This window comes from Methylobacterium sp. SD274 (assembly GCF_017355285.1).
In the GTDB taxonomy this organism is placed as follows: Bacteria; Pseudomonadota; Alphaproteobacteria; order Rhizobiales; family Beijerinckiaceae; genus Methylobacterium.
On record NZ_JADIJP010000007.1, the window covers coordinates 1 to 56,979 of the forward strand.

56 protein-coding genes (1 of these 56 only partly in view) are annotated in these 56,979 nt (G+C 65.9%); 34 read left to right on the forward strand and 22 right to left on the reverse strand.

What is annotated here, in order from left to right; translation table 11 throughout:
- On the forward strand, positions 1 to 818 hold an 818-nt coding region (locus tag IPV08_RS08315; RefSeq protein WP_207411497.1), incomplete at its 5' end, for a PQQ-binding-like beta-propeller repeat protein.
- Between the two features lie 4 nt (positions 819 to 822).
- Here the strand turns inward: IPV08_RS08315 and IPV08_RS08320 are convergent.
- The 3 genes from IPV08_RS08320 to IPV08_RS08330 all read right to left on the reverse strand — a co-directional run bounded on the left by IPV08_RS08320 (position 823) and on the right by IPV08_RS08330 (position 2,339).
- Positions 823 to 1,488, reverse strand: coding sequence for an MgtC/SapB family protein (locus IPV08_RS08320; protein ID WP_207411498.1), 666 nt, complete (start codon positions 1,486 to 1,488; stop codon positions 823 to 825).
- Positions 1,489 to 1,583: 95 nt separating this feature from the next.
- Positions 1,584 to 1,847, reverse strand: a complete 264-nt coding sequence (locus IPV08_RS08325) for a PepSY domain-containing protein (RefSeq protein WP_156467875.1) — start codon at positions 1,845 to 1,847, stop codon at positions 1,584 to 1,586.
- 117 nt (positions 1,848 to 1,964) lie between these two features.
- A complete protein-coding gene (locus IPV08_RS08330) occupies positions 1,965 to 2,339 on the reverse strand; it encodes a PH domain-containing protein (protein ID WP_056431548.1) in 375 nt (124 codons plus the stop codon).
- Between the two features lie 115 nt (positions 2,340 to 2,454).
- Here IPV08_RS08330 and IPV08_RS08335 point away from each other — a divergent pair, with 115 nt between their 5' ends.
- The 16 genes from IPV08_RS08335 (at position 2,455) to dxr (ending at position 16,306) form a co-directional block, all read left to right on the forward strand.
- On the forward strand, positions 2,455 to 3,222 hold the full coding sequence (locus IPV08_RS08335) for a pyridoxine 5'-phosphate synthase (protein ID WP_207411499.1): 768 nt from the start codon (positions 2,455 to 2,457) through the stop codon (positions 3,220 to 3,222).
- Positions 3,219 to 3,686, forward strand: coding sequence for a holo-ACP synthase (acpS, locus tag IPV08_RS08340; protein WP_207411500.1), 468 nt, complete (start codon positions 3,219 to 3,221; stop codon positions 3,684 to 3,686). Before IPV08_RS08335 ends, acpS begins: the two co-directional genes overlap by 4 nt.
- A 60-nt stretch (positions 3,687 to 3,746) precedes the next feature.
- Positions 3,747 to 4,547 (forward strand): signal peptidase I, encoded by an 801-nt coding sequence (gene lepB, locus IPV08_RS08345; protein WP_056431539.1) that lies wholly within the window; start codon positions 3,747 to 3,749, stop codon positions 4,545 to 4,547.
- Between the two features lie 11 nt (positions 4,548 to 4,558).
- Positions 4,559 to 5,371: a ribonuclease III gene (rnc, locus tag IPV08_RS08350; protein ID WP_207411501.1), complete on the forward strand. Its 813-nt coding sequence runs from the start codon at positions 4,559 to 4,561 to the stop codon at positions 5,369 to 5,371.
- Positions 5,372 to 5,420: 49 nt separating this feature from the next.
- Entirely contained in the window at positions 5,421 to 6,350 is a 930-nt protein-coding gene (gene era / locus IPV08_RS08355) for a GTPase Era (protein ID WP_156467881.1), read from the forward strand.
- Positions 6,351 to 6,709: 359 nt separating this feature from the next.
- Entirely contained in the window at positions 6,710 to 7,633 is a 924-nt protein-coding gene (locus IPV08_RS08360) for a class I SAM-dependent methyltransferase (RefSeq protein WP_207411502.1), read from the forward strand.
- 31 nt (positions 7,634 to 7,664) lie between these two features.
- The gene (locus tag IPV08_RS08365; protein ID WP_207411503.1) at positions 7,665 to 8,414 is read left to right on the forward strand and encodes a pseudouridine synthase; all 750 of its coding nucleotides are present in this window, start codon (positions 7,665 to 7,667) and stop codon (positions 8,412 to 8,414) included.
- 88 nt (positions 8,415 to 8,502) lie between these two features.
- A complete protein-coding gene (locus IPV08_RS08370) occupies positions 8,503 to 8,766 on the forward strand; it encodes a hypothetical protein (protein WP_207411504.1) in 264 nt (87 codons plus the stop codon).
- Positions 8,767 to 8,925: 159 nt separating this feature from the next.
- Positions 8,926 to 9,990 carry a 30S ribosomal protein S2 gene (locus IPV08_RS08375; protein WP_056431618.1) on the forward strand — a complete coding sequence of 355 codons (1,065 nt, stop codon included), beginning with the start codon at positions 8,926 to 8,928 and terminating at the stop codon, positions 9,988 to 9,990.
- Between the two features lie 119 nt (positions 9,991 to 10,109).
- Positions 10,110 to 11,033: a translation elongation factor Ts gene (gene tsf / locus IPV08_RS08380; protein WP_056431526.1), complete on the forward strand. Its 924-nt coding sequence runs from the start codon at positions 10,110 to 10,112 to the stop codon at positions 11,031 to 11,033.
- A 245-nt stretch (positions 11,034 to 11,278) separates the two neighbouring features.
- Positions 11,279 to 12,001 carry a UMP kinase gene (pyrH, locus tag IPV08_RS08385; RefSeq protein ID WP_056431523.1) on the forward strand — a complete coding sequence of 241 codons (723 nt, stop codon included), beginning with the start codon at positions 11,279 to 11,281 and terminating at the stop codon, positions 11,999 to 12,001.
- A gap of 161 nt (positions 12,002 to 12,162) precedes the next feature.
- Positions 12,163 to 12,648: a BLUF domain-containing protein gene (locus IPV08_RS08390; RefSeq protein ID WP_207411505.1), complete on the forward strand. Its 486-nt coding sequence runs from the start codon at positions 12,163 to 12,165 to the stop codon at positions 12,646 to 12,648.
- Positions 12,649 to 12,798: 150 nt separating this feature from the next.
- Entirely contained in the window at positions 12,799 to 13,362 is a 564-nt protein-coding gene (gene frr / locus IPV08_RS08395; protein WP_056431517.1) for a ribosome recycling factor, read from the forward strand.
- A 49-nt stretch (positions 13,363 to 13,411) separates the two neighbouring features.
- The gene (locus tag IPV08_RS08400; protein WP_056431515.1) at positions 13,412 to 14,257 is read left to right on the forward strand and encodes an isoprenyl transferase; all 846 of its coding nucleotides are present in this window, start codon (positions 13,412 to 13,414) and stop codon (positions 14,255 to 14,257) included.
- Positions 14,257 to 15,123: a phosphatidate cytidylyltransferase gene (locus IPV08_RS08405; RefSeq protein WP_207411506.1), complete on the forward strand. Its 867-nt coding sequence runs from the start codon at positions 14,257 to 14,259 to the stop codon at positions 15,121 to 15,123. Before IPV08_RS08400 ends, IPV08_RS08405 begins: the two co-directional genes overlap by 1 nt.
- Before the next feature lie 13 nt (positions 15,124 to 15,136).
- A complete protein-coding gene (gene dxr / locus IPV08_RS08410) occupies positions 15,137 to 16,306 on the forward strand; it encodes a 1-deoxy-D-xylulose-5-phosphate reductoisomerase (RefSeq protein ID WP_207411507.1) in 1,170 nt (389 codons plus the stop codon).
- Positions 16,307 to 16,313: 7 nt separating this feature from the next.
- Here the strand turns inward: dxr and IPV08_RS08415 are convergent, their stop codons facing one another.
- From IPV08_RS08415 to IPV08_RS08425, 3 genes are all read right to left on the reverse strand, one after another.
- A complete protein-coding gene (locus IPV08_RS08415) occupies positions 16,314 to 16,793 on the reverse strand; it encodes a DUF2269 domain-containing protein (protein WP_207411508.1) in 480 nt (159 codons plus the stop codon).
- Between the two features lie 5 nt (positions 16,794 to 16,798).
- Entirely contained in the window at positions 16,799 to 18,097 is a 1,299-nt protein-coding gene (locus tag IPV08_RS08420; RefSeq protein WP_207411509.1) for an SDR family oxidoreductase, read from the reverse strand.
- Between the two features lie 90 nt (positions 18,098 to 18,187).
- Positions 18,188 to 18,844, reverse strand: a complete 657-nt coding sequence (locus tag IPV08_RS08425) for a TetR/AcrR family transcriptional regulator C-terminal domain-containing protein (RefSeq protein ID WP_207411510.1) — start codon at positions 18,842 to 18,844, stop codon at positions 18,188 to 18,190.
- Positions 18,845 to 18,966: 122 nt separating this feature from the next.
- On the opposite strand from IPV08_RS08425, the gene IPV08_RS08430 reads away from it, so the two are divergent.
- The 9 genes from IPV08_RS08430 to lpxB all read left to right on the forward strand — a co-directional run bounded on the left by IPV08_RS08430 (position 18,967) and on the right by lpxB (position 30,668).
- Positions 18,967 to 20,169, forward strand: a complete 1,203-nt coding sequence (locus IPV08_RS08430; protein ID WP_207411511.1) for an HlyD family secretion protein — start codon at positions 18,967 to 18,969, stop codon at positions 20,167 to 20,169.
- Between the two features lie 9 nt (positions 20,170 to 20,178).
- On the forward strand, positions 20,179 to 21,756 hold the full coding sequence (locus IPV08_RS08435) for a DHA2 family efflux MFS transporter permease subunit (RefSeq protein WP_207411512.1): 1,578 nt from the start codon (positions 20,179 to 20,181) through the stop codon (positions 21,754 to 21,756).
- A 164-nt stretch (positions 21,757 to 21,920) separates the two neighbouring features.
- Complete coding sequence (gene rseP, locus IPV08_RS08440; RefSeq protein WP_207411513.1) at positions 21,921 to 23,081, forward strand: RIP metalloprotease RseP; 1,161 nt, start codon at positions 21,921 to 21,923, stop codon at positions 23,079 to 23,081.
- Positions 23,082 to 23,434: 353 nt separating this feature from the next.
- On the forward strand, positions 23,435 to 26,017 hold the full coding sequence (gene bamA / locus IPV08_RS08445) for an outer membrane protein assembly factor BamA (protein WP_207411514.1): 2,583 nt from the start codon (positions 23,435 to 23,437) through the stop codon (positions 26,015 to 26,017).
- Positions 26,018 to 26,064: 47 nt separating this feature from the next.
- Entirely contained in the window at positions 26,065 to 27,129 is a 1,065-nt protein-coding gene (gene lpxD / locus IPV08_RS08450) for a UDP-3-O-(3-hydroxymyristoyl)glucosamine N-acyltransferase (protein ID WP_207411515.1), read from the forward strand.
- 185 nt (positions 27,130 to 27,314) lie between these two features.
- Positions 27,315 to 27,779 (forward strand): 3-hydroxyacyl-ACP dehydratase FabZ, encoded by a 465-nt coding sequence (fabZ, locus tag IPV08_RS08455; protein ID WP_056431484.1) that lies wholly within the window; start codon positions 27,315 to 27,317, stop codon positions 27,777 to 27,779.
- A gap of 5 nt (positions 27,780 to 27,784) precedes the next feature.
- The gene (gene lpxA, locus IPV08_RS08460; protein WP_056431615.1) at positions 27,785 to 28,588 is read left to right on the forward strand and encodes an acyl-ACP--UDP-N-acetylglucosamine O-acyltransferase; all 804 of its coding nucleotides are present in this window, start codon (positions 27,785 to 27,787) and stop codon (positions 28,586 to 28,588) included.
- Entirely contained in the window at positions 28,585 to 29,469 is an 885-nt protein-coding gene (gene lpxI / locus IPV08_RS08465) for a UDP-2,3-diacylglucosamine diphosphatase LpxI (protein WP_210348303.1), read from the forward strand. The genes lpxA and lpxI overlap by 4 nt, the downstream gene beginning before the upstream one ends.
- Before the next feature lie 8 nt (positions 29,470 to 29,477).
- A complete protein-coding gene (gene lpxB, locus IPV08_RS08470) occupies positions 29,478 to 30,668 on the forward strand; it encodes a lipid-A-disaccharide synthase (RefSeq protein ID WP_207411516.1) in 1,191 nt (396 codons plus the stop codon).
- Here lpxB and IPV08_RS08475 read toward each other — a convergent pair.
- Both IPV08_RS08475 and IPV08_RS08480 read right to left on the reverse strand, forming a co-directional pair.
- Positions 30,646 to 30,912 (reverse strand): hypothetical protein, encoded by a 267-nt coding sequence (locus IPV08_RS08475; RefSeq protein ID WP_207411517.1) that lies wholly within the window; start codon positions 30,910 to 30,912, stop codon positions 30,646 to 30,648. The genes lpxB and IPV08_RS08475 overlap by 23 nt on opposite strands.
- 172 nt (positions 30,913 to 31,084) lie before the next feature.
- Positions 31,085 to 31,849, reverse strand: a complete 765-nt coding sequence (locus IPV08_RS08480) for a cold-shock protein (protein ID WP_056431479.1) — start codon at positions 31,847 to 31,849, stop codon at positions 31,085 to 31,087.
- A gap of 392 nt (positions 31,850 to 32,241) precedes the next feature.
- Here IPV08_RS08480 and IPV08_RS08485 point away from each other — a divergent pair, with 392 nt between their 5' ends.
- The 3 genes from IPV08_RS08485 (at position 32,242) to IPV08_RS08495 (ending at position 34,641) form a co-directional block, all read left to right on the forward strand.
- Positions 32,242 to 32,712 (forward strand): response regulator, encoded by a 471-nt coding sequence (locus tag IPV08_RS08485; protein WP_207411518.1) that lies wholly within the window; start codon positions 32,242 to 32,244, stop codon positions 32,710 to 32,712.
- Between the two features lie 109 nt (positions 32,713 to 32,821).
- A complete protein-coding gene (locus IPV08_RS08490; protein WP_207411519.1) occupies positions 32,822 to 33,931 on the forward strand; it encodes a Ppx/GppA phosphatase family protein in 1,110 nt (369 codons plus the stop codon).
- Entirely contained in the window at positions 33,928 to 34,641 is a 714-nt protein-coding gene (locus IPV08_RS08495) for an RlmE family RNA methyltransferase (protein ID WP_207411520.1), read from the forward strand. The genes IPV08_RS08490 and IPV08_RS08495 overlap by 4 nt, the downstream gene beginning before the upstream one ends.
- A gap of 126 nt (positions 34,642 to 34,767) precedes the next feature.
- On the opposite strand, the gene IPV08_RS08500 is transcribed toward IPV08_RS08495, so the two are convergent.
- The 14 genes from IPV08_RS08500 to coxB form a co-directional block, all read right to left on the reverse strand.
- Positions 34,768 to 35,724, reverse strand: a complete 957-nt coding sequence (locus tag IPV08_RS08500) for a ferredoxin--NAD(+) reductase (protein ID WP_207411521.1) — start codon at positions 35,722 to 35,724, stop codon at positions 34,768 to 34,770.
- A 76-nt stretch (positions 35,725 to 35,800) separates the two neighbouring features.
- The gene (locus IPV08_RS08505) at positions 35,801 to 36,178 is read right to left on the reverse strand and encodes a hypothetical protein (protein WP_207411522.1); all 378 of its coding nucleotides are present in this window, start codon (positions 36,176 to 36,178) and stop codon (positions 35,801 to 35,803) included.
- A gap of 114 nt (positions 36,179 to 36,292) precedes the next feature.
- Positions 36,293 to 39,178, reverse strand: coding sequence for an EAL domain-containing protein (locus IPV08_RS08510; protein ID WP_056431459.1), 2,886 nt, complete (start codon positions 39,176 to 39,178; stop codon positions 36,293 to 36,295).
- A gap of 321 nt (positions 39,179 to 39,499) precedes the next feature.
- A complete protein-coding gene (locus tag IPV08_RS08515) occupies positions 39,500 to 40,795 on the reverse strand; it encodes a pitrilysin family protein (protein WP_207411523.1) in 1,296 nt (431 codons plus the stop codon).
- Between the two features lie 6 nt (positions 40,796 to 40,801).
- Positions 40,802 to 42,214 carry a threonine synthase gene (gene thrC / locus IPV08_RS08520; protein ID WP_207411524.1) on the reverse strand — a complete coding sequence of 471 codons (1,413 nt, stop codon included), beginning with the start codon at positions 42,212 to 42,214 and terminating at the stop codon, positions 40,802 to 40,804.
- A gap of 203 nt (positions 42,215 to 42,417) precedes the next feature.
- Positions 42,418 to 42,852 (reverse strand): DUF4864 domain-containing protein, encoded by a 435-nt coding sequence (locus IPV08_RS08525; protein WP_207411525.1) that lies wholly within the window; start codon positions 42,850 to 42,852, stop codon positions 42,418 to 42,420.
- 94 nt (positions 42,853 to 42,946) lie between these two features.
- Positions 42,947 to 43,723: an SURF1 family protein gene (locus IPV08_RS08530; protein WP_207411526.1), complete on the reverse strand. Its 777-nt coding sequence runs from the start codon at positions 43,721 to 43,723 to the stop codon at positions 42,947 to 42,949.
- The gene (locus IPV08_RS08535; protein ID WP_207411527.1) at positions 43,723 to 44,091 is read right to left on the reverse strand and encodes a DUF983 domain-containing protein; all 369 of its coding nucleotides are present in this window, start codon (positions 44,089 to 44,091) and stop codon (positions 43,723 to 43,725) included. Before IPV08_RS08535 ends, IPV08_RS08530 begins: the two co-directional genes overlap by 1 nt.
- 151 nt (positions 44,092 to 44,242) lie before the next feature.
- A complete protein-coding gene (locus IPV08_RS08540; RefSeq protein ID WP_056431442.1) occupies positions 44,243 to 45,094 on the reverse strand; it encodes a cytochrome c oxidase subunit 3 in 852 nt (283 codons plus the stop codon).
- 164 nt (positions 45,095 to 45,258) lie between these two features.
- The gene (locus IPV08_RS08545) at positions 45,259 to 45,873 is read right to left on the reverse strand and encodes a cytochrome c oxidase assembly protein (protein ID WP_056431440.1); all 615 of its coding nucleotides are present in this window, start codon (positions 45,871 to 45,873) and stop codon (positions 45,259 to 45,261) included.
- A gap of 43 nt (positions 45,874 to 45,916) precedes the next feature.
- Positions 45,917 to 46,090 (reverse strand): hypothetical protein, encoded by a 174-nt coding sequence (locus tag IPV08_RS08550; RefSeq protein WP_056431437.1) that lies wholly within the window; start codon positions 46,088 to 46,090, stop codon positions 45,917 to 45,919.
- Positions 46,087 to 47,049, reverse strand: a complete 963-nt coding sequence (locus tag IPV08_RS08555; protein ID WP_207411528.1) for a heme o synthase — start codon at positions 47,047 to 47,049, stop codon at positions 46,087 to 46,089. Before IPV08_RS08555 ends, IPV08_RS08550 begins: the two co-directional genes overlap by 4 nt.
- 154 nt (positions 47,050 to 47,203) lie before the next feature.
- On the reverse strand, positions 47,204 to 48,832 hold the full coding sequence (gene ctaD, locus IPV08_RS08560) for a cytochrome c oxidase subunit I (RefSeq protein ID WP_056452074.1): 1,629 nt from the start codon (positions 48,830 to 48,832) through the stop codon (positions 47,204 to 47,206).
- 107 nt (positions 48,833 to 48,939) lie between these two features.
- The gene (coxB, locus tag IPV08_RS08565) at positions 48,940 to 49,791 is read right to left on the reverse strand and encodes a cytochrome c oxidase subunit II (RefSeq protein ID WP_207411529.1); all 852 of its coding nucleotides are present in this window, start codon (positions 49,789 to 49,791) and stop codon (positions 48,940 to 48,942) included.
- 411 nt (positions 49,792 to 50,202) lie between these two features.
- On the opposite strand from coxB, the gene IPV08_RS08570 reads away from it, so the two are divergent.
- From IPV08_RS08570 to fdhD, 5 genes are all read left to right on the forward strand, one after another.
- Positions 50,203 to 51,111, forward strand: coding sequence for a LysR substrate-binding domain-containing protein (locus tag IPV08_RS08570; RefSeq protein WP_207411621.1), 909 nt, complete (start codon positions 50,203 to 50,205; stop codon positions 51,109 to 51,111).
- Between the two features lie 123 nt (positions 51,112 to 51,234).
- On the forward strand, positions 51,235 to 51,708 hold the full coding sequence (locus IPV08_RS08575; protein WP_018044994.1) for a formate dehydrogenase subunit gamma: 474 nt from the start codon (positions 51,235 to 51,237) through the stop codon (positions 51,706 to 51,708).
- Positions 51,705 to 53,264, forward strand: coding sequence for an NADH-ubiquinone oxidoreductase-F iron-sulfur binding region domain-containing protein (locus IPV08_RS08580; RefSeq protein WP_207411530.1), 1,560 nt, complete (start codon positions 51,705 to 51,707; stop codon positions 53,262 to 53,264). Before IPV08_RS08575 ends, IPV08_RS08580 begins: the two co-directional genes overlap by 4 nt.
- Positions 53,265 to 53,277: 13 nt before the next feature.
- Positions 53,278 to 56,139: a formate dehydrogenase subunit alpha gene (fdhF, locus tag IPV08_RS08585; protein WP_207411531.1), complete on the forward strand. Its 2,862-nt coding sequence runs from the start codon at positions 53,278 to 53,280 to the stop codon at positions 56,137 to 56,139.
- A protein-coding gene (gene fdhD, locus IPV08_RS08590) for a formate dehydrogenase accessory sulfurtransferase FdhD (protein ID WP_207411532.1) crosses the window boundary here: on the forward strand, positions 56,126 to 56,979 show its 5' portion. The gene runs 4 nt beyond the window's last position; only the first 854 of its 858 coding nucleotides appear in the window; its start codon is at positions 56,126 to 56,128; its stop codon lies off the right edge, out of view. The genes fdhF and fdhD overlap by 14 nt, the downstream gene beginning before the upstream one ends.

The following is a 56,979-nucleotide window of genomic DNA, read 5'->3' on the forward strand; positions in this document are numbered from 1 at the left end:
CAATCGACGGTCGGACACGTCCGCTCCTCACCCACTTCGATCGTAACGGCTTCGGCTACACGTTGGACCGGAACACCGGCGAATTGCTGGTGGCGGAAAAATTCGATCCGGTGGTGAACTGGGCTTCCAAGGTCGACATGGACAAGGGCTCCAAGACCTACGGTCGTCCCCTGGTCGATCCGCGCTACTCACCGGAAGCCAAGGGTGAGGACGAGACCACCGTGGGGATCTGCCCCGGTGCCATCGGCGCCAAGAACGAGCAGCCCGCCGCCTATTCGCCCGACACGCACCTGTTCTACGTGCCCACAAACCACATCTGCATGAGCTACGAGCCGTTCCAGGTGAGCTACACCCCCGGCATTCCCTATGTCGGCGCCACCGTCACGCTCCAGCCGCATGAGAGCGGTCCGGAGACCGGGCGTTTCATCGCCTGGGACGGCACCGGGGGAAAGATCGTCTGGTCGAACACCGAGCCGTTCTCGGTCTGGTCAGGCGCCCTCGCCACGGCCGGCGACGTGGTGTTCTACGGAACGCTGGAAGGATACCTGAAGGCCGTCGATGCGCGCACGGGCCGCGAACTCTACCGGTTCAAGACGCCGTCGGGCATCATCGGCAACGTGACGACCTACCTCCATCGCGGTAGGCAATACGTCGCCGTGCTCTCGGGCGTCGGCGGCTGGGCCGGTATCGGGCTCGCCGCCGGCCTCACCGACCCGGCGGACGGCGCCGGCGCAGTGGGCGGCTATGCCGGCCTGTCGCGCTACACCGCACTGGGCGGCCAGCTCATGGTCTTCGCCTTGCCCGAATCGCGGGACTGACGTCTCACGAGACGCTCGTCACGCCCTCGCGTGCCCGGAGCGCGGTCACGATCTCGTCGAAGCTCTTATCCGGGATATGCACGTAGGACACCTCGATCGTATCGATGCCGCCCTCCTCCGTCGGCTGCGCCACGAATTGTACGAGGCGGGAGGCGAAGGGACCGGACATCGTTCGCAGGGACTCGATGGTGATCACCCCGCGCTTGGCCGTGATGGTGAGGGTCCGCGTCTGCGCCCGCTCGCGGTAGCGCTTCTCCAGGGGCTTCATCCCAGCGAGGATCAGCAGCACGATGACGGTCGTGGCGGTCGCCGCCACATAGAGGCCGGTTCCCGCAGCGAGGCCGATGGCGGCCACGGCCCAGAGCCCGGCCGCCGTGGTGAGACCCTTCACCATCTCCCCGCGCAGCATGATCGTGCCGGCGCCGAGGAAGCCGATGCCGGATACGACCTGCGCCGCCATGCGAGAGGGATCGAGGTTGACGTTCGGGGTGCCGAGGATGTCGGAGAAGCCGAAGGCCGAGACGATGACGATCAGGCAGGAGCCGACGCAGACGAGCATATGCGTCCGCATACCCGCCGCCCAGACGTGGCGCTCACGCTCGAAACCCACGGCGCTGCCGAGCAGTGCCGCGAGGAGGAGACGGCCCAGGATCTCGAAATTGCCGATCACGCGCTGTCCATCCGCTCAGAGCCAGTCGGTCGCTCCTAAGCAGAGACGGGGACGGCGACAATCCTGCCGCCGTCCCTATTCACCTGTCGAAAGACCTATTTATCGGGCTTCTCGGAAATGATGGCGCCGGTCTTCGGATCGGCGTGGAATTCCATCTTCACACCGTTCTTCATGCCCTCGCCCTCCCAATGGCCGTCATCCGCCTCGAACTCGGTGATGTCGGTATAGCCGGCCGCCATCAGCTTCTGCTTGACCTGCTCGGCCGGCATCCAGTCCGCGCCGGGCTTGTCCGCGAGGGCAATGCCGGTGGATCCGGCGGTCAGGAGAAGTGCGAGGAGTGCGGGTTTCAGGGCTCTCATGGGTTCCTCCGGGGTTTCTTCTGTGCGGTTTTGTTTGCCGTCTAAGGGCAAACACCCACACGGGTTTTCCGGTTCCGGAGAAGAATCGCCAGAGAGATGGATCACCCGAGGAAGGAATCACCTGAGGGAGGCGGCGATGGCCTGCTGGATGCCGAGGATGTCGGCGCCGCGCTTGAGCGTCTTCCGGATTGGCTCGGGACGTCCCGAGACCCAGATCGCCAGTTCCGAATCGAAGTCGAAACTGCCCGCCGTCTCCACCGAGAAACAGGTGATCGCCCGGTAGGGCACAGTCATGTAGGTGACCTTGCGCCCGGTCATGCCCTGCTTGTCCACCAGGATCAGCCGCCGGTCGGTGAAGACGATGAGGTCGCGGATCACCCGGAACGCCACCTGCACCGTCTCGCCCTGGGTGAGAACGCCGCCGAGCGCCTCGTGCACCTCCTGCGGGGAGAGGTCGCTGCCATGGCCGAAGAGCCCGTCGAGAATTCCCATTGCGCCGCCTATCCCGAAAATGCCGCCTTACCCCTATCTAGGGACGAAACGGCCGTGCGCATCGCCTGCCGGTCGTCCTTCGTCGCGGGACGCGTCTGCCGTCCGGAGTTACCTGATGTCCGCCAAAGCACCTGTTCCCCTTCGCCTCGGCGTGAACATCGACCACGTCGCCACCGTGCGTAACGCTCGCGGCGGCATCCATCCCGATCCTGTCGCTGCCGCCCTACTGGCCGTCGAAGCCGGGGCGGACGGCATCACCGCGCATCTGCGCGAGGACCGCCGGCATATCCGCGACGCCGATATCGAGGCGCTGATGGCGCGGCTCTCGGTGTCGCTCAATTTCGAGATGGCGGCCACCGACGAGATGGTGGGGATCGCCACCCGCCTGCGGCCGCACGCCTCCTGCCTCGTTCCAGAGAAGCGCGAAGAGCGCACCACCGAGGGCGGCCTCGACATCGTCGGGCAGGCGGCCCATCTCGCGCCTCGAATCGCCGCCCTGTCGAGCGCCGGGATCCGCGTTTCGCTCTTCGTCGAGCCCGACAAGGCGGTGATGGACGCGGCACTCCGTCTGGAGGCGCCGGTGGTCGAGCTTCATACGGGAAGCTATTGCGAAGCGGTCGCCGAGGGTGACGGCGCACGGGTGGCGCATGAACTCGCCCGCATCGCGCGGGCCGCCGATTACGGTGCGCGGATCGGCCTCGAAGTCCATGCGGGTCATGGGCTCGCCCTCGACAGCGTCGGTCCGGTGGCGGCCCTGCCGCAGCTCGCCGAGCTCAATATCGGCCATGCCCTCATCGGCGAGGCGATCTTTCACGGGCTGGGTCAGGCGATCCGCGACATGCGCGCCGCCATGGATCGGGCCCGGACGGGGATCGCGGCATGATCGTCGGCATCGGCTCGGACCTCTGCGACATCCGCCGGATCGAACGGTCCCTCGAGCGCTACGGCGAGCGCTTCACCCATCGGGTCTATACCGATGGCGAGCGCGCCAAGTCGGACCGTCGCGCCGCCCGCGCACCGTCCTATGCGAGGCGCTTCGCCGCCAAGGAGGCCTGTGCCAAGGCGCTCGGCACCGGCATGAGCCACGGCGTTTTCTGGCGCGACATGGAGGTGGTGAGCCTGCCGGGAGGGGCACCGACCCTGCGCCTCACCGGGGGCGCGGCGGAGCGTCTGCGGGCGCTGATTCCCGCCGGGCACACGGCCAAGATCCACGTGACGCTCACCGACGATCCGCCCATGGCGCAAGCATTCGTGATCATCGAGGCCTTGCCCTCCTCGCTGCCGTCCCCGATGCCGGATGCTGAGCCGGCCACTGCTCGCGTTGCGGCTCCCGACGGCATGGTCTAGACCGCCGGTCATCACCGACAGTCGATCGGGTTCGCGCGTCGAGCCGGAGATTGCAGACAGATGGAACGAGCGCGCGTGGATCACCAGACGAAGCGAGACCTGAGGGCGGCCGATACGGGCGCCTGGGCGAGCATCAAGGAAACGGTCAAGGTCGGCGTCCAGGCGCTGCTGATCGCCCTCGTTGTGCGCACGCTGCTCTTCCAGCCATTCAACATTCCTTCGGGATCGCTGGTTCCGACGCTTCTCGTGGGCGACTACCTGTTCGTGTCCAAGTACTCCTACGGATATTCCAAATACTCGCTGCCCTTGAGCGAGTACCTGCCGTTCAAGGCCGATGGCCGGATCTGGGCGGCCGAGCCCAAGCGCGGCGACATCGCCGTATTCAAACTGCCGAAGGACAATGCCACCGACTACATCAAGCGCGTCATCGGCCTGCCCGGCGACAAGATCCAGATGAAGGCCGGCATCCTCTACATCAACGATGTGGCGGTGAAGCGTGAGCGCATCGCCCCCTACGAGACCACAGGTCCGTACGGCGAGGAGACGAAGGTCGAGCAATATACCGAGACCCTGCCGAATGGCGTGGTGCATCAGGTGATCGAGCGCGAGGGCGATAACGGCTACTGGGACAACACCGAGCCCTATCTCGTGCCGCCCGGCCGTTACTTCATGATGGGCGACAACCGCGACAATTCCACGGATTCGCGCGACCTCGCCAATGTCGGCTTCGTCCCGTTCGAGAATTTCGTCGGCCGTGCCGAGATGATCTTCTTCTCCATCGACGAGGGCACCCCGGCCTGGCAGATTTGGCAATGGCCGGCGAAGGTGCGGTGGGGCCGCATCTTCAGCAGCATCCATTAGGACGATCGACCGTGAGTGAGGAGACGCGTCCTTCCAGCCGGGCGCGTCGCGCACCGCGACCCAAGCCCGGCCTGAACGTGCTCGAAGAGCGGATCGGCCACGTCTTCGCCGACCGTAGCCTTCTGTCGCTGGCCCTGACCCATGTCAGCAAGGCCGGCGGTGGCGGACGGGTGGGAAGCTACCAGCGCCTCGAATTTCTCGGCGACCGGGTGCTCGGCCTCGCCATCGCGGACCTCCTCTACGAAGCCTTCCCGCAGGCCGATGAAGGCGACCTGTCGCGGCGTCTCGCCGGGCTCGTGCGCCGGGAGACCTGTGCCTCGGTCGCCACGGCCTGGGATGTCGGGCCCCATCTCGCCCTCGGCCCGGGAGAGATCCAGAGCGGCGGCCGTCGCAACCAGACGATCCTGGCCGATGCCTGCGAATCGATCCTCGGCGCGGTTTTCCTCGACGCCGGATACGAGACGGCGAAGGCCATCGTGGCCACGGCTTTCGCGCCCGGCACCGACACGGCGGCACCGCGCGGACGCGACGCGAAATCTGCCTTGCAGGAATGGGCGATGGGGCGCGCCCTGCCGATCCCGGTCTACGAGGTCGTCGAGCGGTCCGGCCCGGATCACGCCCCCGTCTTCAGGATCGCCGCGCGTGTCGAGGGCCTCGAGCCCGGATACGGCACCGGCCCCTCGAAACGCCTCGCCGAGCAGGAGGCCGCCCGCCTCGTGCTCGAGCGCGAGGTTCACGGCACGGGCCCTCAGGCCGGCGTCACCCCACGGAACGGATTGGAGACGTCGGCGGACGTCGGTGAAGAAAGCGACCCCGATGCCTGACGATCACAACGATTTCGACGACGAAGACGACCTGCCCCGGCAGGCTCCAATGCCCGAGATCAAGCCGCTGCCGGTCATCCCGGCCGATTCGAGCGCGGGCTTCGTCGCCCTGATCGGCGTACCCAATGCCGGCAAGTCGACCCTGCTCAACAGCCTCGTGGGCACCAAGGTCTCCATCGTCTCGCGCAAGGTCCAGACGACCCGGGCACTCGTGCGCGGCATCGTCATGGAGGGCAGTGCCCAGATCATCCTGGTGGACACGCCCGGCATCTTCGCGCCCAAGCGCCGCCTCGACCGGGCGATGGTTCATTCCGCCTGGAGCGGTGCCGCCGATGCCGACGCGGTCTGCCTGCTGGTCGATGCCCGCAAGGGCGTCACCGAGGAGGTCGAGGCGATCCTCGCCCGCTTGCCCGAGGTGCGCCAACCCAAGGCCCTGATCCTCAACAAGATCGACCTGATCCCGCGCGACCGGCTGCTGGCCCTGGCCGCCTCGCTCAACGAGCGCATCGCCTTCGCGCATACGTTCATGATCTCCGCGCTCAACGGCGACGGAATCGATACGCTGAGGAAGACCCTGGCGGGGATGATGCAGCCCGGCCCTTGGCTCTACCCGGAGGATCAGGTTTCGGACGCTCCGCTCCGGATGCTCGCCGCCGAGATCACGCGTGAGAAGCTCTATGACCGGCTCCACGAGGAGCTGCCCTACCGCTCCACCGTCGAGACCGACCAATGGGTGGTGAAGACCGACGGTTCGGTGCGAATCGAGCAGACGATCTTCGTGGAGCGCGAGAGCCAGCGCTCCATCGTGCTCGGCAAGGGCGGTCAGACCATCAAGGCGATCGGGCAGGCGGCCCGGCGCGAGATCGCCGAGGCGGCCGATCAACCCGTCCACCTGTTCCTGCATGTGAAGGTGCGCGAGAACTGGGCCGATGATCCGGCACGCTATCGGGAGATGGGGCTCGAATTCCCGCGCGGATAGGTGATGGGCTGGTGCGTCACGATACGGTTCGAGGTATCCAGAGCCGCTTCGTGCTGCATTGCCGCATAACTCGCAGTAACGTTCCGCACAGCGTCGCCGTTTTTGAAACGCAGGTTAAAGAACGAGGCCTGTTTGGGATGTTTGTGCATAGAAGAGCTTGGCAATGACTTGACACGGTGTTGCCAACCGATTCGCTCGATTTTGTAAATTTATCGGATCTGGCGAAGATAACCTTTTCTTCGGGGCCATCGCCGGCTACCAATCGCGAAGCCGGACTCGATTCCGAGTCGTGGCGCCCAATATCCTCCCTCTTAACGCCCAACTCTCGAGGCGCGCGCGCTGTCGCGCCGGATCCATGAATGATGCCTGCTCCCACCGTCCCGGATGCTGTCTATGGGTCTCCTCCTCCCGAACTGGCCGACGTGTCCGCAGGGGCGGCCCAACTCTCGCCGCTGATCCCCGGTTCGGTCCGCCTCGAGGACATCGCCGAGGGTAGCCTCGAGAGCGTGACCATGCTGGCCCCGGCGGGGACGATCGAGCGTCGCTATGCCTTGTCCCTGTCGCTGCGCGCCTTGCGTCCGGGTGGGCGCCTGCGCGCGCTTGCGCCGAAGGATAAGGGTGGGGCCCGTCTCGGCCGCGAGCTGAAGGAGTTCGGCTGTGAGCCGGCGGAGACGGCCAAGCGGCATCACCGGATCTGCGAGGTCGCCCGGCCCGTCGCGATCATCGACCTCGACGAGGTGATCCAGGAAGGCGCGCCGCGCCACATCGACAACCTCGCCCTCTGCACGCAGCCCGGCGTCTTCTCCTGGGACCGGCTCGACCCGGGCACCGCTTTGCTCCTGGCCAACCTGCCGTCGCTCTCGGGCCGGGGGGCGGATTTCGGATGCGGGATCGGAGTCCTTGCCCGCGCCGTCCTGGCCTCCCAGGGCGTGACCGCGCTGACCCTCATCGACATCGACCGGCGCGCCGTGGAGATGGCCCGCCGCAATGTCGGTGACCCGCGCGCGGATATTCGCTGGGCCGATATCCGTTCGGCCGACGTAGTGCTGGAGCGCCTCGACTTCGTCGTCATGAACCCGCCCTTCCACGATGGTGGGATCGAGGACCGTTTCCTCGGCGAAGTCTTCATCCGCCGCGCTGCCGAGACCCTGAGGCCCGGCGGCACGCTCTGGCTCACCGCCAACGCGCATCTGCCCTACGAGGCGCCGCTGAACGCCGCCTTCAGGAACGTCACGCTCAAGGCCTCGGCCGGCGGCTACAAGATCTACGAAGCGCGCAAGTGAAACCACGGAACGTGAAAGTGAGCACCGGTCGTTGAGCAAGAGCCCGAGCCTCAGGCTCGATCGCCTGCTGGCGAATCTCGGATACGGCTCGCGCAGGGAGATCGGCCTTCTCGCCAAAGCCGGCCTCGTCGTGCTCGACGATGCGCCTCTGCGCGATGCCAGTCAGCGCATCACCGCGACGCCTGATCTGTCACAGCGCATGGTCGTGGATGGCGATCCCCTGGATCCGCCGCCGGGCCTCGCCCTGGTGATGAACAAGCCGCTCGGCGTGACATGCTCCCACAAGGAGGCCGGCCCCCTCGTCTATGGGCTCCTTCCCGAGCGCTGGCGCCGGCGTGATCCGGCCCTCTCCACCATCGGCCGCCTCGACAAGGAGACTTCGGGTCTCCTGTTGCTCACCGACGACGGGCCGTTCCTGCACAAGGTGATCTCGCCGAAATCGAAGGTCGCCAAGCGCTACCGCGTCGCCCTCGACCGTCCGCTCAAGGGCGACGAGGTCATGGTGCTGGGGAGCGGATCGATGCTGCTCGAAGGAGAGGACAAGCCCCTCCTGCCGGTGGAGATGGAGGTCGAGGACGAGACCCATGTGGTCGTGACCCTTCACGAGGGCCGCTATCATCAGGTCCGCCGCATGTTCGCGGCGCTCGGCAACCACGTCACCGCCCTGCATCGCGACCGGATCGGCGGCCTGACCCTGCCGGCCGATCTCGAAGCCGGAGCCTACCGCATCCTCAACGAGACGGATGTCGCGGCCTTGTTCGGCGAGGCGTCGGCGGCCTGATTCGCTCAGGCCGTCTCGGTGGGACGAAGCGGGGCGACTGGCGATGCCGAACTCGGACGGGCGGAGGTTCTGGCGAGACCTGGGTTACGTGCTCGGCCTCTGCGCGATCTGGGGCTTTGCACACTGGCAGATTCTGAGCGCCCTCCTATGGGGCGTGACCTTCTGCGATACAAAGGATCATCGGCGGAAGCGGCGATGGCTGTGGGATTGGTTCTCCGGATACGAGAACTGTCGTCTCGAAACGGATGTCTGGGTCTTTTGGCCGAGTCTCGTCCCGTGGATCGTACTCGGCCCGTTCTTTCTCGGCGGAACGCTGGTGTTCTTCTGGATTCAGCGCCACGGGCGCAACTGAACTCCCATCGTCTTGCCTCGGCGGATATCCTCTGCTAAGGCCCCGCCCATTCCACACGCGGAGCCGGCCTCATGCCTGAATGAGGCGTTTCCGGTGATCGTCCCTTTCGAGGGTCGGTCGCTTCCTCCGCGGCGGCATCAACCGGAAGAGAAAACGATCATGGCCGTTGATTTCACGATGCGTCAGCTCCTCGAAGCGGGCGCCCATTTCGGACACCAGTCTCACCGCTGGAACCCGAAGATGCAGACCTACATCTTCGGTACCCGCAACAACATCCACATCATCGATCTCGCCCAGACTGTGCCGGCCCTTCACCAGGCCCTGCAGGCCGTGAGCGACACCGTCGCCAAGGGCGGCCGTGTGCTGTTCGTCGGCACCAAGCGTCAGGCCGCCGATACGATCGCGGAAGCCGCCAAGCGTTCGGCCCAGTACTACGTCAATTCCCGTTGGCTCGGCGGCATGCTGACCAACTGGAAGACCATTTCGGGCTCGATCGCCCGTCTGCGCAAGGTCGACGAGACCCTCGAAGGCGGCGGCCAGGGCCTCACCAAGAAAGAGCGCCTGATGCTGTCCCGTGAGAAGGACAAGCTCGAGAAGGCTCTCGGCGGCATCAAGGACATGGGCGGCGTGCCCGACCTGCTGTTCGTGATCGACACCAACAAGGAGCAGCTCGCGATCAAGGAGGCCCAGCGCCTCGGGATCCCGGTGGCGGCCATCGTCGACACCAACTGCAACCCCGACGGCATCACCTACGTCGTGCCCGCGAACGACGATGCCGGCCGCGCGATCTCGCTCTATTGCGACCTCATCGCCCGCGCCGCCATCGACGGTATCTCCCGCGGCCAGGGCTCCAGCGGCATCGACCTCGGTGCCTCCGAGGCTCCGACTGCCGAAGAGCTTCCCGAGGAAGAGGCTGCTCTCTCGGTCGAGTCCGGCGCTCTCGATCCCGCCGACGTGGCCGCTCTGGTGGAATCCACCGAGCATTTCGAACTGCTCTCGGCTCCCCGCGGCGCTCCGGACGACCTGTCCAAGCTCCATGGCGCCGGACCGCAGATCGTCCAGAAGCTCAACGATGCCGGCGTCTACCATTACTGGCAGATCGCCGCGATGACCGATGCCGAGGTCGCCAAGGTCGATGCCGATCTGAAGCTCAACGGCCGCATCAGCCGCGATGGCTGGGTCGACCAGGCCCGTGGCTTCGCCGAGGCTGCTGCCGCCGCCTGATCGCCCAGGCATCCCGGTGACGGGATGCCGCCGATGACGTCGAACCAATCCACGAAGCCCGGCGCTCCTAGCGCCGGGCTCCTTTATCATTTGAGACAGACCCGAAGAGAGGACTCGCCATGGCCAACATCACCGCCGCATTGGTGAAAGAGCTCCGCGAAAAGACCGGCGCGGGCATGATGGACTGCAAGGGCGCGCTGAACGAGACGGATGGCGACATCGAAGCCGCCGTCGACTGGCTGCGCAAGAAGGGCCTGGCCAAGGCCGCCAAGAAGGCCGGCCGCGTCGCCGCCGAGGGCCTCGTCGCCGTCGAATCGTCGGGCCATCACGCCGCCATCGTCGAGGTGAATTCCGAGACCGACTTCGTTGCGCGCAACGACAGCTTCCAGGCCTTCGCCCGCGAAGCCGCCAAGCTCGCCCTCGACACCGACGGTTCGCTCGAAGGCCTCGAGGCCGCTCACTTCCCCGGTGGTTCGACCACGGTCAAGGAGTCGCTCTCCAGCCTCATCGCCACGATCGGCGAGAACATGACCCTGCGCCGCGTGGCCAAGCTCGACGTGACCAAGGGCGTGATCGCGTCCTACGTCCACGCTCAGGTCGCCGACGGCCTCGGCAAGATCGGCGTGCTGGTCGCGCTCGAATCCGAAGGCGACGTGGAGGTTCTCTCCACCCTCGGCCGTCAGATCGCCATGCACGTCGCTGCGACGAACCCGGTTGCGCTGGATGCCGCTGGCGTCGATCAGGCCGTGCTCGAGCGCGAGAGCAACATCTTGCGCGAGAAGAATGCCGGCAAGCCGGACCACGTCCTCGCCAAGATCGTCGAGAGCGGCCTGAAGAGCTACTACAAGGAGGTCACCCTCCTGGAGCAGCCCTTCGTCCATGATGGCTCCAAGACGATCACGCAGGTGCTGAAGGAAGCCGAGGGCAAGGCCGGTGCGCCGGTCAAGCTCACCGCTTTCGTGCGCTACGCGCTCGGTGAGGGCATCGAAAAGGAAGAGGCTCCCGATTTCGCCACCGAAGTCGCGGCTGCCGCGCGCGGCTGACGCCGCCAACCATCTGGATCGACAACCTTTTTTCTGGGACGGGCGGTGGCAGCGATGCCGCCGCCCGTTCCGCGTTTTCCGACCATCGATCCCGCCTCGTCTCTCCACAGGTCCGGCGACCGATCCCCGAGATGACATACTAAGACGGTCCTACCCCTCGACCTTCGCGACCGCCATGCGATAGACAGCGGGCGCTTCCGATTGAATCGTTCGGCCTTGCGCCGGTGCTTGAGGGGACTGGCGCCATGCCGGAGACCAAACCGTTTCGCCGCGTCCTCGTGAAGCTGTCGGGCGAGGCCCTGGCCGCCCCGGACGGCTACTGGCTGCATCCCCCGCTCCTGGCGGCCCTGGCGGACGATATCGCCAAGACCCTGGAGGCCGGCTTTCAGGTCGCTCTCGTGGTCGGGGGCGGTAACATGATCCGGGGCGCGCGCATCTCGTCGGCGGGGTGGATCGATCGCGCCACCGGCGACTCGCTGGGCATGATCGCCACGGTGATGAACTCCCTCGCCCTCGAGACGGCCCTCAATGCCGCCGGCGTGCCCGCCCGGACGATGTCCGCGGTGTCGATGCCGACGATCTGCGAGACTTATGCGCGTCAGCCGGCTCTGCACCATCTCGACAAGGGCCAGGTGGTGGTGCTGGCCGGAGGCACCGGCAACCCGTATTTTACCACCGATACCGCCGCCGTGCTCCGCGCGGCCGAGCTGCGCTGCGGCGCCGTGCTCAAGGCGACCCAGGTCGATGGCGTCTATTCGGCCGATCCGAAGAAAGATCCCTCGGCGGTGCGCTACGACCGCCTGACCCATGACGATGCCATCGCGCGCGACCTCAAGATCATGGATACCGCCGCCTTCGCGCTGGCCCGCGAGAGCCGCATCTCCATCGTCGTCGGCTCTGTTCATGCCCCGAGTTCGGTCACGGCGATCCTCACGGGGAACGCTCCTTCGACGCACGTCGTGCCCTGACGACATAGTATCTCAAGTATCGGGTTCGTCGTTGCGAGTTGATGCGCAGCGGCCTCCCAGTTGCTCGCTCGATTTCGGCATCAGGGTTTCTTGAGGATTTTCGCTCTTCCTGTGAAAGGGAACGCCTGCCGCCTGCCCGATGCGGCTGCCGAGCATAGTCGATGCCCTTGTCGCAGTTCGTTTTCTATAGCCGGAATCTCGTCAAGCTGACGGGTGGTTCGATGCGTGACATGGTCAAGGACATCCTGGCCTCCTGCAACCGCTACGATCATGCGTCGGGCATGACGGGCGCCCTCGTGTTCAACGAGGATTTCTTCCTCCAGGCCATGGAGGGAGAGACGTCGACGATCTCGGAGCAGCTCTGGGCTCTGGCGGCGGACAGCCGTCACAGCGGCATGGTTCTCGTCTCTGCCGTTCCATTACAGCAGCGTGCGTTGCGGGGATGGATGGTCGGTTATGCAGGCCGCTCGGAGGCCCTCAACGCCCTCTATCTCCAATACGGTCCCACGGCGAAGTTCGACCCTACGGAGATGTCGGCGGGAGCCATCATCGCGCTGCTCCAGGCGTTCACGGAGCTCGATGCAAACCATTTCGTCCAGCGCTCCGGCCCGCCGGGACTAGCGGAGAAGAAGCCGGTCGCGCGATAGGCAGATCGCGAAGCCGCCTCGCATGGTCGATTTGATCCGCCGCGCGCGCGAACGCCATTTGCGACCTGTCGGATTTTGGTTCATTGAGGCCGCACGCACGGGCCCCGGCGGCCCAACGCCTTTTCTCTCATTCTCGTCGGGACACACAGTATGGCGACCCCAGAGTTCGACCTGAACGATATCAAGCGCCGGATGCAGGGCGCCGTCAGCGCGCTGTCGAAGGATCTCGGTTCCCTGCGCACCGGACGCGCGACCCCGAGCATTCTCGACCCGATCAATGTCGATGCCTATGGGTCGTCCATGCCGATGGCCCAGGTCGCCACGGTGAGCGTGCCCGAGCCGCGCCTCCTGTCGATCTCGGTCTGGGACCGAAGCATGGTCGCCGCCGTGGAGAAGGCGATTCGTGAATCCGATCTCGGCCTGAACCCTCAGACCGAGGGTCAGACCATCCGCCTGCGCGTTCCGGAGATGAACGAGCAGCGCCGCAAGGAAATGGTCAAGGTCGCTCACAAATATACCGAGGAGGCCCGCGTCGCGGTCCGCCACGTCCGCCGCGATGCGCTCGATCATCTCAAGAAGCTCGAGAAGGAAAGCGCCATCAGCGAGGACGACGAGAAGCGTCAGGCGACCGAAGTGCAGAAGGTGACCGACCAGCACATCGCTGACATCGACGGCGTTCTCGCCTCCAAGGAAAAGGAAATCATGCAGGTCTAAGTTGTGGACAGGTATGGAATCGACGGAATCAGGGACGGGGAGAAGCGCGTTGGGTCGCTCAGAGGGCGCGCGTCAGATCGAGGTATCTGCGGCCGGGGATAGGGACACCGCCAGCGTCGCGGTCGGCCTCGCCTCGCGGGATACCGAGACTTCGGGGTCAGGCCCGTCTCCCGTCACCCGTCCGGCGGCGCCGGCTCATGTCGCCATCATCATGGATGGCAACGGCCGCTGGGCTGCGCGCCGTGGTCTGCCGCGGGTGGAGGGGCATCGCCGCGGCGTCGAGGCGGTGCGCCGCGCGGTCCGCTCCGCGATCGAACTCGGCGTCTCCTATCTGACGATCTACAGCTTCTCCTCCGAGAACTGGCGCCGGCCGCCGGCCGAAATCGCCGATCTCATGGGCCTGCTGAAGCTGTTCGTGCGCCGCGATCTCGCCGAGCTCCACGGCAACAACGTGCGCGTCAAGATTATCGGCGCCCGCGAAGGCCTGAGCACCGATATCGCCGCGCTGCTCGACGAGGCCGAGTCGCGGACCCGCGGTAATACCGGCCTCACCCTGGTGATCGCCTTCAATTACGGCGGGCGCCAGGAGATCCTGCGGGCGGTCCGGACCCTGGCCCAGGCGGTGGCCGACGGGCGGATGAGCCCCGCCGAAATTGGCCTCGAGGCCATCGCTCAAGCCCTCGATACCACCGGCATCCCCGATCCCGACCTCGTCATCCGGACCTCCGGCGAGCAGCGTTTGTCGAACTTCCTCACCTGGCAGACGGCCTACGCCGAATACGTGATCGTGCCGGAATTCTGGCCGGATTTCGATCACGCCTGCTTCCATGCGGCCATCGATGAGTATCATCGCCGCGATCGCCGCTTCGGTGGCCTCAGCGGCAAGGCTGGGTGATGGCCTCGCCCGGCGACGCGGCATCCGCGCCGAGGCGCGGCCCCCTCGGCGGCCGCGAATTCCAGATTCGCACGGCGTCCGCCATCGTACTGGCGACCATCGTGCTGACCACGCTGTTCCTCGGCGGCTGGGCCTTCGCCGCCATCTGGCTCATCGCCGGCATCGTCTTCGCGGGCGAATGGATCACAATCAGCCGGATCGCGCCGCTCAGGCCTACCGTTGCGATTACGGGACTGGGGCTGTTCGCCCTCGCCCTCTGCCTGCGCCTGGATGCTCCGGCACTGGTCTGGCTCGCGGTCGCGGTTCTGACCCTCGTCTCGCTGGTCGTGATTGTCCGGGATTCGGGCGGACGGGGCCGCGTCGTGATCGGCTTCCTCAGTGCCGCGGTGCTGGCCCTGGTGCCCCCGGCTTTGCGTGACGACCCGGCCATCGGCATCTTCGGGCCAGCCTGGATGTTCGCCGTGGTCTGGTCCACCGACGTCGTCGCCTACATCACCGGCCGGACCTTCGGCGGGCCGAAGCTGATGCCTTCGGTGAGCCCCAAGAAGACGTGGTCCGGCTCACTCGGCGGTCTCGCGGCGGGCATTGCCGCCGGCACCCTGCTCGTGATGGCCGCGCGCTCGCAGGGGTGGAGCAGTCTGGCGAACGCACCCCTCGTCGCGGTCGCCATTACCAGCGCCCTCGCGTCCATCCTGAGCCAGGCCGGCGACCTCGCCGAATCGGGGCTCAAGCGGCATTACGGCGTGAAGGATTCGGGCCGTTCGATCCCGGGCCATGGCGGTGTCATGGATCGGCTCGACGGCTTCTTCGCCGTGGCGGTGCTCGCCGGCCTTTATCTCGTTGCCCACCGCTTGGCGGTGGTCTGAAGGAATCGATCCGTTGACCCATACCGTCACCATCCTCGGCGCCACCGGGTCCATCGGTCGTTCCACCACCGACCTGCTGGCCCAGCATCCCGAGCGCTTCCGGATCGGCGCCCTCGTCGGTGGCCGCGATGCCGCCGCTTTGGCAAAGCTCGCCCGTGAGATCGGCGCGGATTTCGCCGCGCTCGCCGACGAGAGCCAGGGATCCGCCCTGCGCGAGGCGCTGTCCGGCACCGGCATCGCCAACGGGGCAGGCGACAGCGCCGTCCTCGAAGCCGTTGCCCGTGACTCCGACATCGTCGTGGCGGCGGTGAGCGGTGCGGCGGGGCTGCGCCCCACCCATGCGGCCTTGCGCCTCGGCCGTACCGTCGCCCTCGCCAACAAGGAGAGCCTCGTCTGCGCCGGCGACGCCTTCATGCGCGATGCCGCGCGGTTCAAGGCGACGCTGCTGCCGGTCGATTCCGAGCACAACGCCCTGGCCCAGGCGCTCGGGGACGGTCGCGTCTCGGACGTGACCAAGATGACCATCACCGCTTCCGGCGGCCCGTTCCGCACTTGGACGAAGGAACGCATCGCCGCGGCTTCGCCCACCGAGGCGGCGGCTCATCCGACCTGGTCGATGGGAATGAAGATCAACATCGATTCGGCCTCGCTGATGAACAAGGGCCTCGAACTCATCGAGGCGCATCACCTGTTCGCGATCGAGGCCGAGCGCCTCGACGTGATCGTGCATCCGCAATCGATCGTGCACGGCCTCATCACCTGGCGCGACGGCGCCGTGACGGCGGGCCTCGCCATGCCTGACATGCGCGTCCCCATCGCCCATTGTCTCGGCCTCGGCGACCGTCTGACCATCGAGCGGGGACGCTCCCTCGATCTCGCCGCCGTCGGCAGCCTCACCTTCGAGGCGGCGGACGAGGCGCGCTTCCCCTGCCTGCGCATCGCCCGTGCCGCGCTCGCGGAGGGCGGTGCCGCCCCGACGGTGATGAACGCCGCCAACGAGATCGCGGTGGCCGCCTTCATCCGCGGCGAGATCGGCTTCTACGGCATCGCCGAACTGGTGGAGCGGGCCTGCGAACATTTCGCCCCCGCGTATCGCAGGGCACCGGCCGACGTGGACGAGGCTCTGGCCATCGACGCCCATGTCCGCGCCTGGAGCGCCAAGGCGCTCCCGTCGGCCGCCTGAGGTCCGCTCAGAACAGGGCGAATCGCGGTTTCGCCGTCATCAGCCAGACGATGCCGAGCATGGCGGCGAAGGCGGGAAAACCGCAGGTGAACCAGATCCGGTAGAGAGCATGGTAGCGCGGTGGGAGGGGTATCCCTGATCGGGCCGCAGCCATGGCGAGGTCGCGCAGGATCATCTGGATTCTGACCACTGGCAGCCAGAACAAGCCGATGACGACGTAGAGAATCAACGACAGGGCAATCCAGCCTTCGGCGAGGGGCCAGCCCACCGCGCGCGCCAGGAGCCAGCCCGTCACCGGTTGGATGAACGCCGCCGTCGCCGTGAAGAGCAGGTCGGCGACGACCACCGTCCCCGCCACATGGGCGATCAGATCGGGCCGCCCCGTGCGGTGCGCCATCGTCATGAAGAAGGCGATGCCGGTTCCGGTGCCGAGCAGGATCGTCGCGCCGATGACGTGCAGCCAGCGCAGGAGATCGACGTACTCCATCGGGGTCAGCGCTCGTCGGCCAGCGCGTAGGCCACGAGGGCTAGCATCGCTCCCGGCAGGGTCTTGAGATAGGCGCCCAGGGGATCGAGCCAGAGGCCGGCGGCGATGGCCGAGCCGAAGAAGAGGTAGATCCCCGTCATCGCCGCCATGCCGAGGGCGGCGAGCGGCATGGTGCGCCTGACAAGGATCGCTCCCCCCAGCGCTAGGTCGACGAGGATGCCGGCGAGCACCGTGACACGCGCGGTCGCCGCATCGATGCCGTGGGCGGTCATCGCTGCCATGGCGGCGTCGAGATGCGTCAGGGCGATCAGCCCCGAGAGCAGCCAGAACAGCGAAAGCGTGGCGAGGATGGCCGGCTTCAGTAGCCAGAGCCGGCCGAACCAACGTTCCTGCACGCCGAATGGCATCCGGCGAAGGCTGTCCGACAGCGAGGAAAGCGGAGCCCCGGTGACCTGCATCCAGGCGGTCGGGTCCCCGGTCACGCCGGCCTCGATCTGGATCAATGCCGTGGTGCGGATGGGCGTCCGCCAGCCGAGACGGCCGACAAGGTCCCCGATGCGGAACCCGAGGCGAAGGAGCGGGGAGGGCATCGGCAGCGCGAATGCGGCGGTGGGGCGTCCGAGTCGGGCGCGAAAGGCCGCGACGATCTCCGCGAGGGAGTGGCCCCGCTCCTCGACGAGGTCGTAGCTCGCGCGCGGACCAATCCGGCCCTCGACCGCGAGCAGGACCGCCTCCGCCACATCGTCCACATGGACGGTCTGGATCGGCTGCAGATCGGACATGCCGGTGAAGGCGACCGGGAGCGATGCCAACGCACGGATGAGGCCGGTCGCCCCGTACGAGATCGGCGACAGGACCAGTCCCGGTCTCAGGATCACCCAATCGAGATCGAGGGAGGCCAGGCTCGAATCGGCCTCGGCCTTGCTGCGCATGAATTCGGTGGCGGCGTTCAGAGCGGCTCCCGCCGCCGAGACCTGGACGACGCGCACGATACCCAGCTGATGGCAACGGGCAAACAGGGCGCACATGGCGGTCGCCTGAAGAGCGCGGACATCGTCGCGCGGGCCGTCCTGCAGGGCGCCCGCGCAATTCACCACGGCATCGATGCCCCGCAGCGTGTCGCTCCAATCCTCCGGCGCGACGAGCCGGGCGATGTCGTGCTCGATCCAATCTGCTTCGGGACGGTGCAGGCGCGCCGCCCGGACGTCTCGCCCGAGACCCGTTACCGCATGCCCGGCGGCGAGGCAGCGGGAGACCACGGCCGAGCCGATGAGGCCGTAGCCTCCGAGAACCAGGATTCGCATAAGGGGTGACCTGCCGTTCCGGTCGCGTCGCGGGCCGACCTTGCCCGGATCGCCTGAATCAAGCGTGACCTCTCGTCATGCGGCGGGTCGTCAATCCTCGGGTCCATAGGCCGCGAAGAACACACGGATGGCTTCGGTCACGCGGGTCCCGATTTCGGCTTCGGTCACCGGACCGCCCGCCGCGAAGAGCAGCCGCGTGAGTAAGCCCGCCTGGCACAGATGCAGGAAGTGCTTGGCCGCGAGTTCCGTATCGGCGCGGCGCAGGCGGCCCGCCGCGACATGACGGTCGAGATAGGCGGTGAGCCTCGCGACGCCCTGCGCCGGTCCCGCTTCGTAGAAGGCCTGGCCGAAGCGTGGAAACTTCTCTGTCGCGCCGATCACCATGCGGATGATCGCCACGTGGTCCGGGCGTATCATGTGGACGAGGTAGCTCTGCCCCAGGCGGGTGAGCGCGCCGCGTACATCCGGATCGTCGGCATCGAACTGGAACAGAGCCTCGGCGAGGCAGCGCTTTTCCTCCAGCGTCAGGGCCTCGAACAGAGCCTCCTTGCTGTCGAAATAGACGTAGAGCGTGCCTTTCGAGACGCTGGCCGCCTTCGCGATCTCGCCCATGCTGGCACCGTCGAAACCAGAGGCCATGAAGACCGAGCGTGCGCCGTCGAGGATCTGCCGACGTTTATCCGTCTCCGGCGCGGAGCGGGTGCTCGCCTTTTCGACCGTCGGGCGCTCTGCCTGGACTGCACTCACCGCTCACCCCAATTGACCGAACCGTTCAGTCATAATACCTAAGGGGAACTCGCGGCGTCGGTCAACCCGATGCCGATAATGACCGAACGGTTCGGTCAATTCGTTGATCCCGGGATCAGACCATGTCTCTCCGTGACGAAGGCAGTCATCCTGCCGCCTCTGGCAGCGGCGACCTACCGAACGGCGCAGCACCACTGGCGACTTCGGTCGTCGCGCATTCCCCGGTGCCGGTCGCCGCCACGGTGGCAACGCCGCCGAAGCGGCGGTTGCTCCGCAAGGCCATGATGCTGACCGTGCTCACGCTCGCGCTCGCGGGCGGCGGCTACAAGGGCTACGAATGGTGGACAGTCGGGCGCTTCTTCGTCTCCACCGACGATGCCTACGTCCAGGCCGACATCTCGATCCTGGCGGCCAAGGTCCCCGGCTACCTCGCCGCGGTTCCGGTAAAGAACGGGCAGGCGGTGCGGAAGGGCGACGTGATCGCCCGCCTCGACGACGGCGATTATCGCCTCGCCGCCCAAGCCGCGCATGACAAGCTCCTGACTCAGCAGGCTACCATCGCCCGCATCGGCCGGCAGGTGGAGGCCGCACAGGCGCAGCTCCTCCAGAGCGCGGCGCAGATCGACGCGGCCAAGGCCGATTCCATCCGCGCCGCCGCCGATTACGCCCGGCAGCAGCAGCTGGAGAAGGTCGATTTCGTCGCCAAATCGCGGATCGAGCAGGCCCTGGCCGATCGCAACCGCACCGAGGCCACGGTGAAAGGAGCCGAGGCGAACCTCGCCATGATGAAGGCCAATGTCGAGGTCCTGCGAGCTCAGGGCCGGGAGGCGGAAGGGCTCGCGGCTGAGTTGAAGACCGCCGAGGACAGGGCCGCCCGCGACCTCGCCTTCACGGTGATTCATGCGCCCTTCGACGGTGTCGTCGGCAACAAGGCGGTGGAGGCGGGCGCCTATGTTGCGCCGGGCTCGCGCATCGCCGCCCTGGTCCCCCTGGAGAGCGTGCGGATCGACGCGAACTTCAAGGAGACGCAGGTCGAGCGGATGCATGCCGGCCAGCAGGTCCACATCGCAGTGGATGCCTATCCGGGCCGTGACATCGTCGGCGAGGTCGAATCGCTATCCCCGGCCTCGGGCTCCGTCTTCAGCCTGCTGCCGCCCGACAACGCCACCGGCAACTTCACCAAGATCGTGCAACGCCTGCCGGTGCGCATCCATGTGCCGGCGGACGTGGCGCGGGAAGGGCTCCTGCGTCCCGGCCTCTCCGTCACCGTGCGCGTCGATACCCGTGGCGAGGACGAACCCGTCCGCACGGCGTGGCGGCATTAGGGGCCGATCATGGCCGATACCGCCACCATCGCGCCCGCACCCGCCGCCGAGCCGCCCCTCGATCGCCGCCGCATGGTGGCCTTCGTCTGCATGGTGTTCGGGATGTTCATGGCCATCCTGGATATCCAGATCGTCTCGGCGTCGCTGGCTGAGATCCAGGCGGGGCTCTCGGCCTCGGGCGATGAGATTCCCTGGGTCCAGACCAGCTACCTCATCGCCGAGGTCATCGCGATTCCCCTGTCGGGCTTCCTGTCGCGAGTGATCTCGACCCGGTGGATGTTCGTGGTCTCGGCCGGCGGCTTCACCCTGATGAGCCTGATGTGCGCGACCTCGACCTCGATCAACGAGATGATCCTGTGGCGCGCGCTGCAAGGCTTCATCGGCGGCGGCATGATCCCCACCGTCTTCGCCTCGGCCTTCACGATCTTCCCGCCCTCCAAGCGTCCCATCGTGTCACCGATGATCGGCCTCGTGGCGACGCTCGCCCCCACCATAGGCCCGACGGTGGGCGGCTACCTCACCGATGCGTTCGACTGGCACTGGCTGTTTCTCATTAACGTGGTGCCGGGCATCGTCGTCACCGTCTCGACCTATCTGCTGGTCGATTTCGACGAGCCCAACCTCGACCTGTTCAAGCGCTTCGACTGGTTCGGCCTGGCCTTCATGGCCGCCTTCCTCGGCTGCCTCGAATACGTGCTCGAAGAGGGACCGAATCACGATTGGCTTCAGGACGAGGCGGTCTTCGCCTGCGCCATCATCTGCGTCGCCGGCGGTATCGCCTTCTTCTGGCGCGCGCTCACGGCGGCCGAGCCCATCGTCGACCTGCGCGCCTTCTCCGACCGCAACTTCGCGGCGGGCTGCATCTTCAGCTTCGTTCTCGGCATCGGGCTCTATGGCCTGACCTACCTCTACCCGGTCTATCTCGGGCGGGTGCGCGGCTACTCGGCTCTGCAGATCGGCGAGACGATGTTCGTCTCCGGTTTGTGCATGTTCGCCGCCGCGCCCATCGCCGGCCGGTTCTCGGGCAAGGTCGATCCGCGCATCCTGATGGGGATCGGCTTCACCGGCTTCGCCGCCGGCACCTGGATCGTCACCGGGCTGACCAAGGACTGGGACTTCTGGGAATTGCTGCTGCCCCAGGTCCTGCGCGGCTGCTCGCTGATGCTGTGCATGATCCCAATCAACAACATCGCGCTCGGCACGCTTCCGCCGGCGCGGATGAAGAACGCGTCCGGGCTCTACAACCTCACCCGCAACCTTGGAGGGGCGGTGGGCCTCGCCCTCATCAACACCGTGCTCAACGACCGCTGGGACCTGCATCTCGCCCGGCTGCACGAGCGCTTCACCTGGACGAACAATGCCGTGCTGGAACGGCTCGACATGACCCGCCGGCAGTTCGATGCGCTGGGCCTCGACGGCAACGCCATGGCCCTGAAGGCGATGATGAACACGGTGCGGATGCAGGGGCTGGTGATGGGCTTCACCGACGTCTTCCTGGTTCTGACCTTCCTGTTCCTCGCCATGGCCTGCGCGACCCCGTTGATCCGCCGGCCGCGTGCCGCCGCGCCAGCGGGAGGCGGGCATTGATGCGGTCGTCATCGCCCGGCCCTTAACCCTCCACCGAGGAAAGCGGGGACGGGAGAGCCGCATGCGACGATCTCACCGGCCCCGCCCGGTTTGCGTTCGCTCGTCCGCGATCCGATCTGCTATGGACGTGTATTGGCCCCTCGCGAGGCCTTGAGGATCGACGAATGGACTTTCTAGCTTCGATGGGGGGAACCGCCTCCGGCTTCTTCGGGTCGGTGATCCCCTTCGTCATCGTGCTCAGCATCGTGGTCTTCGTCCACGAGATGGGCCATTTCCTCGTCGGTCGCTGGTGCGGCGTCGGCGTTCACGCCTTCTCCATCGGCTTCGGTCCCGAGCTCTTCGGCTTCAACGACCGTCACGGCACACGCTGGAAGGTGTCGGCGATCCCGCTAGGCGGCTACGTCAAGTTCCATGGCGACGCCAATGGCGCCAGCGTGGCCGATCCCGCCGCCCTGGAGCGGATGACGCCCCAGGAGCGTGCGACGAGCTTTCCCACGCAGAGCCTCGGCAAGCGGGCCGCGATCGTGGCTGCCGGCCCCATCGCCAACTTCCTCCTCGCCATCGCGCTTTTCGCCGGGGCGATTTACTTCGTCGGCCGCTACGAGCTTCCGCCGCGCATCGATGGCGTGATGCCGGGCAGCGCCGCGGAGCGTGCCGGATTCCAGCCCGGCGACGTGGTCACGTCCATCGACGGGGCGAGTGTCACCAACTTTCTCGACATGCAACGCACCGTTTCCGGAAGCGCCGGCGCCAGCCTCGCCGTCACCGTGGATCGCGGCGGTGAGACCAAGACCCTGACCGCCGTCCCCGACGCGGTGGAGGAGCGGACCCCGTTCGGTAAGCACCGCCTCGGCCGCCTCGGCATCAAGGGGCCGAACGGTGCCGATGCCCAGGTTCGGCATTACGGCCTGTTCCAATCCCTCGGGCTCGGCGTGTCGGAGACCTATTTCGTCGTCGACCGCACGATGAACTACCTCGGCAAGCTGGTGACGGGCCGCGAATCCGCCGATCAGCTCTCCGGTCCGATCGGGATCGCGCGCGTCTCGGGCGAGGTCGCCAAGGTCGGTGGCGTCGGGGGGCTCATCGGCCTCGTGGCGCTTCTGTCCGTCTCGATCGGCCTGCTTAACCTTTTTCCGGTTCCCCTCCTCGATGGCGGGCACCTGTTGTTCTACGCGTTCGAGGCCGTTCGCGGCCGCCCGCTGAGCGAGAAGACCCAGGAGATCGGGTTCCGGATCGGGCTCGCACTGGTCCTGTTCCTCATGCTGTTCGCCGCCTGGAACGATATCCTGAACCTCGGTGCGTCCTGGTCCGGCCGGGGCTCCTGACCGGACGACGCCGTCTCGGCGGCCGCTCGGAGCAGGCCTCTCGCAAGGTTGTGGATTTCTCCACAACATATTGATTGCACTCGATATTCGAAAAGCCCGCCCGGTCACCGGAGCGGGCTTTTTGCTGCAAATTGACGATTGATTCACCTTATCGAGCGATGAACGGGAACCGTTAAGTGACCGGAAGGCCACGTCTCCCCAAAATCCCCCCTACAGCCCAGGTCCGAGCGTTTGCTTCGCTCGGGAAACTCGGTAGAAGCTGAGCTTGGGACCAGGTGACGGGACGGTCGGATAACGACCGCCTGTCTGCGGGTGCAAACCCGGACTGTTAATAAATAGAGACGGGCGATTACATGATGTCGATGACGGGGAAGCGCCGGCGTAAGTCGGCCGAACGGACCATCGTCCTAGTCGCTGCCGCGGCCGCAGGGCTGGTTCTGGGCGGCACGGCTCAGGCGCAGCAGATCGTCGTCCAGGGCAACAAGCGCGTCGATGCCGACACGATCCGGTCCTACGTGACCGGTACGGCTTCCGGATCTCCCGAAGAGGCCCGCCGCAACCTGCTGGCGAGCGGCATGTTCTCCGACGTTAAGGTCTCGCGCAGCGGCGCCGGGACGGTGGTGACGGTTCGCGAGAACAACCTGATCAACCGGGTTGTGTTCGAGGGGAACAAGAAGGTCGAGAAGGGGACGCTCGAAGCCGAGGTCGAGGCCAAGGCCCGCGGCGGTTTCAGCGAGGGCATCGTCCAGGCCGATCTTCAGCGCATCCGCGAAATCTACCGCCGCGCCGGCCGCGGCACCGCCAAGGTCAGCTTCCGCACCGTCGATCTGCCGAATGGCCGTATCGACCTGATCTACGTGATCGAGGAAGGCGACAAGACCGGCATCAAGGCGATCAACTTCGTCGGGAACAGCGCCTATTCCGAGAGCAAGCTGCGCGAGCTGATGAGCTCGTCGGAGATGAACTTCCTCTCGTTCATCAAGACGTCCGACGTCTATGATCCCGACCGGATCACCAACGATCTCGACCTCGTGCGCCGCTACTACCTGAAGAACGGCTATGCCGACTTCCGCGTGGTGAATGCCGATGCGCGCTACGTCGAAGGCGAAGGCGATGCCGGCTGGGTCATCACCGTGACGGTCGACGAGGGTCAGCAATATACCGTCGGCGCGGTGGCCATCGATTCGCGCCTGCCGGGTGTCGACACCCAGATCCTCGACGGCGAAGTCCGCGCCGCCGTGGGCGACGTCTACAATGCCGAGGATGTGGAGAAGACTCTCTCCGGCGTGACCAACCAGGTCGCCCGCCAGGGCTTCCCCTTCGCCCAGGTTCGCCCAACCGGCCAGCGCGACCGCGCCACCCACACCGTGGCGCTCGGCTTCGTCGTCGAAGACGGCCCCCGCGTCTATGTCGAGCGCATCAACATCCGCGGCAACACCCGTACCCGCGACTATGTGATCCGCCGCGAGCTCGATATCACCGAGGGCGACGCCTATAACCGCGTCCTGACCGATCGTGCCGAGCGTCGCCTCAACGGCCTTGGCTTCTTCAAGAAGGTCCGCTTCTCCAACGAGCCGGGCTCTTCCGCCGACCGCGTGATCATTAACATCGATGTCGAGGATCAGCCCACGGGTTCGTTCTCGGTGGCAGGCGGCTACTCCACCCAGGACGGCATCATCGGCGAAGTCTCGGTCTCCGAGTCGAACTTCCTCGGTCGTGGTCAGTACGTCCGTGTCGCCGGCACCGGCGGCCAGTACTCGCGCGGCGTCGATTTCTCGTTCACCGAGCCATACTTCCTCGGCTACCGTCTCGCCGCCGGTTTCGACGCCTTCTATAAGTACAGCGATCTGACCCGCTACTCGCGCTACGAGACCACCGTTTACGGCGGTCAGATCCGCGTCGGCCTGCCGATCACGGAAGAGTTCGGCGTCACGCTGCGCTACTCGCTCTACAACACCGAGTTGACGATCCCGAACAGCACCAAGCGGCCGTATAACGACTGTTCGAACCCGATCCCTGGCTATACCGCGCTGAACCCCGTTGGCACGATCGATCCCGTGTCCGGCCTCAACACGAGCGGCCTGCCGAGCTACCCGGCCTGTGCTCTAGACGGCGAGGCCTCGATCGCTCTCAAGGGATCGACCGGCAATACGCTCACCTCGCTCGCTGGCTTGACCTTGGCCTATTCGACGCTGGACAACCTCGCCCAGCCGCGGAACGGCCTCTATGCCGAGCTGAAACCCGAAATCGCCGGTCTTGGCGGTGACTCGAAGTTCTTCCGCGTGGCTGGCGACGTTCGCTACTACAAGGAATTCTACGAGGACGTGGTCGGCTTCGCCCGCTTCCAGGGCGGCCACATCTCGCCGCTCACCGACGAGAAGCTGCGCATCACCGATCAGTACTTCCTCGGCCCGTCGCTCGTTCGCGGCTTCGCGCCCAACGGTATCGGTCCGCGCGACGTCGGCAGCGCCGACTCCCGTTCGAACGCCGTCGGCGGTACGACCTACTTCGGCGGTACGCTCGAAGTTCAGTTCCCGATCTACGGTATTCCGCGTGATCTCGGTCTGAAGGGCGCCGTCTTCGCCGACGCCGGTACGCTGTTCGGCTACAACAGCCGCACGCAGTTCAACGTGAACGGCGACTCGATCATCAACGGAATCGCCCCCGGCGGGGCCTGCGCCTACACGGCGCTGGGTGCCGGAGCGATCACCGTCGAGCCGGAATGCCTGAACGTCCGCGACAAGATGACGATCCGCTCCTCGATCGGTGCGTCCATCCTGTGGAACTCGCCGCTCGGCCCGATCCGCTTCGATTACGCCTACGCCCTGACCAAGGACGAGGGCCAGAAGATCTACAATGCCGATGGCAGCTTCCTCGGCCGCGTGGGCAAGGATCAGCTCCAGGCCTTCCGCTTCTCCGGCGGTTCGCGCTTCTGAGCCAAGACGCACGGGCTTCATTCTCGAAGCCCGTGCGTTGTCGCATCATGTCTGATCCCATCTTCTTCGCATCCAGCACGGCCCTCAGCCTCGGTGACATCGCCGGGGCTGCAGGCATTTCGCTCCCCGAGGGAGCGGATTCTCAGCTGATGGTCAGCGGCGCGTCTCCTCTCGAGACTGCCGGCCCGAGCGACCTCGCCTATATGGACAATGCCCGTTACGGCGATGTCCTGGCCCAGACGAAGGCACTGGCGTGCCTCGTCTCGCCGCGCTTCGCGGCCAAGGTTCCCGCATCCACGGTGGCGCTCGTCACGCGTGATCCCTACCGGGTCTATGCCGGCCTGTTGGCGCGCTTCCATCCGGAGGCCATGCGGCCGCTTTCGCAATTCGCCACCGAGGGCGTGTCACCGGGCGCCCATGTCCATCCCAAGGCGCATCTCGAAGACGGCGTCATCGTCGATCCCGGCGCCGTGATCGGTCCCGGTGCCGAAATCGGTTCAGGGACCGTCATTGGACCGAACGCCGTCATCGGTCCGAATGTCCGCATCGGCCGCGACTGTTCCATTGGTGCGGGGGCGACCCTGGCCTATGCGCTGGTCGGCAACCGCGTGATCCTTCACCCGGGCGCGCGCCTCGGCCAGGACGGGTTCGGCTTCGCAATGGGGCCGGGCGGGCACCTCAAGGTTCCCCAGACCGGCCGCGTCATCGTGCAGGACGATGTCGAGATCGGTGCCAACACCACGATCGATCGCGGTGCCGGCCGCGACACCACGATCGGGGAGGGGACCAAGATCGATAACCTCGTCCAGATCGCCCATAACGTGGTCATCGGCCGCCACTGCGTCATCGTCTCCGGAGTCGGCATTTCCGGCTCGACCACGCTGGAGGATTACGTGGTCCTCGGCGGTCAGGTCGGCGTGGTCGGGCACCTCCGGATCGGCATGGGCTCGCAGATCGCCGGTTCCTCGAACGTCAATCGCGACGTCCCGCCCGGAAGCCGCTGGGGTGGTACGCCGGCAAAGCCCGTGCGTACTTGGTTCCGTGAGCTCACGGCCCTGGCCCGGCTCGCGGAGAAGTCCGGGCGCGACACGAGCGAGCCGCAGAAGGATTGAGAGAGATCCAAGACCGGTCGCATGGGATTACCGACCGGTCTCGGATCGCCGACGTCATCCCTCCGCAAGACTTCGCAACCGCAAGACTTGCATCGGATGGCGTTTATGCCGAAGACAACATTCCATTTTTCAGGGGATGAGGCGAGGCGTCAGGGGCGCCGGCGCGCCATGGGATTGTTCGATCGATGAGTGACATGCCGAAAGATCTGGGCTCGGCCGACATCCAGAAGATCCTGGAACTTCTGCCCCATCGCTATCCGTTCCTGATGATCGACCGGATCATCGAGATCGACGGGGACCGTTCCTGCATCGGCATCAAGAACGTGTCGTTCAACGAGCCGCAATTTACCGGGCATTTTCCCGGTCTGCCGGTCTTTCCGGGGGTTCTGCTGATCGAGGGCATGGCCCAGACCGCCGGCGCCATCTGCTGCCAGCACATCAAGACAGATGACATGCGGGCCAAGCAGGTCTTCTTCATGACCATCGACAAGTGCAAGTTCCGCAAGCCGGTCGTACCGGGCGACACGGTGCGGTATCATATGACGAAGATGAACCAGCGCCGGACCATGTGGTGGTTCCGGGGCGAGGCCCGCGTGGGCGACACCCTCGTGGCGGAAGCAGAGATCGGTGCCATGCTGGTGACGGAGTGAGCGACGTGGCTGAAATCCATCCGAGTTCCGTTGTCGAGGATGGAGCCACGATCGGCGAAGGTGTCCGCATCGGCCCCTTCTGTCATGTCGGACCGGATGTGGTCCTGGGTGAAGGCTGCGAACTCATCAGCCATGTCGTCGTGGCCGGGCGAACCGGCATCGGTGCCCGCACCAAGCTCTATCCCTTCGCCTCCATCGGACACCCGCCGCAGGATCTGAAATTTCGCGGCGAGGTGTCGACGCTGACCATCGGCGCCGATTGCCTGATCCGTGAAGGCGTCACCATGAATCCCGGGACCGCCGGAGGCGGGCTCGAGACGACCGTGGGCGACAAGTGTACCTTCCTCGCCAATTCCCATGTGGGCCACGATTGCCGTGTGGGCGATGGTGTCGTCTTCTCCAATAACGTCATGCTCGCGGGCCATTGCACCGTTGGTGACCACGCGATCCTCGGTGGCGGCGCCGCGGTGATTCAGTTCGCGCGGGTCGGTGCCCATGCTTTCGTCGGCGGTCTCTCCGGATTGGAGAACGATTGCATCCCCTACGGCATGGCGCTCGGCAATCGCGCGTATCTGTCTGGCCTCAACATCATCGGGCTGCAGCGCCGTGGTTTCGCGCGTGAGGACATCCATGCCTTGCGCCGGGCCTATCGCCTGCTCTTCGCCCAGGAGGGCACCTTGATGGAGCGCGTCGAGGACGTGGCGGCGGAGTTCGAGTCGCATCGTGCGGTGGCGGAGATCATCGCCTTCATCCGCGAGGGCGGTAAGCGCTCGATCTGCACCCCGCGTGAGAATTCGGGCTCGGCTTGACCGCCTCTCTCCAGCCGGTGTCCCTCCTCGATCCGCATCTGGAAGAGAGTCTGGTTCTGGTGGCGGGGGCCGGCCGGCTCCCCGAACTGGTGGCCGACTCTCTCGATCGGGCGGGGCGCTCGTTTCGGGTGCTGGCCATTCGCGGCTTTGCCGAACGTCCGATGCGCGCGCGAGCCGACGCCACGGTCGATCTCCTCGACATTGCCGGTGCGCTGGCCATCCTGAAGGCCTGGGGGCCGGCCTGCGTCATACCGGTGGGCGGAGTCTCACGCCCCAATCCGGCGGCGATCCTCAATGCCGCGGCGGCGTTGCGGAACCGCGAGGCGCTCAGAGCCATCTCGGGGGGAGGGGACGACCGGTTGCTACGGGGCGCACTCGTCCTCCTTGAGGATAACGGCCACCGCGTCGTCGGCATCCATGACGTGGCGCCGGACCTCCTGAGCCCGGAGGGGCAACTCGGCCGGCTCGCTCCTGACCTCGCGGCTCAGGCATCCATCGCGACCGGCTGCAATATTCTCGCGGCGCTGGCCGCCCATGATGTCGGCCAGGCCATCGTCGTGGCGGCGCAACGGGCGCTCGCGGTGGAGGGACCCGAGGGAACGGACCGGATGCTCGCCCGTGCGCGCGCCCTCGGCCGCAAGCCCTTCGGATTAGGCTCAGCCCAGCCGGGCACCGTGCTGGTCAAACTCGCCAAGACGGGCCAGGATCTGCGGGTCGACCTGCCGGCCATCGGTCCGCGCACGGTCAAGGCCGCCGCCGCGGCGGGCTGCGCCGGTATCGCCATTCAGGCCGGTTACACCCTCATCATCGACAGGAACGCCACGGTGGCCGAGGCCGACCGCGCGGGACTGTTCCTCATCGGTTTGCGGATCGAGGCATGAATCGCGGCATGACGACCACGCCGTCCAAACGAATTTGGCTCGTCGCCGGCGAGGATTCCGGCGATCAGCTCGGCGCCAAGCTGATGCGGGCGCTGTCGGACCTCTCCGATGGGCCTGTGGCGTTCGGTGGGGTCGGTGGCGAGGCCATGGCGGCGCAGGGCTTCGTCTCCCTGTTTCCCCTCGATGACGTAGCGGTGATGGGCTACCTGCCCGTGGCTGCGCGCCTGCGCACCCTCCTGCGCCGCATTCGGCAGACCGTGCGCGACATCGTCGAATCGCGTCCCGACATTCTCGTCATCATCGACAGTCCCGGTTTCACCCACGCCGTGGCCTCACGGGTGCGAAAGCGCCTGCCGAGCCTTCCCATCGTCGATTACGTCTCTCCCAGCGTCTGGGCTTGGAGACCCTGGCGCGCGGCGAAGATGCGGCCTTTCATCGACCACGTCCTTGCGCTCCTGCCCTTCGAGCCGGACGCGCATCGCAGGCTCGGCGGCCCGGACTGCACCTATGTCGGGCATCCGCTCATCGAGCGACTCGCTGAATTGCGCCCGAAAGCCGATGAGGCGGCGGCTCGGGAGGGGACGCCCCCGACCCTCGTGATCCTGCCCGGCTCGCGCCGTTCCGAAATCGAGCGGCTGATGCCGGTCTTCGGTGCCACCCTGGATCTGCTCGTCCAGCGCTACGGGCCGATCGATGCCGTGCTCCCGGCGGTCACGCGCCATCGTGCGATGATCGAGCGCCTGGCCCTGTCCTGGTCGCGGCCGGTGACCATCGTGCATGGGGAGGCGGCGAAATACGCGGCCTTCCGGCGATCTCGTGCCGCTCTGGCGGCTTCGGGCACGGTCACCCTCGAACTCGCTCTCGCCGGCGTGCCGATGGTGGTGGCCTATAAAGTTTCGCGGCTGGAGGAGGCGGTGGCACGGCGGCTCATCCAGGTGCCGACCATCGTGTTGCCGAATCTGATCCTCGGCGAGAATGCCATGCCCGAATTCATCCAGGCCGAATGCACCCCCGGCCGCTTGGGCGAGGCCATGCTCCCGCTTCTCAAGGGCGGAGAGGCGCGTGACGCGCAGGTGCGGTCGCTTCAGCGCATCGACGGGGCGATGCGGCTGGCGGGCGATGACGAACCGAGTCGCAAGGCAGCCAGGATCGTGTTGTCGATGGCGTGCCCGCCCGTCAGCGGATCGTCGTCGGCATAGCCGCTTTGGGTCGCCCGCTTCTCATCGCCTCGGAGGCTTGGACGGCGCTGGGCGGTAGGGCCCTCTCGTCCGCCTTGGGCGACGATGACAGGGAGGGCAGGTCGGGGCTTGTAGCGTTTCGTTCGCGTCCGAAAGCGTAGCCTGCATTCACGCCGGCATAGAAGCCAGTGAAATCCTCGGCCTTCGCCAAGCCGCTGAAAGCCAGTTGCAGGCACAAGCTCATCGTCAAGAAGACGGCACGCATCGCTGCTCTCAGCACCTGAAATGTCTCACCGGATCGACGGGCCGGATCCTGTCATCGGGTCGTTCCGACGATGCTGACGACGAAAAACGGCGACCCGAAGGCCGCCGTCATGTCTCTTCGATGATCTCGAAGGCCCCGCGAACGCGACCTTCTCGAGAGGCATCGACGTCGATCAGTAATCGGCGTTGATGCTCTGGGCCTCGCGGCCCTTCTGACCGTCGATCACGCTGAGGGTGACCTGCTGGCCTTCGGCGAGGGACTCGAGCCCAGCGCGCGACAGAGCCGAACGGTGCACGAACACGTCCTTGCCACCGTCATTCACGGAGACGAAGCCGAAGCCCTTGGCCGGATCGTACCACTTCACGGTGCCGCTCATTTCCACCGAGGGTCCGCTGGCGAAACGACCACCACCGCCGCCGGCTCCGCCACCGCCGCCGAAGCGATCGTTGCCGCCGCCGTAGCCGCCGCCACCGCCGCTGAAGCGGTCACCGCCGCCGAAACCACCGGCGCGGGGTGCAGGTGCACGACGCGGGGGCTCGGCTTCGGCCGTCGACGTGTCGACGCTGGTCACGTCCGTCACCTGCGGACCCTTCTGGCCCTGCGCGGTGTGGACGGTCAGGCGCGTGCCGGGGAGGAGGTCGGCATGGCCGGCGGCCTCGACAGCGCGGATGTGAAGGAACGCATCGCCCGAACCGTCAGCCAGTTCGACGAAGCCGAAGCCTTTCTCCTTGTTGAACCACTTGACCGTCGCGTCGCGCTCCGGCCCAGAGGGAGCGGCTGCCGCACGGGCCGGACCGCGATCGAAACCGCCGCCGCCACCGCCGTACCCACCGCCAAAGCCACCGCTCGGGGGTGCCTGATCCGGCCAGCGAGGCTCGGCACCACCCTCATCGAAGCCGCGCTTCTGCGGCCCCCTGAAATCACGACCACGTCCCATCGAAAGCTCGCAAAAACCGTCCGCCGACCATCTGTCATCGAATACCGGGTGCGCGCCGTCCCAGACGGGCGCTTCACCACACTATCATCACTCTCGGCAGCGGTGACCAAGAATAACGCCATAGTCCTGACTGAATCTGGGCTTCATCGCAAGATGCTTGTCGCCCCTCTCGGTAAGGTTCCTCTGATTTCCTGCGGCAGATTACGCAAGCAAGTCGGGGAGAGGTGCCCCGGCGCGCCGGCAGGGCAGTGCGTACAGAATCCCCAAATGTCATGCGGCTGAACGACTTCGCGTCTCGAATTTTTCTCGGTCGCGTTAGGAAAATGCAAATCGATGGCCGTTAAGATGCGCCGAGGCACCTGCGAAAACAGGTGGCCCGGAACCTCTGTCCGATGATCGCTACCCCATCATTTCCGGATCTTTCGGCCCTCGTCGTCGACGAGAGCCTCTATATCCGCCGAATCGTTCGCGACATGCTGATGCGCGTGGGGATCAAACGCGTCCTCGAAGCCCCCGATGGTGCGGAGGCGCTCGGCGTATTGGCGGAGAGCAAGCCGGACATCACGATCATCGATTGGGATCTGGCGATTCTGTCGGGCGAGGAGTTCATCCGGCTCGCGCGCACCCCCACCACCTCGCCGTCGCCCACCGTGCCGATCATCCTGATGCTGGCTCAGCCCCGCCGCAACGTCGTGGACCGCGCCATCTCCCTCGGGGTCAACGAGATCATCGCCAAGCCTTTCTCACCGAAGACCTTGTGGTCGCGTCTGGACGAAGTCATCAATCGGCCGAGACCGTTCTCCCAGGTGAAGAGCCTGCTGCGGCCTGTCCCCAGAATATCGGCTGCCGGCAAAGGTCTCTAAGCCGATCATAGATCGAGGCTTTGCACTGACGCCCAAGGCCTGTAGGCTTCCTATCGAATGATGGCCGGCCTATCCGGTGGGGCCACGATCGAGGATTCCGGCAAGGCCGATGAGGGAAGAGAGTGCCGCCATGACGCCGGCCCGCCCCATGGCCGGCACGACTTCACCGAATGCCGCCCCCGCCTTGCCGGATACGGGTCGTTCACCGGCGGCGGGATTTCGCCCCGGACGGCGTAACACCTATGCCGCCCTCGACCTGGGGACCAACAATTGCCGCCTGCTGATCGCCGAGCCTGCCTCCCACGGCTTTCGCGTGATCGACGCGTTTTCCCGGATCGTCCGCCTCGGTGAGGGGCTCGGGACGTCCGATCGTCTCAGCGATGCCGCCGTGGAGCGAACGCTGGAGGCTTTGCGGGTCTGCCGCGCCAAGATGGAATCGCGTGGCGTCGCCCGTGCCAAGATCATCGCCACCGAGGCGTGCCGGCTCGCCGTGAACGGGGCCGATTTCGTGGCGCGCGTACGGGACGAGGTGGGCCTCGACCTCGAAATCGTCGACCGGCAGACCGAGGCCTATCTTGCGGTCACCGGTTGTGCGGCCCTGGCCGATCCTTACTCCGAATCGGTCGTCATCTTCGATATCGGCGGCGGGTCCACGGAGATCGCCTGGCTCGATGGCGCGGCCACGAACCCGTCGGCGGACCCCACCTTGCGGATCCGTGCTTGGGATTCGCTTCCCGTCGGCGTCGTGACGCTGGCCGAGCGGCACGGTGCCGCCGACGTCACACGCCTGATGTTCGAGGGCATGGTGGAGGAGGTGGCCGACATGCTGTCGCGCTTCGCCATCCGCGCCGCACCCGCCGCGAATGCCCGGCATTTCCATCTTCTCGGCACCTCGGGAACGGTGACGACCCTTGCCGCCATGCATCTGCGCCTCGCGCGCTACGAGCGCCGCCGCGTCGATGGGCTGTGGATGAGCGATGGCGACGTGAGCGATGCCATCGACGATTTGCTCGACACCCGCCTGGACCAGCGGGCAGACAATCCCTGTATCGGCCGCGATCGCGCCGATCTCGTCCTTGCGGGTTGCGCCATTCTGGAAGCGATCCGCCGGGCATTCCCCTCCGAACGGCTTCGCATCGCCGACCGGGGGCTGCGCGAAGGTCTCTTGATGAACATGATGCGCGAAGACGGCGTCTGGCGCCGCGGAGGCTACCGTTGACCGACAGGCGTGGCGCGGGCGGCGGGTTGCGAGGCGATCTCAAGCAGCGGGTGAAGACGGGGCGCGGCCGCACTGCCTCTCAGAAGCGGTGGCTCGAACGGCAACTCAACGATCCCTACGTGGCGCGGGCCAAGCGCGAGGGATACCGTTCCCGCGCGGCCTTCAAGCTTCTCGAGATCGACGAACGCTTCAAGATCCTCAAGCCGAACCAGAAGATCATCGATCTGGGGGCCGCGCCCGGCGGCTGGTCCCAGGTCGCCGCCAAGATCGTCGGGCCGAGCGGGCGGATCGTCGGCATCGATCTGCTCGAGATCGAGCCGATGGTCGGCGTCGAGTTCATCACCCTTGACTTCCTCGATCCCGACGCCCCGAAGCGGCTGATCGATCTTCTCGGCGGGCAGGCCGATATCGTCATGTCCGACATGGCGGCCAACACGACCGGCCACAAGCAGACGGACCATTTGCGCATCATCGGCCTCGCCGAGACCGCCGCCGAATTCGCCCGCGAGGTGTTGGCGCCGGGCGGCACCTATCTCGCCAAGGTCTTCCAGGGCGGGACGGAGGGCACGCTCCTCGCCGACCTGAAACGCGACTTCACCTTGGTGCGCCACGTGAAGCCCTCGGCGAGCCGCGCCGATTCGAGCGAACTCTACGTGCTGGCTACCGGGTTTCGCGGAGCCGTCGCCGAAACTGCCGAGGGCGACGTCTGACAGCGGATGGCAAGGAGGTTGCTCATGGCCGTATGCCGGTGCGACCGCATGGCGGCGACCGTCCGCCTGACGCGCTGATATCAATCGGCTGTTGGGCTCAGCCCCGCTCAGTGTAAGCCGTCGCGATCAGAGTCCCGGCGGGATCAGGATCGGATAGCATCGCGCGCCGGCACCCGCCGCCAGAACCTCGACCGCGCCCACGGTGGAGGCGTCGCCTGCCACATGCACGACGTCGGTGGTCTTCAGGCCGGTGAGATGTGCGGTGAGGGGGCCCGGACGAACATCCGGGGGGCGCTGCCGCGTCCTGTCGGAGACGAGGGTGATCCGTGAGACTCCCGTGGCCCTGAGCCAGTCGAGCGACGGGCGCATGTAGAGGTCGAGGGGATCGCTGGCGCCGATCACCACCACGATCTCGCGGTTGGGCTCGATGTAGCGCGCCGCCCTGGCAATCGACCAGATCGGGGCGAAGCCCGTCTCCCGGCCCACCAGCAACAGTCGGCCGCCGCCGGGGCGATAATAGCCACGCCCGACCGGCCCCTTGATCTTGACCGGATGTCCGAGAAGGATTTCCTCGCCGAGGGCGTGAGTGACCGCGTTGCACGCATGTCCGAGGCGGAGGTGGAAGACGAGCTCGTTGAGCTCCGTCGTACCGTCGAGGCGCAGGGTCGGGCTCACGTCGATCGGTTCGAACCCTTCGAACGTGGCGGTCACTTGGTGACCGGGCTCGAGATCGAGTCGGCGCGTGATCGTGACGACGACCTCGATCACATGGGCGCCGAGCGGCGCGATCTGCGTGACCGTACCGACCCGACGCGCCTGCGCGGCCGGCTTCACTTCGGCGAAGACGAGGCTTTCGCCCGCCTTGGAGGGGCGGAGTGAAGAGAGCTTGACGGGTTCGGCCCGGTGCAGACGGGCCTGCGCCCGGCGCGGCGAAGGGTTGGAACCCTGCCCGAGAAGATGGGAACCGTGCAGACCGGTCGTGGGGGCGATGACGCCGTCGGCAAGGGCGGCTTCGAGCGGCGTATCGCCGGTCGAGACCCGTACGGCCTTGCCGTTGACGACAAGCGAGCAGCGCGCGCTCATGGTCGAGCCTCGGAGGATGAGAGAAGTCGAAAGGAGGCCGGCGTCGGGTGACGTGCGCCGGCCGATGGCGGAAACCTCAACGAGGTCCGTCGAGAAGCTTGTCCACGAGGGCGGCCCAGCGGTCGCGCACGGCACGGGCTTCCGGCGACAGCGGCTCCGGTCCGGCAAGGCGTTCGACGCTGGCGCGGATGCCGGCGTTCTCTTCCCGCTCGGCCCGCAGCACCGCCTTCATCACCAGGATCTCTGAACGCAGCCGCGCCAGATCGGTGTCGAGAGCGATCTCTTCGACCGCCTCCACTACCGGCTCGGCCGGCAAAGCCACCGGGGAGGCGTCCGCGCGCTTCGGGGTGGGGCCGGTGCGGATCGGCCGGGCCATCAGGCGCCTGACGATATCCGAGCCGAAATCCTCGCCGTGACCGAATTCGTTGCCTAATCGCAATGCCGCTTCGGCCATCACGCCCGCCTCCTGACGAACGGCAGGTCATGCCGCGCCGTTCGATCCATCTCGATCATGACGATGCGCGATCATGGTTAAGGGACGTTTAATTCAACCGTGACGGTTTGGCGATCAGGCCGCTTCAGGCGCCGCGCCGACCAATTGGCGGGCCTGAAGCATCGACATCGGATCGCCGAATGCCGTCCCCTGGGCGTATTCGCAACCGAACTCGGCCAGGGTCTGCGCGTCGGATTCGTTCTCCGCCCCATCAGCGATGATGGCGAGGCCGAGTTCCTGTGCCATCTTCACGATGGAGCGCAGCATGACCGATTGCCCGCCCGCCATCTGGCGCACGAATGTCGGGTCGATCTTGATCGTGTCGAACGGGAATCGCTGGAGATAGGACAGGGCCGAGTAACCGGTGCCGAAATCGTCCAGCGACAGGCCGGCGCCGAGTTCGTGAATGCGGCTCAGCATCTGAGCCGCATATTCCGGGTTCTCCATCACCAGACCCTCGCCGAATTCGAGCTTGAGCGAACCGGGAAGGACGCCCGACCGGGCCATGATCGTCTTCACGTCATGAAGCAGGTCGTGTCGGAGGATCTGCCGCGAGGATACGTTCACGCAGGCGAAGATCGGGGGATCGACATCGAGCGATCGCTGCCAGGCCGCGAGTTCGAGGGCGGTGCGCTCCAACGCGAAGATGCCCAGCGTGACGACGAAGCCGCTCTCCTCCGCGATCGGCATGAAGGTGGAAGACGGGATGCGGCCGAGCTTGGCGTGATCCCAGCGCAGGACCGTCTCGAAACCCGCCACCGTGCGGTCCTCGAGGCGGACGACGGGCTGGAACAGCACCTTCATTTCGTTGCGCTCGATCGCCCGCTGCAGGTCGGCTTCGAGCATCAGCCGGTCGCTGCGCTCGTTGCGCATGGAGGCACGGAACACTTCGGTGCGGTCGCCGCCGTTGCGCTTGGCCTGGATCATGGCGATCTCGGCGTTCTTGAACACGTCTTCGCGTTTGAGGGCGGTGCCGACCTCATGCAGGACGATCCCTACCGAGACCGTGAGGAAGATCTCGCGGTCGGCATAGGTGATGGGCGTGGCGATCGCCCGGCGGATCATGTCCGTGAAGGCGATGATGCGGTCGGGCTCCCGCTCCGACAGCAGGATCAGTCCGAACTCGTCCCCGGCGATGCGGGCCAAGGTATCCTGAGGGCGCAGCAGCCGGCCGAGACGGCGCGACAGGGTGAGCAGGATCGAATCGCCAGCCGAGAGGCCGATAGCATCGTTGATCGCCTTGAACCGGTCGACGTCGAGGAGGATCGTCGTCGGCTTTAGGCGCGCATCCTGACTCGCGAAGGCGAGGGCGGCGTCGAGGCGGTCATTGAACAATTCGCGGTTGGGCAGGCCGGTGAGGCTGTCATGGATCGCGTCGTAGAGCAGGCGCTCCTCGGCCGTCTTCACTTCGGTAACGTCCGAGATGGTGCCGACGATGCGAATGACTTCGCCGTCCGGCCCGATCACCGGCCGGGCCTTCAGCCGGTACCAGACATAGAGGCCTTCCGTGGAGCGGAGGCGGAAATCGTGAACGATGCGACCGCGCCGCTCTTCGATCACCGTGTCCAGCGCCGTCGAATAGCGGTCCACGTCGAAGGGATGGACAAGGCCGAGCCAGTTCGAGGCCGGGCCTTCCAGGGTGCCGCGCTTCAGGCCGAGCTGGCTCTCGATCTCCTGGCCGGCGAAGACCCGGTCTCCCGGGACATCCCAATCGAACACCACATCGCCGGCGCCCGTCAGGGCCAAAGCGCGGCGCTCTGTGTCGGAGACCAGGGAATGGGTCATCCCGCCCCCGGTGAAGGCGTGCTGCATCACCGTGAAGCCAATGAGCATGACGATCAGGACGAGACCGCCGATCAGGGCCGGTTGGACGAGGTCGCTGCCGATCTGTCCGGTGATGGCGAAGCCCGCAGCCACGACCCAGACGAGAAGGAGGAACCAGGTCGGTACGAGAAGGATCGCGCGGTCGTAGCCGTTATGAATGGCCAGATAGACGATCAGCAGCAGGCCGACGCCGGCGACGGCGGCGATGGAGATGCGGGCAACGCCGGCCGCGACCGGCGGATCGAAGACCGCAAGGCCGACGAGGCCGGCGAGAAAGGCGAGCCAGAAGAACGCCACGTGGCCGTAGCGTACATGCCAGCGGCTGAGGTTGAGATAGGCGAACAGGAAAACGAGGAGCGTCGCGCCGAGCACGGCCTCGGCGGATGCGCGATAGACCCGCTCGGCCACCTCGGTGACGGGAAAGACCCGCTGCAGAAAGCCAAAGTCGATACAGGCATAGGCGAGAACGGCCCAGGCCAAAGCCGCGGCCGCCGGAAAGATGATCGCACCCTTCACCACGAAGATGATCGTGAGGAACAGGGCGAGAAGGCCGGCAATACCGATGATGATGCCCTTGTAGAGCGTCAGGCCGGTGGATTTCTTGCGGTAGGCTTCCTGGTCCCAGAGATAGACCTGCGGCACGTTCGGCCCATGCAGCTCGGCCACGAAGGTCACGGTCGCGCCGGGATCGAGGGTAATGACGAACTGGTCGGCTTCCGGGTTCTCGTCGCGTTCGGGCCGGATGCCCTGGCTCGCCGTGATCGCCGCGATGCGCGAGCCTCCCAGATCCGGCCAGATCACCCCCGACCCGACGAGGCGGAAATGCGGGGCCACGAGAACCCGGTCGATCTGCTCGTCGGTGTCATTGGTGAGCGCGAACACCATCCAGTCCGGTCGTGCGCCGCTATCGCGAGCCTTCACCACGATGCGGCGGACGATGCCGTCCTTGCCGGGAGCGGTGGAGATCTGGATCAGGTCGCCATCGGAGCGGTAGCGCTCGATCATCGGCGTCAGGTCGATGGCCGGGGCGTCGAGGGTCACCCGCACGGCTTCCACGGCCGAAGCCGGCGCTCCCGTTGCCAGGATGCCGATCAGCAGGGAGACGAAAACGTTGAGGACGTAGAGGGATCTGCGCAACGGGCGAGTGTTCCGGCCGGGCGGGCACTGATGAGGAATACGGCTCAGCTTGTAGCCCAGTCGTACCGGCGGGGGGGTCCACGGACAAGGCGAGCGGTCTGCCTCGCATTGCGGCACCCACTGCTTCTTGGCGTAGCGCCGAGGAGGATGGGATCGCGCTCCTTTGCGGCCAAAACAAGCCGGTAACGCTTCACGATGGTGGAGCTTCACCGCCTAAATGCTGCGCGCGGCGGCATTGACGGGGCAGGACCCATTCAGACCAGGAACTTTCCGTTTTCCTGGTCCCGGTCCGGCGCATCCGCGCCGAACCGGGAACGCTGCTCAGCTTGCCTGAAGCACGCCCCTCATCTTCTCCAGGGAAGGAAGCTTCTTGATCGGCCCGATCGCCGCCAGCGTCGGAGCGCCCGAGAGCAGACGCAGACCCGCCGCCCTCACATCGTCCACGGTGACGGCATCGATCTTGGCGATTACCTCCGGCGGCGGGATCACCCGGCCCCAGGCCAGCATCTGGCGGGCATTGCGTTCGATCCGACCGCCGGGAGTCTCCAGGGCCGACAGCAAAGCCACCTTAACCTGTGCCTTGGCGCGGGCGACCTCGACCGAATCCGCGTCACGCGCCGCCTTCGCCGTGGCGGCCAGGGTCACGTCGACGAGTTCGGCGAGATCTGAGCCCGACGTTCCAGCACCGATACCGAACAGGCCGCAATCGACGAAGGACCAGTGGAACGCCTGGATCTCGTAGGCCAGGCCGCGGGTCTCGCGCACCTCGTGCCACAGCCGCGAGGTGAGACCGCCGCCGAGCACCTGCGCGAACATGTGAAGTGCGTAATAGCCTTCGTCGCGGAAGGAGAGGCCGGGGAGGCCCAGCACGAGATTGGCCTGTTCCAGCTTTTTCTGGATCCGCTTCTCCCCACCCACATAGGTGCCGGGGACCATTTCCGGGGCGACCGTCGCCGGCATCCCGCCGAAATGGTGCTCGGCCGCCTCGACGATGGCCTCGTGGGAGATGGCGCCCGCTGCGGCCACGACGATGCGGTCCGGGGTGTATTCGCGGGCGAGATAGGCGTCGATGGCATCGCGGTCGAAGCTCGCGATGGTCTGCGGCGTGCCGATGATCGGACGGCCGATCGGCTGATCCGGGAAAGCCGCCGCGGTGAAGGCCTCGTAGACCACGTCGTCCGGCGTATCCTCGATGGCGGCGTATTCCTGAAGGATCACCCCCTTCTCGCGGGCGAGCTCGCCCGCGTCGAAGACCGATCGCGTGAGGATGTCGCCGATCACGTCGAGGGCGACGCCGGCATCCTCGCCGAGCACGCGCGCGGTGTAGCTGGTTCCTTCAGCGCTGGTGGCGGCATTGATGTCGCCACCGACATTCTCGATGTCCTCGGCGATCCGGCGGGCGGAGCGGGTCTCGGTTCCCTTGAACGCCATATGCTCGATGAGATGGCTGAGGCCGCCCTCATCGGCCCGCTCGTGGCGCGATCCGGCGCCCACCCAAACTCCCAGTGTCGCGGTCGCGACACCCGGCATGGTCTCCGTGGTGACGGTGATGCCGTTGGAGAGGCGGGATACTTTCAGGCCGGGAGAGGCGCCATGGGTCGCGAAATGCTGGTTCATGCTGTCTCAGTTCCCGGCCGTGATGCGTGAATGTGTGCGGATGAAGGCTTCCACCGCCGCCTGGTCGTTGGCGACGCGGTCGAAGCGCTCCTTCCGATCCAGCAGGTCGGCGAGATGCGGCGGCAGCACGGGGCGAAGGCCGCCCGTCGCCTGGGAGACCGCATCCGGAAACTTGGCCGGATGAGCGGTGGCCAGGGCGACGACCGGCGTCTTCGCATCCTTCTCGAGAAGGCGGCGGCCGGCATGAACGCCGATGGCGGTGTGCGGGTCGATGACCATGCCGATCTCCCGATGCACCCGTGCGATCTCGGCGATGACGGCCTCTTCGGGGACCGAGGCCGCGTCGAACTCGTCGCGGACGGCTTTGAGTACCGTCTCGTCGAGATGGAAACCGCCCGATTGCTTCAATCCCGCCATCAGCCGCGACAGGCTCGACGCATCGCGGCCCAGGGCCTCGAACAGAAGCCGCTCGAAATTCGACGAGATCTGGATGTCCATGGAGGGCGAGGTGGTCGGCTGAACACCGCGAACTTCGTAGGCACCGTGTTCCAGGGTGCGGGCCAGGATATCGTTGGCGTTGGTGCCGATCATCAGGCGCTCGATGGGAAGGCCCATGCGCTTGGCGACCCACCCGGCGAGGATATCGCCGAAATTGCCTGTCGGCACCGCGAAGGAGACCGGGCGGTGCGGTGCGCCCAGGGCCACGGCGCTCGTGAAGTAATAGACCGCCTGCGCGGCGACTCGCGCCCAGTTGATCGAGTTGACGCCGGAGAGCCTCAGCTCGTCGGCGAAATTCGCGTGCTGGAACAACGCTTTGACGATGTTCTGGCAATCGTCGAAGTTGCCGTCGATGGCGATGGCGTGGACATTGTCCGCCCCCACCGAGGTCATCTGGCGACGCTGCACCTCGGAGACGCGGCCATAGGGAAACAGGATGAAGATATCGACCTGATCGAGCCCGCGGAAAGCCTCGACGGCGGCGCTGCCGGTATCGCCAGAGGTGGCGCCGACGATGGTGGCGCGCGAGCCGCGGGACCGCAGGACATGGTCCATCAGCCGGCCGAGAAGCTGCATCGCCACGTCCTTGAACGCCAGCGTCGGACCGTGGAAGAGCTCCAGCAGAAACAGGTTGTCGTCGAGCTGCACCAGCGGGCACACCGCCGGGTGGCGGAACGTGGCGTAGGATTCCTCGATCATCCGGTCGAGATCGGCATCCGCGATCTCGCCGTCGATCAGCGGTCGCAGGACGAGCTTGGCCGCATCGGCATAACGCTGTCCCGCCAGTCCGGCGATCGCGTCATGGGAAATCTGCGGCCAGCTCTCGGGCAGGTACAAACCGCCATCGCGGGCGAGACCGGCGAGGAGAGCATCGGAAAAGCTGAGGGGCGCCGCGGCGCCGCGGGTCGAAACGTGTAGCAAAGGGGCCTCCGGGAAGGGCGCCGGTCTACACGATGTGGGTCGGTCTGTCGAAAGCGGGAAATTGCCGCCTGCGCGAAGAAAGTCTGCCGGCCCGCGACGGGGACGCCGAGGGACGGGATCGATCGGCGCGTCCGAACCTCATCCAGAAACCGCTCGACCCGCGCCTTCGTTCGGCGCCGAGGTATGTCGACCGGTTCATCCCCCTACGCGGCGCTGCCCGGCGCCTTGACGAGGCGGCATCCGCTGATCCGCCAATCGCCGTCGCTCTGCTTCTCGAGGCTGTAGAGGGCCATCCAGTCGATACCGTTTTCGTCCTGCAGCTTGACGCCGAGGGAGATGCCATCCTCGCCACTCTCTTCCACACGATCGATGCTGAAGCTGCGGGCGCGGTAGACGGCGGCGTATCCCTTCCGCACCATCTCGATGAATGTCTCGGGCGAGGTGAACATCCCTTGGATCGACGGGGCGGCCTGGGCATAGGCCGTCGCCGCGTCGTCTTTGTGGAACGCCTCGATCTGCCGCTCCACCGCCGCCCGAGCTTTCAGCTTCGCCGCTTCGTCGGCGGCATGGGCCGGCGAGGCCGAATACATCGCGGCCAGAGACAGGAAACCGATCAGCAGGGAGGAGACAGCATGCATGGATCACACTCCGCAATCGGGGCGACCCTGTGCAGGATAGCGCGACGCTTGCCGCCGACAAGAGCCGGCGATCTTCGGCGACGAAGAGCCAGAGCTAGCGGGCCGGGTTCGCTGCCGTATCGTCTCCCATGTCGGAGAGACGTTTCCAGGCGAAGACGCCGAAGACGCCGACGAGGCAGGCCGCGATGCCGAACCACGTGAAGGCATATTGCATGTGATTGTTGGGAAGATCGACCCGGAGTTGTCCCCCCTTCGGCCAGCCGCCGGGATTGGGCGTGGCATCGGCCTCGATGAGGTAGGGCATCACGGTCAGCCCCCGAGCCGCAGCGATGCCGTCGATATCACGATGGAACCACTCGCCCTTGGCGGGCTCCGGCGGCGGCACGAACATGGTGCGGGTCTCCGGACCGCGCAGCATACCGGTGATCGTCGCCGATCCGGCGATCTGCCCCGATGGGCGCCGCGCCGGGCTTTTCAATTCGGTGGGGACGAAGCCACGGTTGATGATGACGAGGCTTCCATCATCGTCCCGCTTCAGTGGAGTCAGCACGTAGAAGCCCTGCAGCGCATTGCCGGGTACGGCTCCGGCCGCGAGACCGTGGACCAACGTCTCCTGGTCGTTGAGCAACGTTCCGGTCACCCGAACGCGCTTGAACTCGTCCCGCGCCACGTCCCAATCCCCGCGCGCCGGGAGCAGCGCGGGAGGCTCGATACGCGAACGGGCCACGATGCGGTCGATCAGGGCTTCCTTCTCGCCCTTCCGCTGCAACTGCCAGATTCCAAGGCTCAGCAGAATGGCGAGGCAGATCAGCGAGACGATGCCCGGGGCGAGCAGCGACCGCAGGGCACTGGGACGAACTTCCGTCGACATCAGCGAAAGCGCCCCTCCTCGGCTTTATTGGCGAACTGCAAGGCGGCCAGCATCCCCTTCAACGGTCGAACCAGCAGCAGGCTGAGACCGACCGAGAGGGTGATGGCCACGGAGGCATGGACCCAGATCGGCGGTTCGAAGGTGATTTCCAGCCAGAGCGCCAGCCCGACGACGACGATGCCGACGATGGACATGACGAAGAAGGCCGGCCCGTCGCCGGCATTGAAGGTCGAATAGTCGAGACCGCAGACTTCGCAGGACGGTTTGAAGGTCAGGAACCCGTCGAACATCGCACCCTCGCCGCAGCGGGGGCAGCGGCAACGCAATCCGGTCGGGATGGGAGGCGGTAGCGGCCGCTGCTGATTCACGATGCATGCTCCTCGGCGACGGACATGTCTGTCCTCTGCCGCATATGGGAAACCGAACGATCCATCGCACGAAAAAGGGCGGCTCGCGCCGCCCTGTTTCTCATACCTGTGTCGCTTCGCCGTACCGTTCGGCCCTGATCGGGCCGACGCCTCAGTGAGCCGCCGTGCCGGCACCCCAGACGTAGATCGAGGCGAACAGGAACAGCCAGACCACATCCACGAAGTGCCAGTACCAGGCGGCGAACTCGAAACCGAGATGCTGCTGGACCGTGAATTGGCCGAGATAGACCCGGTAAAGGCAGATCGCGAGGAAGATCGTCCCGATGATGACGTGCGCGCCGTGGAAGCCCGTCGCCATGAAGAAGGTGGCGGAGTAAATGCTGCCCGAGAAGCCGAAATGCGCGTGGCTGTACTCATAGGCCTGGCAGGCCGTGAACAGCACGCCAAGGATGATCGTGAGCCACAGGCCGTATTTCAGACCCTTGCGGTCGTTGTTGAGCAGGGCGTGGTGAGCCCAGGTGATGGTGGTGCCCGAGGTCAGCAGGATCAGGGTGTTGAGCAGCGGCAGATGCCAGGGATCGAACGCCTCGATACCCTTCGGCGGCCAGGTGCCGCCCGTGAAGTCCAGGCGCGTGGTCTGGATCGGGTCGGCCGTGTAGAGGGCGGCCTCGAAATAGGCCCAGAACCAGGCGGCGAAGAACATCACCTCGGAGGCGATGAACATGATCATGCCGTAGCGGTGGTGAAGCTGCACGACGCGGGTGTGGTCGCCGGCATTCGCCTCGTGGACGACGTCACGCCACCAGGCGAACATCACGTAGAGCACGCCGATCGTTCCGGCGCCGAAGATGTAGGGACCGGGGCTGAGCGTGCCGATCTGAAGGCTCTTCATCCAGAACACGGCGCCGAACGCCATGAGGAAGCCGGAGAAGGCACCCAACAGCGGCCAAGGGCTCGGGCTCAAGATATGGAAGTCGTGATTCTTGGCGTGCGCCTCGGCCATCTTAACTCTTCTCCTCACCCCGGGCCCAATGCCGCGAACGGCTCTGACCTTCTGAACGTTCGGCTACACCGGAACCCTTAATCGGGACGGCGCAGTGTTGTCACGCTTGAGACCTCAAAAATCTGGCGCGTCGAAAACGCGTCCCGCCAAAATTTTTGATGGCCTCAGAAATTGGTTTTCGCATTCTTGCCGTCTGTCGTCGCGAGCGCGGCCGAGGGCTGGCCATTCTTCGACGCGAAATACGTATAGGAGAGCGTGAGCTCCTGCAGGTGGGCGGTGTTCGAGTCGGCTCTCACGGCCGGATCGATGTAGAACACCACTGGGAAATCCATCGTCTCCCCGGGCTGGAGCGTCTGCTCGTTGAAGCAGAAGCATTGGATCTTCACGAAGAAGCTCCCCATCAGTCCCGGCTGGACGTTGTAGGTCGCGATCCCCGTCGAGGGGGTCGTCCCCGTATTCTTCACCCGGAAGAACACGGTCTTCGTCTCGCCGAGGCGAACTTCGATCTTCGGCGTCTCGGCGACGAAGCGCCAAGGCAGGGTCGACGCGACGTTCGTGTCGAGATGGACGACCATGCTGTCATCCGTGGCGACCTGCGTCGATGCAAGCCCGACGCGAGGCGTGCCGTCAAAGCCGGTGGCCTTGCAGAACATGTCGTAGAGCGGCGCCGAGGCGAACGCCAAGCCGATCATGCCCACCGCCAGACCCGCGCAGGCGAGGGCCGTGACCGAGGCCTTGCGGTTCGGATTGCCGCTTCGCGGGCTTTTCACGTCGGTCATGATGACGTCCGACTTTCTTCGCTGAACGACCCGGTCGATGCGGTCACAGCGGGCGATTGAGGATCTGCGGTCCGAGCTTGGCGATGGTCAACGCGTAGAAGATGGCCACGAGGACGAACAGCACCGTGGCGATGGCGATGGAGCGCCTGCGCTGGCGCTGGCGCTCTTCGGGCGTCAGCTGCCGCGGCGGAGTGGATTTACCCGGCACCGAGGTCACGCGAGCACCGCACGGAACAGTCCCAGGCCCTGCTCGGCCAAGACCGCCGAGAACAGCAGGAAGAGATAGAGGATCGAGAAGCCGAACATGCCGAGCGCGGCCTTGCGTTCCGCCTCGCCCTCACGGTTGCGGTAGACGTGGACGCTGAAGGCCAGCATCCCGAGGCCGCCGAGGAAGGCGGTGACGCCGTAGAGCCATCCGCCGAAGCCGAGGAAGACCGGGGCGAGGCCCACCGGGAACAGCAGGATCGAGTAGTAGATGATCTGGCGCCGTGTGGATTGAGGCCCGGCGACGTTCGGCATCATCGGGATGCCGGCCTTGGCGTATTCTCCCGCCTTGATGAGCGCGAGCGCCCAGAAATGCGGCGGCGTCCAGATGAAGATGATGAGGAACAGGACCGTCGATTCGATGCCCACCGATCCCGATACGGCAGCCTGGCCGATCATCGGGGGGAGGGCGCCGGCGGCGCCGCCGATGACGATGTTCTGCGGCGTCGCCCGCTTCAGCCACATGGAGTAGACGACCGCGTAGAAGACGATCGTGAAGGCGAGCAGCGAGGCGGCCAGCCAGTTCGAGGCGAGGCCGAGCACCAGGACCGAACCCACCGACAGGACGAGGCCGAAGGCGAGGGCTTCACCGGGCTGGATACGACCGCCGGGGATCGGGCGCGTCGCCGTGCGGGTCATCACCGCGTCGATATCGGCGTCCCACCACATGTTGAGACAGCCGGAGGCACCGGCGCCCACCGCGATCATCAGGAGCGAGATCACTCCGACGACCGGCTGGATCTGGACATGGGACACCACCATGCCGACCAGCGCCGTGAAGATCACCAGCACCATCACGCGGGGCTTCAGGAGTGCGAAGAAGTCCGAGACCTCGCCGCCCACCATCATCGGGGCGGGGGCGAAATCTTGCGGCTCGGCGGCAGCGGCTACGCTGTTCGACAGGCTCGTCATGGGTACCTGATGCTGTTGTCGGTCTGGCCGGGGTTCGGATCACGCCGTCTGAGGCGCCGCCCTTTGCGGGACGCCCCTCGCTGGGAGAGGCATCCGGGAAAGAGCGAGGACCGCTGGCGCGGTCCTCGCAATCCGTATCGTTTAGGTTCGTGTCTTAGTGACCGTGCTCGTCGACGATCGTCGGGAGGGTCTCGAACTGGTGGAAGGGCGGCGGGGAGGAGAGCGTCCACTCGAGGGTGGTGGCGCCTTCGCCCCAGGGATTGTCTGCCGCGCGGACCTTCGAGCGGAAGGCGAGAACGACGCCGATGAAGAACACCACCATGCCGAGGGCGAAGATGTGGCCGCCCCAGGTCGAGACCTTGTGCCAGCCGGCGAAGGCCTCCGGGTAATCGGCGTAGCGACGCGGCATGCCGGCCAGACCCAGGAAGTGCATCGGGAAGAACAGGATGTTCGCACCGATGAAGGCGAGCCAGAAGTGCAGCTTGCCGGCCCATTCCGGGATGACGTAGCCGGTCATCTTCGGGAACCAGTAGTAGACACCGGCGAAGATGATGAACACGGCGCCGAGCGACAGCACGTAGTGGAAGTGGGCGACGACGTAATAGGTGTCGTGCAGGTACTTATCGACCGCCGAGTTCGCCAGCACGACGCCGGTGACGCCGCCGACCGTGAAGAGGAAGATGAAGCCGACCGCCCAGTGCATGGCGGCGGTGAAGCGGATCGAGCCACCCCACATCGTCGCGATCCAGGAGAAGATCTTCACGCCGGTGGGCACCGCGATGACCATGGTGGCGAAGACGAAGTAGGATTGCGTCTGCAGCGACAGGCCGACCGTGTACATGTGGTGGGCCCACACGACGAAGCCGACGACGCCGATGGCGACCATGGCGTAGGCCATGGCGAGGTAGCCGAAGACGGGCTTGCGCGAGAAGGTCGAGATGATGTGCGAGACGATGCCGAAGGCCGGCAGGATCATGATGTACACTTCGGGGTGACCGAAGAACCAGAACAGGTGCTGGTAGAGGACCGGATCACCACCGCCGGCCGGATCGAAGAAGGTCGTGCCGAAGTTGCGGTCGGTGAGCAGCATCGTGATCGCGCCGGCGAGAACCGGAAGCGACAGGAGCAGCAGGAACGCGGTGACGAGCTCAGCCCAGGCGAACAGCGGCATCTTGTGCAGGGTCATGCCCGGCGCGCGCATGTTCAGGATGGTGGTGATGAAGTTGATGGCGCCGAGGATCGAGCCTGCACCGGAAAGGTGAAGGGCGAAGATCGCGAAATCGACGGAGGGACCGGGATGGCCCGAGGTCGAGAGCGGCGGATAGACGGTCCAGCCGGTGCCGGCGCCTGACGTTCCCGGCGCGCCTTCGACGAAGAGCGAGCAGAGAAGGCTCGCGAAGCCGGAGACGGTGAGCCAGAACGAGATGTTGTTCATGCGCGGGAACGCCATGTCCGGCGCCCCGATCATGAGGGGCACGAACCAGTTGCCGAAGCCGCCGATGAGCGCCGGCATCACCATGAAGAACACCATGATGAGACCGTGGCCGGTCACGAACACGTTGTAGGTGCCGGGATTCGAGAAGTACTGCAGGCCGGGCTCTTCCATCTCCATGCGGATGCCGAAGGAGAGGAACGCGCCGATGATGCCCGCGCAGAACGCGAACAGGAGGTAGAGAGTGCCGATGTCCTTATGGTTGGTCGACAGGAACCAACGGGCGAAGAAGGACGGCGTATGGGAGGCGTGGGCGTCGTGATGCCCTGATTGTGCTGTGGCGGTTGCCATCGATGCAGACCCTGTTCAGGTTTCTCTAAATCTCTCGATTTGCGAATGAACCGGCCCGATCAAGGGCCGGTCCAGCCGGAGCCGTCGGGCGGCGCCGGAAAAAGCCGCTACTTGGCTTCTGCGAACTTCGAACCGTCGTCGAGGCGGGCGAACTTGGTCTTCCCCTCTGCGAGCCAGGCCGCATAGGCTTCGTCGCTCACCACCTGCACCGTGATGGGCATGTAGGCGTGGCGGGCGCCGCAGAGCTCGGAGCACTGGCCGTGATAGGTGCCCTCACGCTCGGCCTTGAACCAGAACTGGTTCAGGCGGCCGGGGATCGCGTCGATCTTGAAGCCGAAGGACGGCATCGCCCAGGAATGCAGCACGTCGGCGGCGGTCACCTGGATCTTCACGATCTTGTTCACCGGAACGACCATGTCGTTGTCGGTGCCGAGCAGCTTGGGCTGCTTCTCTTCGTCGATATTGGCGTCGAAGGTGAAGCCACCGCCATTCTCGACCGCCGGGTACTCGTAGGACCAGTACCAGGCATGGCCGATCACCTTGACGATGACGTCGGCCTTCGGATCCGAGAGCTGGGTGCGGAGCAGGCGGAACGAGGGGATGGCGACCGCCACCAGGATCAGCACCGGGACGATCGTCCAGGCCACTTCGATCATGGTGTTGTGCGTGGTCTTCGAGGGGACCGGGTTGGCCTTCGCGTTGAACTTGAAGATGCAGTAGATGATCAATCCCAGCACGAAAGCCGAGATGCCGAAGGAGAGCCAATGCATCCCCTGCTCGAACGTGTGGATGTCCCGCGCGTTCTCGGTGACGGCGACCTGACGGTCCATCTGCCACGGCTCGGGCTGGCCGATGCCGGCCGCCAGGGCAGCTGAAGAAACGAGGGTGGTGCCGAGCGCAGCAAGAGCGCCCGCAGCAAGTCCCCATGATGACCGGTGTTGCGCCTGCGTGGTCCGCATGTGCCTCTCGTGGCTCCCCTTTGGTATCGTTCTACGTCGTCCCGAAGCGTCTTGCGACTTTTGACGTCGCGCGCAAGTCCTCGCTTAACGGGAAAGGCAGACCTCGGATGTGAAATCCGGGTCGCCATTGCGGGTGTCAGACCACATGGAGGTCGATGGCGCAACCGCAACAGCGTCGCATGGTTGTGCCTTTCCCCGTAGTGCAGCACCCGTGGAGCCCGAATGACTGGGGAGATTCAAAGCAATTTTGCTCGACGGCAAACTTAAATTTGTATTGCCGCCGTCTTCGACCGTGAATCCCTCGCCAGTATAGCGCGGTTCCCGCTATGGAGAGTGACCGGCTCCGCGGGAGACATGCGGGCGCATATTCCGGGAAGCGAATTCGGGGATGAACACCATAAGGTCGTGGCGGTGATCGAACGCCTCGAATTCCTCCTAGCCCTGGCTCGCGAGCGGCATTTCGGCCGGGCCGCGCAATTCTGCAACGTTTCCCAGCAGACGCTCTCGGCTGGAGTGAAGCAGCTCGAAGAGCGGCTCGGCGTCCTGCTGGTGGAGCGCGGGTCCCGATTCCAGGGTTTCACCCCGGAAGGTGAGCGTGTTCTCGACTGGGCACGCCGGATCGTCGGTGATGCGCGCGCCATGCGGGAGGAAGTCGCGAGCTTGCGTCGGGGATTGTCGGGCACTCTTCGCCTTGCGGCGATTCCCACTGCCACGCCGATCGTCGCCTCGTTGACCACCCCATTCCGCGCCCGCCATCCCGACGTGCGATTCTCGGTGCAATCCACCACCTCCGGCGAGATCGGCCGGTTGATCGCCGACCACGAGATCGATGCCGGGATCACCTATCTGGAGAACGAGCCGCTCGGCAAAGTCATTGCGGTGCCGCTCTATCGCGAGCGCTACCGTCTGCTCACCGCGGTCGACGGCATCTATGGAACACGGGATTCGGTGACCTGGGACGAGGTCGGCCGTCTTCCTCTCTGTCTTCTGACGCCCGATATGCAGAACCGCCGCATCGTCGACCGCCATCTCCAGAATGCCGGTTGGAACGCCGAGCCGTTGCTTCAGTCGAACTCGATGATCGTCTTGTTGACCCATGTCCGCACGGCCAAATGGGCCAGCGTGATGCCCGCCGTTCTTGCCGACAGTTTCCGCCTCAGTGAGCGGGTCCGCTCCGTGCCCATCGTCGAACCCGATGTCAGCCACATGATCGGGCTCGTCGTGCCGGAGCGCGATCCAATGACACCGCTCTGTGCCGCGCTCATCGTGGAGGGACAGGCGATCGCACCGACGATCGCCGAAAACATCTCGTCACTCTGAGTTTTTGCGCCGCACAATGGAATTATAACAAAAAAGCATTGTCGAACGACCGAACCGGACGATTGATTCATGGGTGGAGATATACCACCTTGGAATGACAACAAGTTCATCCGGGTAGGAACAATGCTGCAGCATGAGCCATGGAGCGCGCAGCGTGCGGCCGGCATCATCGCCGACCATACGCATCTCGAAGGCGCCACGCTCCCCATCCTCCACGCCTTGCAGGAAACCTTTGGTTACGTCGACGAGGGCGCCGTTCCGCTCATCGCGGACGCGCTGAACCTGTCGCGGGCCGAGGTGCATGGCTGCATCACGTTCTACCACGACTTCCGCCGTGCCCCCTCGGGCAAGCATCAGGTGAAGCTGTGCCGCGCCGAGGCCTGCCAGGCCATGGGATCGGACGCTCTCCACGCCGATATCCTCGCCCGCCTCGGCATCGATTGGCACGGCACGACGCCGGACGGCCAGATCACGGTGGAGCCGGTCTACTGCCTCGGCCTCTGCGCCAACGGCCCGGGCGCCCTGGTCGACGATGAGCCGCTGGCGCGCCTCACCGCAGATTCCCTGGAATCGGCCCTCACGGAGATGAAGTCGTGAGCATCACCATCTACGTCCCGCGCGACGCCGTCGCGCTCGGTCTCGGCGCCAATCGTGTCGCCCGCGCGATCTTCGCCGGCGCCGAGCGCCGCGGTCTCGACGTCACCATCGTCCGCACGGGATCGCGCGGAATGCTGTGGCTCGAGCCCATGGTCGAGGTCGCGACCTCGGAGGGCCGCATCGCCTACGGTCCCGTCACGCCCGGCGATGTCGACAGTCTTCTCGATGCCGGCCTGGTGAATGGCGGCGAACATGCTCTTCGCCTCGGCAAGCCCGAGGAGATGCCGTATCTCGCCCGGCAGCAGCGCCTGACCTTCCATCGCTGCGGCGTGATCGATCCCGTCTCGGTGGAGGATTACCGGGCGCATGGCGGCTATAACGGCCTGGATGCCGCGCTGAAGCTCGATGCCGCCGGTATCGTGGCGCAGGTGCGCGATTCCGGCCTGCGCGGACGCGGCGGTGCCGGCTTCCCCGCCGGCATCAAGTGGAACACGGTGATGCTCGCCCAGTCCGAGCAGAAATACGTCGTCTGCAATGCCGACGAGGGCGATTCGGGCACCTTCGCAGACCGTATGATGATGGAGGGCGATCCCTTCAACCTCATCGAGGGCATGACCATCGCGGGCATCGCGACGGGGGCCACGCGAGGCTACATCTATCTGCGCTCCGAATATCCGCAGGCCTTCGCGACCCTCAAGGAAGCGATCGTCAATGCCAAGGCCGCCGGCTATCTCGGCGACAACGTGGCGGGCTCGGGCAAGGCCTTCCACCTCGAAGTGCGCTTGGGCGCCGGCGCCTATATCTGCGGCGAGGAGACCTCGCTGCTGGAGAGCCTGGAGGGTCGTCGCGGCATCGTCCGGGCCAAGCCGCCGATCCCGGCACTGAAGGGCTTCCTCGGCCAGCCGACCCTCGTCAACAACGTCATGACCTTCACGGCCGTGCCCTACATCCTGGAGCACGGTGCCAAGGCATATGCCGATTACGGCATGGGCCGTTCGCTCGGCACGCTGGCGATCCAGCTCGCCGGCAACATCAAGCATGGCGGCCTCATCGAGTTCGCGTTCGGCATCACCCTGCGCGAGATCATCGAGGATTTCGGTGGCGGCACGCAGAGCGGCCGTCCGGTCCGGGCGGTCCAGGTCGGCGGCCCGCTCGGGGCCTACTTCCCCGACCATCTCCTCGACACGCCCCTCGATTACGAGGCGATGGCGGCCAAGAAGGGCCTCGTCGGCCATGGCGGCATTGTCGTGTTCGACGACACCGTCGACATGGCCAAACAGGCCCGCTTCGCTTTCGAGTTCTGCGCGGTGGAATCCTGCGGAAAGTGCACCCCCTGCCGCATCGGCGCGACGCGCGGCGTCGAGACGATGGACAAGGTCATCGCCGGCATCCGTCCCACCGAGAATCTCGCCGTCGTGGCCGACCTTTGCGACGTCATGACCGACGGGTCGCTCTGCGCCATGGGCGGGCTCACCCCGATGCCCGTCATGAGCGCGATCACCCATTTCCCCGAGGATTTCCAGCAGCGCGGACCGATGTCCGTGGCCGCTGAATAAGGAGGCGCGACCCATGGCCCTCATCAAAGAGATCGATTACGGCACCCCGATCCGGGTGAACGAGCAGACCGTCACGCTCACCATCGACGGCATGAGCGTCACCGTTCCCGCCGGCACCTCGGTGATGGCGGCGGCGATGCATGCCGGCACGCAGATCCCCAAGCTCTGCGCCACCGATTCGCTGGAAGCCTTCGGCTCCTGCCGTCTCTGCCTCGTGGAGATCGAGGGGCGGCGCGGCACGCCCGCCTCCTGCACGACCCCGGCCGAGAACGGCATGGTCGTCTCGACCCAGACGGATAAGCTCGCCAAGCTCCGCAAGGGCGTGATGGAGCTCTACATCTCCGATCACCCGCTCGACTGCCTGACCTGTGCCGCCAACGGCGATTGCGAGTTGCAGGACATGGCCGGCGCGGTCGGCCTGCGCGACGTGCGCTACGGCTATGACGGCGCCAATCACGTGAAGCCGTCTTCGGACCAGTACCTGGCCAAGGATACGTCCAACCCGTATTTCACCTACGATCCGTCGAAGTGCATCGTCTGCAATCGCTGCGTCCGCGCTTGCGAAGAGACGCAGGGCACCTTCGCGCTCACGATTTCGGGCCGTGGCTTCGACAGCCGCGTGGCTGCCGGCCCCACCGACTTTTTCAATTCGGAATGCGTGTCCTGCGGCGCCTGCGTCCAGGCCTGCCCGACGGCGACGCTCCAAGAGAAGTCGATCATCGAGCATGGCCAGCCGGACCATTCCGAGATCACCACCTGCGCCTATTGCGGCGTCGGCTGCTCGTTCAAGGCCGAGATGCAGGGCACCCGCATCGTACGCATGGTCCCCTACAAGGGCGGCAAGGCCAATGACGGCCATTCCTGCGTCAAGGGCCGCTTCGCCTACGGCTACGCCACCCACAAGGACCGCATCACCAAGCCGATGATCCGCGACAAGATCACGGACCCCTGGCAGGAAGTGTCGTGGGAGGTCGCGATCGATCGCGCCGCGTCCGAGTTCAAGCGGATCCAGGCCCAGTACGGCAAGGATTCCGTGGGCGGCATCACCTCGTCGCGCTGCACCAACGAGGAAGCCTACCTCGTCCAGAAGCTCGTGCGCGCTGCCTTCGGCAACAACAACGTCGATACCTGCGCCCGCGTCTGCCACTCGCCCACCGGCTACGGCCTGATGTCGACGCTCGGCACGTCGGCCGGCACGCAGGATTTCGCCTCGGTGGCGCATTCTGACGTGATCCTCGTCATCGGCGCGAACCCGACCGACGGTCACCCGGTTTTCGGCTCGCGGATGAAGAAGCGCCTGCGTGAGGGCGCCAAGCTCATCGTCGCCGATCCGCGCAGGATCGACCTGGTGAAGTCGCCCCATATCGAGGCCGATTACCATCTGCCGCTGAAGCCCGGCTCCAACGTCGCCTTCATCAACGCGATGGCGCATGTCATCGTCACGGAAGGGCTGATCGACGAGGCCTATGTGCGGGAGCGCTGCGACCTCAACGATTTCGAATCCTGGGCTCGTTTCATCGCCGAGGAGCGTCATTCGCCCGAGGCCCAGGCCGACAAGATCGGCGTGAACCCCGAGGACATCCGGGGCGCCGCCCGCCTCTACGCCACCGGCGGGGCCGCGGGCATCTATTACGGTCTCGGCGTCACCGAGCACAGCCAGGGCTCGACCATGGTCATGGGCATGGCCAACATCGCCATGGCCACCGGCAATATCGGCATGCTGGGCGCCGGCGTGAACCCGCTGCGCGGACAGAACAACGTCCAGGGCTCGTGCGACATGGGCTCGTTCCCGCACGAACTGCCGGGCTACCGCCACGTGTCGGACGACGCCACCCGCGAGACCTTCGAATCGCTCTGGGGCGTTTCCCTCGACAAGGATCCGGGCCTGCGCATCACCAACATGCTCGACGAGGCCGTCGATGGCGCCTTCAAGGGCATGTACATCCAGGGCGAGGACATCGCCCAGTCGGACCCCGACACGCACCACGTCACCGCCGGCCTGATGGCGATGGAGTGCATCGTCGTCCAGGACATCTTCCTGAACGAGACGGCGAAATACGCCCATGTCTTCCTGCCGGGCGCGTCGTTCCTGGAGAAGGACGGCACCTTCACCAATGCCGAGCGTCGCATCTCCCGCGTCCGCAAGGTGATGCCGCCGCTCTCGGGCGTCGGTGATTGGGAGGGTACGATGCTGCTCTCCAACGCCCTCGGCTATCCGATGAACTACTCGCATCCCAGCGAGATCATGGACGAGATCGCCTCGCTCACCCCGAGCTTCAAGGGCGTGAGCTTCGCCAAGATCGACGAACTCGGTTCGATCCAGTGGCCGTGCAACGACGCTGCCCCTAACGGTACGCCGATGATGCACGTGGACCGGTTCGTGCGCGGCCTCGGCAAGTTCATGATCACCGAGTACGTGGCGACCGAGGAGCGCACCGGACCGCGCTTCCCGCTCATCCTCACCACCGGCCGCATCCTGTCGCAGTACAATGTCGGCGCACAGACGCGCCGCACGGAGAACTCGCGCTGGCACGAGGAGGACGTGCTGGAGATCCACCCGTTCGATGCCGAGGTTCGCGGCATTCTCGACGGCGATCTCGTGGCTCTCGAGAGCCGCTCCGGCGACATCGCCCTGAAGGCGATCGTCTCCGAGCGGATGCAGCCGGGCGTGGTCTACACCACGTTCCACCATGCCAAGACCGGTGCCAATGTCATCACCACCGACTACTCGGACTGGGCCACCAACTGCCCCGAGTATAAGGTGACAGCGGTACAGGTGCGGCGGACGAACCGTCCGTCGGATTGGCAGGCGAAGTTCTTCGAGGAGGACTTCTCGCTCACGAGAATCGCGACGCAATTGAATGCTGCCGAGTGAACGGAACGATCTGAACGACACCGACACGCCGGTTCCGACGAGCCGGCGTGTGCCGACCCTGGTCGTGGCCTACGACGATCCCACGGCCCGCGAAGGGCATCGCGATCTCGCCGTCGAGATGCCCGTCAACCTCGTCTATGGCAGCGTGCCCTACGCGGTCATGATGACGACCCCGTCCGACCTCGAGGATTTCGCCTACGGGTTCAGCCTCACCGAGGGGATCGTCGAGTCTGCAGACGAGATCAGGTCGGTCCGGGTCGAGGACGGAGACGGGGGATTGCGCCTCGTCGTGGATCTCGCTCCGGGGCGGCTGCGCGAGCATCTTGCCCGGAAACGCGCCATCAGCGGGCGCACCGGATGCGGCGTCTGCGGCATCGACGATCTCGCGGCCCTGCCGAAGGCAGAGCCGCGTTCTCACGCGATGCAGGTAGTCGGGATCGAATCGATCCAGCGCGCCCTGCTCGGAATGGGCGATGCGCAGGTTCTCAACCACACGACCCGCGCCGTCCATGCCGCGGCCTGGGCGGATCGGAACGGCAATCTTCTCGCCGTCCGCGAGGATGTCGGGCGCCATAACGGCCTCGACAAGCTGATCGGTGCGCTGATGCGGGCCGGGACCGATCAAAACGATGGCTTCGTCGTCATCACCAGCCGTTGCTCGTTCGAGATGGTGGAGAAGACTGCGACCTTCGGCGCTGCCGTTCTGGTGGCGATCTCCGCCCCGACCTCCCTCGCCATCGACCGGGCGCGACTGCACGACATCACGCTCTGCGCCATCGCCCGGTCGGACACCCTCACGGTCTTTTCCGGCCGTGAACGTCTTCGTCTTGCCGCCGAACG

Excerpts from the sequence above, each read along its gene's own strand:
- IPV08_RS08480 (WP_056431479.1), bottom strand. The coding sequence starts at position 31,849 with ATGGGACGTGGTCGTGATTTCAGGGGGCCGCAGAAGCGCGGCTTCGAT.
- IPV08_RS08540 (WP_056431442.1), bottom strand. The coding sequence starts at position 45,094 with ATGGCCGAGGCGCACGCCAAGAATCACGACTTCCATATCTTGAGCCCG.
- lpxB (WP_207411516.1), top strand. The coding sequence starts at position 29,478 with ATGACGACCACGCCGTCCAAACGAATTTGGCTCGTCGCCGGCGAGGAT.
- IPV08_RS08435 (WP_207411512.1), top strand. The coding sequence starts at position 20,179 with ATGGCCGATACCGCCACCATCGCGCCCGCACCCGCCGCCGAGCCGCCC.
- IPV08_RS08420 (WP_207411509.1), bottom strand. The coding sequence starts at position 18,097 with ATGCGAATCCTGGTTCTCGGAGGCTACGGCCTCATCGGCTCGGCCGTG.
- IPV08_RS08430 (WP_207411511.1), top strand. The coding sequence starts at position 18,967 with ATGTCTCTCCGTGACGAAGGCAGTCATCCTGCCGCCTCTGGCAGCGGC.
- IPV08_RS08335 (WP_207411499.1), top strand. The coding sequence starts at position 2,455 with ATGTCCGCCAAAGCACCTGTTCCCCTTCGCCTCGGCGTGAACATCGAC.
- IPV08_RS08545 (WP_056431440.1), bottom strand. The coding sequence starts at position 45,873 with ATGACCGACGTGAAAAGCCCGCGAAGCGGCAATCCGAACCGCAAGGCC.
- tsf (WP_056431526.1), top strand. The coding sequence starts at position 10,110 with ATGGCCAACATCACCGCCGCATTGGTGAAAGAGCTCCGCGAAAAGACC.
- IPV08_RS08515 (WP_207411523.1), bottom strand. The coding sequence starts at position 40,795 with ATGAACCAGCATTTCGCGACCCATGGCGCCTCTCCCGGCCTGAAAGTA.
- IPV08_RS08490 (WP_207411519.1), top strand. The coding sequence starts at position 32,822 with ATGAGGGAAGAGAGTGCCGCCATGACGCCGGCCCGCCCCATGGCCGGC.
- lpxD (WP_207411515.1), top strand. The coding sequence starts at position 26,065 with ATGTCTGATCCCATCTTCTTCGCATCCAGCACGGCCCTCAGCCTCGGT.
- bamA (WP_207411514.1), top strand. The coding sequence starts at position 23,435 with ATGATGTCGATGACGGGGAAGCGCCGGCGTAAGTCGGCCGAACGGACC.
- IPV08_RS08575 (WP_018044994.1), top strand. The coding sequence starts at position 51,235 with ATGCTGCAGCATGAGCCATGGAGCGCGCAGCGTGCGGCCGGCATCATC.
- IPV08_RS08360 (WP_207411502.1), top strand. The coding sequence starts at position 6,710 with ATGATGCCTGCTCCCACCGTCCCGGATGCTGTCTATGGGTCTCCTCCT.
- acpS (WP_207411500.1), top strand. The coding sequence starts at position 3,219 with ATGATCGTCGGCATCGGCTCGGACCTCTGCGACATCCGCCGGATCGAA.
- IPV08_RS08525 (WP_207411525.1), bottom strand. The coding sequence starts at position 42,852 with ATGCATGCTGTCTCCTCCCTGCTGATCGGTTTCCTGTCTCTGGCCGCG.
- IPV08_RS08555 (WP_207411528.1), bottom strand. The coding sequence starts at position 47,049 with ATGACGAGCCTGTCGAACAGCGTAGCCGCTGCCGCCGAGCCGCAAGAT.
- IPV08_RS08330 (WP_056431548.1), bottom strand. The coding sequence starts at position 2,339 with ATGGGAATTCTCGACGGGCTCTTCGGCCATGGCAGCGACCTCTCCCCG.
- IPV08_RS08405 (WP_207411506.1), top strand. The coding sequence starts at position 14,257 with ATGGCCTCGCCCGGCGACGCGGCATCCGCGCCGAGGCGCGGCCCCCTC.
- pyrH (WP_056431523.1), top strand. The coding sequence starts at position 11,279 with ATGCCGGAGACCAAACCGTTTCGCCGCGTCCTCGTGAAGCTGTCGGGC.
- rseP (WP_207411513.1), top strand. The coding sequence starts at position 21,921 with ATGGACTTTCTAGCTTCGATGGGGGGAACCGCCTCCGGCTTCTTCGGG.
- IPV08_RS08375 (WP_056431618.1), top strand. The coding sequence starts at position 8,926 with ATGGCCGTTGATTTCACGATGCGTCAGCTCCTCGAAGCGGGCGCCCAT.
- IPV08_RS08415 (WP_207411508.1), bottom strand. The coding sequence starts at position 16,793 with ATGGAGTACGTCGATCTCCTGCGCTGGCTGCACGTCATCGGCGCGACG.
- IPV08_RS08505 (WP_207411522.1), bottom strand. The coding sequence starts at position 36,178 with ATGGCCGAAGCGGCATTGCGATTAGGCAACGAATTCGGTCACGGCGAG.
- IPV08_RS08390 (WP_207411505.1), top strand. The coding sequence starts at position 12,163 with ATGCCCTTGTCGCAGTTCGTTTTCTATAGCCGGAATCTCGTCAAGCTG.
- frr (WP_056431517.1), top strand. The coding sequence starts at position 12,799 with ATGGCGACCCCAGAGTTCGACCTGAACGATATCAAGCGCCGGATGCAG.
- IPV08_RS08500 (WP_207411521.1), bottom strand. The coding sequence starts at position 35,724 with ATGAGCGCGCGCTGCTCGCTTGTCGTCAACGGCAAGGCCGTACGGGTC.
- fabZ (WP_056431484.1), top strand. The coding sequence starts at position 27,315 with ATGAGTGACATGCCGAAAGATCTGGGCTCGGCCGACATCCAGAAGATC.
- IPV08_RS08530 (WP_207411526.1), bottom strand. The coding sequence starts at position 43,723 with ATGTCGACGGAAGTTCGTCCCAGTGCCCTGCGGTCGCTGCTCGCCCCG.
- ctaD (WP_056452074.1), bottom strand. The coding sequence starts at position 48,832 with ATGGCAACCGCCACAGCACAATCAGGGCATCACGACGCCCACGCCTCC.
- IPV08_RS08325 (WP_156467875.1), bottom strand. The coding sequence starts at position 1,847 with ATGAGAGCCCTGAAACCCGCACTCCTCGCACTTCTCCTGACCGCCGGA.
- fdhF (WP_207411531.1), top strand. The coding sequence starts at position 53,278 with ATGGCCCTCATCAAAGAGATCGATTACGGCACCCCGATCCGGGTGAAC.
- IPV08_RS08485 (WP_207411518.1), top strand. The coding sequence starts at position 32,242 with ATGATCGCTACCCCATCATTTCCGGATCTTTCGGCCCTCGTCGTCGAC.
- coxB (WP_207411529.1), bottom strand. The coding sequence starts at position 49,791 with ATGCGGACCACGCAGGCGCAACACCGGTCATCATGGGGACTTGCTGCG.
- IPV08_RS08475 (WP_207411517.1), bottom strand. The coding sequence starts at position 30,912 with ATGCGTGCCGTCTTCTTGACGATGAGCTTGTGCCTGCAACTGGCTTTC.
- lepB (WP_056431539.1), top strand. The coding sequence starts at position 3,747 with ATGGAACGAGCGCGCGTGGATCACCAGACGAAGCGAGACCTGAGGGCG.
- era (WP_156467881.1), top strand. The coding sequence starts at position 5,421 with ATGCCCGAGATCAAGCCGCTGCCGGTCATCCCGGCCGATTCGAGCGCG.